Raw genomic sequence first — 53,546 nt, 5'->3', positions numbered from 1 at the left:
CAGCTTCACCGCGCTGGTCGTGGTGGGCGACGGTGACGGCACCGTGGGTGTCGGTTACGGCAAGGCCAAGGAGGTGCCGGCCGCCATCGCCAAGGGTGTCGAGGAGGCCAAGAAGCACTTCTTCAAGGTCCCCCGTATCCAGGGCACCATCCCGCACCCGATCCAGGGTGAGAAGGCTGCCGGCGTCGTCCTGCTCAAGCCCGCGTCCCCCGGTACCGGCGTTATCGCCGGTGGTCCGGTGCGCGCCGTGCTCGAGTGCGCCGGTATCCACGACATCCTGTCGAAGTCCCTGGGCTCCGACAACGCGATCAACATCGTGCACGCCACCGTGGCGGCCCTCAAGGGCCTGCAGCGTCCCGAGGAGGTCGCGGCCCGCCGCGGTCTGCCGCTCGAGGACGTCGCCCCCGCGGCCCTGCTGCGTGCGCGTGCCGGGGCGGGTGCGTAATCATGGCGCAGCTCAAGATCACGCAGGTCAAGTCCTACATCGGCAGCAAGCAGAACCACCGCGACACCCTGCGCTCCCTTGGTCTCAAGGGCATCAACACGCAGGTCGTCAAGGAGGATCGTCCCGAGTTCCGCGGCATGGTGCACACCGTCCGCCACCTCGTGACGGTCGAGGAGGTCGACTGATCATGGCGGAGCAGAACCCGCTCAAGATCCACAACCTCCGTCCCGCCCCGGGCGCCAAGACCGCCAAGACCCGTGTGGGTCGTGGTGAGGCGTCGAAGGGTAAGACGGCCGGTCGTGGTACCAAGGGTACGAAGGCCCGCTACCAGGTTCCGGAGCGCTTCGAGGGTGGCCAGATGCCCCTCCACATGCGTCTTCCGAAGCTGAAGGGCTTCAAGAACCCGTTCAAGACCGAGTACCAGGTCGTGAACCTCGACAAGCTGGCCAAGCTCTACCCGCAGGGTGGCGAGGTCACGGTCGAGGACCTGGTGGCCAAGGGCGCCGTTCGCAAGAACAGCCTGGTCAAGGTCCTCGGCGAGGGCGAGATCTCCGTGGCGGTCGAGGTGAAGGTCGACAAGGCCTCCGCCTCCGCCAAGGAGAAGATCGCCGCCGCCGGCGGCAGCGTCACCGAGCTCGTCTGAACACCACAGGCGTCTCGATGACTTGAGCGATCCCGACCGGGGATACCCCACAAATGGGGTATCCCCGGTTGGTCGTTCCAAGGGCAGTGGTCTCGCCGGTAAGGTGACTGGAACTGCCCACTTTCACGGGTGTCACACATGAGGCACCCTGAGCGGCAGTTGACCGTTACTCATTAAGTCGTCAGTCGAACCTCAAGACCGTCACCCTTGACGCGCCAGCGCGGGGGTCGCAGGAGGCACCGTGCTCACCGCGTTCGCCCGGGCGTTCAGGACGCCCGACCTGCGCAAGAAGCTGCTCTTCACGCTCGGCATCATCGTGGTGTACCGAGTGGGTACCCACATCCCGATCCCGGGCGTCGACTACAAGAGCGTCCAGGAGTGTGTCGACCAGGCATCCGGCAACCAGGGCCTGTTCGGTCTGGTCAACATGTTCAGCGGCGGCGCCCTGCTGCAGATCACGGTCTTCGCGCTCGGCATCATGCCGTACATCACGGCCAGCATCATCCTTCAGCTGCTGACCGTCGTGATCCCGCGCCTGGAAGCCCTCAAGAAGGAGGGCCAGGCCGGTACGGCGAAGATCACGCAGTACACCCGCTACCTGACCATGGCGCTCGCCATCCTCCAGGGCACCGGTCTGGTCGCCACCGCGCGCAGCGGCGCCCTGTTCTCCGGGTGCACCGTCGCCAACCAGATCGTTCCGGACCAGGCGATCTTCACCACCATCGTCATGGTGATCTGCATGACCGCCGGCACCGCCACCGTGATGTGGCTCGGTGAGCTGATCACCGACCGCGGCATCGGCAACGGCATGTCGATCCTCATGTTCATCTCGATCGCCGCGACCTTCCCGTCCGCCCTGTGGGCGATCAAGACGCAGGGCTCGCTGGCCGACGGCTGGATCGAGTTCGGCACGGTCATCCTGGTCGGGCTGGTCATGGTCGGCCTGGTGGTCTTCGTCGAGCAGGCTCAGCGCCGCATTCCCGTGCAGTACGCCAAGCGGATGATCGGCCGTCGCTCCTACGGGGGCACGTCCACGTACATCCCGCTCAAGGTGAACCAGGCGGGCGTGATCCCCGTCATCTTCGCGTCGTCGCTGCTGTACATCCCGGCCCTGATCGCCCAGTTCTCCAGCGGCACCTCGGGCTGGAAGACCTGGATCGAGGCCAACCTCGTCAAGGGCGACCACCCGATCTACATCACGCTTTACTTCTTGCTCATTGTTTTCTTCGCGTTCTTCTACGTGGCGATCTCCTTCAACCCCGAGGAAGTCGCGGACAACATGAAGAAGTATGGTGGCTTCATCCCGGGCATCCGGGCTGGCCGACCGACCGCTGAGTATCTGAGCTACGTACTCAACCGGATCACCTGGCCGGGTTCGCTGTATCTGGGTCTTATCGCTCTCGTGCCGACGATGGCGTTGGTTGGTTTCGGGGCAAACCAGAACTTCCCGTTCGGCGGTACCAGCATCCTGATCATCGTGGGTGTGGGACTGGAGACGGTGAAGCAGATCGAGAGCCAGCTCCAGCAGCGCAATTACGAAGGGTTCCTCCGCTGATGCGAATCGTCCTCGTCGGGCCGCCGGGCGCCGGTAAGGGAACGCAGGCCACCCGCCTTGCCGAGACGCTGCACATCCCGCACATCTCCACGGGCGACCTGTTCCGCGCCAACATCAGCCAGCAGACGGAGCTGGGCAAGCTCGCGAAGTCCTACATGGACGCGGGGAATCTCGTCCCCGACGAGGTCACCATCGCCATGGCGAAGGACCGCATGGAGCAGCCCGACGCCGAGGGCGGCTTCCTGCTGGACGGCTTCCCGCGCAACGTCTCCCAGGCGGAGGCGCTGGACGAGCTGCTCGAGACCGAGGACATGAAGCTCGACGCGGTGCTGGACCTCGAGGCGCCGGAGGAAGAGGTCGTCAAGCGGATCGCCGGGCGGCGGGTCTGCCGGAACGACTCGGCGCACGTCTTCCACGTGACGTACAAGCAGCCGGCCGAGGAGGGCGTCTGCGACGTCTGCGGCGGGGAGCTGTACCAGCGGGACGACGACTCGGAGGAGACGGTCCGCAAGCGGCTGGAGGTCTACCACACGCAGACCGAGCCGATCATCGACTACTACAAGGCGCAGGGGCTGGTCGTGACCATCTCCGCGATGGGAGCGGTCGATGAGGTCACGGGGCGTGCGCTGGAAGCGCTGAAGCGCGACCAGTAGTCGTTCCGTACGTCGCTTGCAGCCGCGGTCCGCTGAGAGGCGGGCCGCGGCTGTGGTGTGCCGGGGGGCGCGTGCGCGGCCCGGCGCCGGCGCGGTGCCGCCGCGCCCACCCGTGCCGCCCCGGGGGAGGCCCGACTGCCCGCGGTGGGCGGCTCCCGCCGCCCGCGGTCTGCGGGGGTGCGGGTCGCCGTATCGTTGGGGGTGCCCGTTCCTTCCCCTGGTCCAGAGAGGTCGCAGGTTTTTCCCATGGTGCAGATCAAGAGTCCCGAGCAGATCGCCAAGATGCGTGAGGCGGGGCTGGTCGTCGCCGCCATCCACGCGGCCACGCGGGAGGCCGCCGTGCCCGGGGCCACCACCAAGGACCTCGACCAGGTCGCCCGCAAGGTGCTCGCCGAGCACGGCGCCAAGCCGAACTTCCTCGGGTACGGCGGTTTCCCCGCGACGATCTGCACCTCGGTCAACGAGGTCGTCGTCCACGGCATCCCCTCCGACGAGGTCGTGCTGAAGGACGGGGACGTCATCTCCATCGACTGCGGGGCGATCGTGGACGGCTGGCACGGTGACGCCGCGTACACCGCCTTCGTGGGGTCCGGGCACGCGCCCGAGCTGATCGAGCTGTCCCGGGTGACCGAGGAGTCGATGTGGGCCGGGATCGCGGCCATGAAGCAGGGGAACCGGCTGGTCGACATCTCCCGGGCCGTCGAGACGTACATCCGCCGGCAGCCCAAGCCGGGCGGCGGCCGTTACGGGATCATCGAGGACTACGGCGGCCACGGCATCGGCACCGAGATGCACATGGACCCGCACCTGCTGAACTACGTCGACCGGCGCCGGGGCAAGGGGCCCAAGCTGGTCCCCGGGTTCTGCCTGGCCATCGAGCCGATGGTGTCGCTCGGTACCCCGAGGACGCGGGTGCTGGAGGACGAGTGGACCGTGATCACCACGGACGGCACCTGGTCCTCGCACTGGGAGCACTCGGTCGCGCTGACCGAGCAGGGGCCGCTGGTGCTGACCGCCCCCGACGGCGGCAAGGCCAAGCTCGCCGAGCTGGGGATCACGGCCGCGCCCGACCCGCTCGCATAGGGATCTCCACGGTGGGGCAGACTTCCTCGTTTCGCCTTTCCGGGTGTGCTGACGTAGACTGACGCGTCGGCTCTGGTGCACCCGCATGTCTGCATGCGCACATGTGTACGTGTGACAAGAGTCGATCAAGGTAGTCGATTCGAAGGGCGAAGCGTGGCCAAGAAGCAAGGTGCCATCGAGATCGAGGGCACTGTCGTCGAGTCTCTGCCGAACGCCATGTTCAAGGTTGAGCTCCAGAACGGCCACCAGGTCCTGGCACACATCAGCGGCAAGATGCGTATGCACTACATCCGCATCCTCCCTGACGACCGGGTCGTGGTGGAGCTGTCTCCGTACGACCTGACGCGTGGCCGGATCGTCTACCGGTACAAGTAGATCTTGCCCACGTCCCGCGTGCTGTCCGCGTGGGTCCGCCGGCAACTGACCCGGAGAACCTCACACCCATGAAGGTCAAGCCGAGCGTCAAGAAGATCTGCGACAAGTGCAGGGTGATCCGCCGTCACGGTCGGGTCATGGTCATCTGCGACAACCCGCGCCACAAGCAGCGCCAGGGCTGACGCAGTACCCTCCCTCCGCGATTCGCAGTACTTCGCGCGACGCGAGCTGAATTGTTCATACGCAGGGCCCGGACACCGAGGTGTCCGACACCCCCGGCTCGGAGGCCGGGGACCCCGTCCGTACCTGGTACGGCGGGCGGGGAGCCGGTTCTGCGGAAGACCTCCGAAGATCACCAGGAGCCATTGAATGGCACGCGTTTCCGGTGTTGACATCCCGCGCGAAAAGCGCGTGGAGATCGCCCTCACCTACGTGTTCGGCATCGGCCGGACCCTCTCGCAGCAGACGCTGGCCGCCACCGGTGTGGACCCGAACACTCGTGTTCGCGACCTCACCGAGGAGCAGCTCGTCGCGATCCGCGAGTACGTCGACAACAACATCAAGACCGAGGGTGACCTCCGTCGCGAGATCCAGGCCGACATCCGCCGCAAGGTCGAGATCGGCACCTACCAGGGTCTGCGCCACCGTCGTGGTCTGCCGGTCCGCGGTCAGCGCACCAGCACCAACGCTCGCACCCGCAAGGGCCCGCGTCGCGCCATCGCCGGTAAGAAGAAGCCGGGCAAGAAGTAGTCCTCAGCGGACAACGCTTCACCAGCGGTCTTCGCTGTAGGACCGACCACCTCCCCGTAGGAGTTATAGATGCCCCCCAAGGGTCGTCAGGGCGCTGCCAAGAAGGTGCGCCGCAAGGAAAAGAAGAACGTCGCTCACGGCCACGCGCACATCAAGAGCACGTTCAACAACACGATCGTGTCCATCACGGACCCGACCGGCAACGTGATCTCCTGGGCCTCCGCCGGCCACGTCGGCTTCAAGGGCTCCCGGAAGTCCACGCCGTTCGCCGCGCAGATGGCCGCCGAGTCGGCCGCCCGTCGCGCGCAGGAGCACGGCATGCGCAAGGTCGACGTCTTCGTGAAGGGCCCGGGCTCGGGTCGTGAGACGGCCATCCGTTCGCTCCAGGCGACCGGTCTTGAGGTCGGCTCCATCCAGGACGTCACGCCCACCCCGCACAACGGCTGCCGTCCGCCGAAGCGCCGTCGCGTCTGACACGCTTCTCGGCTTGGGTTCCGGGCGGTACGGCTCCTTGGGGTCGTGCCGCCCGTACCCTTGCAGTACATGGTCGGGCGTCAAATAGCGGGCGCCCCTGACTGAAGGAACACACATGCTGATCGCTCAGCGTCCCTCGTTGACCGAAGAGGTCGTCGACGAATTCCGCTCCCGGTTCGTGATCGAGCCGCTGGAGCCGGGCTTCGGCTACACCCTCGGCAACTCCCTGCGTCGTACGCTCCTCTCCTCGATCCCCGGTGCCGCTGTCACCAGCATCCGGATCGACGGCGTCCTGCACGAGTTCACCACCGTGCCGGGTGTCAAGGAGGACGTCACCGACCTGATCCTCAACATCAAGCAGCTGGTCGTCTCCTCGGAGCACGACGAGCCGGTCGTGATGTACCTGCGCAAGCAGGGTCCGGGTCTGGTCACCGCCGCCGACATCGCGCCGCCGGCCGGTGTCGAGGTGCACAACCCCGACCTCGTCCTCGCCACGCTCAACGGCAAGGGCAAGCTGGAGATGGAGCTGACGGTCGAGCGTGGCCGCGGTTACGTCTCCGCCGTCCAGAACAAGCAGGTCGGTCAGGAGATCGGGCGCATCCCGGTCGACTCGATCTACTCGCCGGTGCTGAAGGTCACGTACAAGGTCGAGGCCACGCGTGTCGAGCAGCGCACCGACTTCGACAAGCTGATCGTCGACGTCGAGACCAAGCAGGCGATGCGTCCCCGTGACGCCATGGCCTCCGCGGGCAAGACCCTGGTCGAGCTGTTCGGTCTCGCCCGCGAGCTGAACATCGACGCCGAGGGCATCGACATGGGTCCGTCCCCGACGGACGCCGCGCTCGCCGCCGATCTGGCGCTGCCGATCGAGGAGCTGGAGCTCACCGTTCGGTCGTACAACTGCCTCAAGCGCGAGGGCATCCACTCCGTGGGTGAGCTGGTCGCCCGTTCCGAGGCGGACCTGCTGGACATCCGCAACTTCGGTGCGAAGTCCATCGACGAGGTCAAGGCCAAGCTCGCGGGCATGGGCCTGGCGCTGAAGGACTCGCCCCCCGGGTTCGACCCCACCGCCGCGGCGGACGCCTTCGGGGCGGACGACGACGCGGACGCCGGGTTCGTGGAGACCGAGCAGTACTGAGTCCCGTGCCGGTCCGCTGTGGCCGGTCGCGCAGTTCCCCGCGTCCCGGTGGGGCGCGGTCCTTCCGGGGGCGTCGGCAAGGCGCCCCCGGATCTCCGACAGGCGGCCGCCTGCTCGGATACTGACTCCGGTACCTGATACGGCCGGGGCAGACACCTAGGAGAGACAACATGCCGAAGCCCACCAAGGGTGCCCGTCTGGGCGGCAGCGCCGCGCACGAGAAGCTGCTCCTCGCGAACCTCGCGAAGGCGCTCTTCGAGCACGGCAAGATCACGACCACCGAGGCGAAGGCCCGCAAGCTGCGGCCGTACGCCGAGCGTCTGGTCACCAAGGCGAAGAAGGGCGACCTTCACAACCGCCGTCAGGTGCTCCAGGTGATCACGGACAAGAGCGTCGTCCACACGCTCTTCACCGAGATCGGCCCGCGCTACGAGAACCGCCCCGGTGGCTACACGCGCATCACCAAGATCGGCAACCGCCGTGGTGACAACGCGCCCATGGCCGTCATCGAGCTGGTCGAGGCCCTGACCGTCGCCCAGGAGGCGACCGGTGAGGCCGAGGCCGCGACCAAGCGCGCGGTCAAGGAGTCCGAGGAGACCAAGGCCGAGGAGACCAAGGCCGAGGAGACCAAGGTCGAGGAGACCAAGGTCGACGACGAGGCTGCCGCCGAGGAGTCGAAGGACGCGTAAGCGTTCTGCCGGGTTCCCCGCGCCCCTCGAGGGCGTTGCGGGTCCGTCCCCACGGGGGGCGGGCCCGCTTTTTGTGTACCTGAGAGGATCTCTGGGTGAGTGACGAAGTTGAGGCCGGACTCGTGCGGGTGCGGATGGACCTCTCGTACGACGGGACCGCCTTCTCCGGGTGGGCCAAGCAGGCCGGTGGGCGGCGGACCGTGCAGGGGGAGGTCGAGGACGCGCTGCGGACCGTGACGCGGTCGGGGGAGCGGACGTACGAGCTGACCGTGGCGGGGCGGACCGACGCCGGAGTGCACGCGCGGGGCCAGGTGGCGCACGTGGACCTGCCGGCCCAGGTGTGGGAGGCGCACCGGGAGAAGCTGCTGAAGCGGCTCGCCGGGCGGCTGCCGCGGGACGTGCGGGTGTGGGCGCTGCGGGAGGCGCCGGCCGGGTTCGACGCGCGGTTCGCGGCCGTGTGGCGGCGGTACGTCTACCGGGTCACCGACCACCCCGGCGGCGCCGACCCGCTGCTCCGCCACCACGTGCTGTGGCACGACTGGCCGCTGGACGTGGCGGCGATGGACGCCGCGGCCAAGCCGCTGATCGGGGAGCACGACTTCGCGGCGTACGCGAAGAGGCGGGAAGGGGCGACGACCATCCGGGAGATCCTCGACTTCGGGGTGCGCCGGACGGCGGGCGGCATCGTCGAGATCGAGGTGCGGGCGGACGCGTTCTGCCACAACCAGGTGCGGTCCATGGTGGGGGCGCTGCTGTTCGTGGGCGACGGGCACCGGGGCGTGGAGTGGCCCCGGAAGGTGCTCGACGCCGGGGTGCGGGACAGCGCCGTGCACGTGGTGCGGCCGCACGGGCTGACGCTGGAGGAGGTCGGCTACCCGGCCGACGAACTGCTCGCGGCACGGAGCCTGGCGGCGCGGAACCGGCGGACCCTGCCGGGCGCGTGAGACGGTCCGGCGGGCTCCCGCCCGCCGGTCCGGTCCGGCACGTCAGCCGTTGGCCGCCGCCGACGCCTGGGCCTCGCCCCGGCGGTGGATCTGGCGGTAGGTGAACGTGCCCAGGTCGTCGCCGATCCGGAAGGCGGCCGTGTCCTGCTCCGTGACGTCCTTGCCGTTGGTGTGCCCGGCGATGGTGAAGTAGACGTACCGGCCGTAGGAGTTGATGGTGGTGCGGCAGACCGCGCCGGTGCAGAAGGAGCCGACACCGCCGCCGGGGAGCGGCTTGACGATGCTCTTGGAGTCCGTCGCCGACTTGGCCTGCCCGGCCTTCGCCGCGGTGTCGAAGACGGCCACGCCGACCGTCACGGCGATGTCGTCCTTGGCGTAGGTGACACGCATCAGCCGGGTGCAGCCCCCCGCTTCGAGGGCCTTGGGGAGGGTCTGCTGGGCGGCCGAGGAGCAGGTGCGGGTGTCGGCGGTCGGGCCCTTCCTGTACACCGTGTCACCCATGGTCAGCTGGGTGCCGGGGAAGAGGGTCTCCGGGGCGAGCGCGGCCTTGTCCTTGGCCGCGCTGGAGATGAAGTCCTCCGGGTCCAGCGGCGGGGGCGCGCTGGTCGGGGCGAACGACGGCGCCTTGGCCGTGGCGCTCGGGATCTCGGCCGCCGACGGCAGCTGGGACGAGGGCGAGTCCGACGCCTGGCCCGAGCCGCCCGTGGAGACCACGGCCACGGCGACGGCCGCCGCCACGGCCACGGCGGCCAGCGCCCCGCCGCCGATGAACAGCAGCCGGCGGCGCTTGGCGCGGGCCTCGGACGCCTCGGCCAGCGCGGCCCAGTCGGGGGTGTCGCCACCGCCGCTGTTCCACGGCTGCTGCTGTTGGGATCGCGGTGTCCAGGGATCCCACTGGGAGTCGGGTCCCCCCTGCCCAAAGCTCATGGGGCGCATCTTAGACGGGACAAGGGGCGTGCTGGTCCGCGTCCACAGGGTGCGGAGCGCCTAGCGTTCCGTCCATGCGGACGGGCAAAAACGACATCTCCGGGTGGTTGGGGCAACCTGCGGGGCGGGCCGGGTGGGCGGTGCTCACCCTGGTGCTGGGGGCGCTGGTCGTGCAGACCGGGCGGGTGACCTCGGACGGAGGCATGGACAACGCCATCGTGGTGCGGGCGGCACGGAGCTGGCTGGCCGGCGGCGATCCCTATGACGATCCCCACTTCCTCTACTTCCCGAGCGCGGTCCTGGCCGCCGTGCCGCAGACCCTGCTGCCCCCGGCGGCGCTGCGGGCACTGGTGCCGCTCACGGTGGCCGGGCTGCTGGTACTGGGCTGGGGCTGCGCGCTGCGGCTGCACGGGGTCGCGCGCGGCAGCCGGCTCGCCGTGCTGGGGCTGACCGGCCTCGCGGCGTGCTTCGCGCCGTTCGGGCACCTGGTGCGGCTCGGGAACTGGACGGTCACCGCCGCCGTCGCCCTGCCGCTCTGCCTGCTCCTCGCGCACCGGGGCCGGTGGCTCGCGGCCGGGGCGGCGCTCGGGGCCGCCGTCGCGCTGAAGCCGCTGCTCGCGCCGGCCGCGCTGCTGTTCCTGTTCGCCGGGCGGTGGCGGGCGCTGGCGGCGGCCGTGCTGGTGCCGGCCCTCGCCTCCGGGGCGGCGGCGCTGCTGATGCCCGACCCGGCCGGCTTCTTCACCCGCACCCTCCCCTTCCTGCTCAGCGGCGACGACGGCTTCGTCCGGCTCTACGAGGCGTCCCCGGCGGCCGTGCTGCCCCGGCTCGGCGTGCCCGCGCCGCTCGCCCGGGCGGCGGCCGTCCTGGCGGCGGGCGCCGGGGTGTTCTGCGCGAGGCTGCGCTGGCGGCGGGGCGGCCCGGGACCGCTGCGGTACGCCGAGACCGCGGCCGGCCTGATGCTCTCGGCGTTCCTCGTCTCGCGCCCCTCCTACGACCACTATCTGCTGGTCGTCGTGCCGCTGCTGCTGGCCGGGCTGCCGTACGGCGACTCGGTGACCCGGCGGCCCGGGTTCTGGGCGGCCCTGGTGCCGCAGCTGCCCGGGGTGAGCTGGCCCTGGCTGGAGGCGGGGGTGCGGCGGGCCTTCAAGGACGCGGTCACGCTGGGCGTGCTGGCGGCCACGGTGGCCGTGCACGGCCGGGGGCGCGGGGGTCCCCGGGACGGTGGCGCCCGTTCGCTTCCGGCGGCGCGTACCCTGGAGGCGGACAGCAGTACCGGGTGATCCCTCGTTTTGACCCTTCTGGGGCACCCCGGTATCCTGCTTGTTCGTTGTGTATTGGCTTGCTCATTCTCACGGGACGGGCCCTTACACCGGTCCACCGGGCCGATGACCAGCGACCCCACAACGCGGTATGCGTCGCCGCCGTGGGTCCAGGCTGTCGTGATCGTTTCGGTGACCTGTTCAGGACCATTCACTCGAAGCGAAGGCTACGAACCGTGCGTACGTACAGCCCCAAGCCCGGCGATGTGACGCGCCAGTGGCACGTCATCGACGCTCAGGACGTCGTCCTGGGCCGTCTGGCCTCCACCGCGGCCTCCATCCTGCGTGGCAAGCACAAGCCGATCTACGCGCCCCACGTCGACACCGGTGACTTCGTCATCATCATCAACGCCGACAAGGTGCACCTCTCCGGCAACAAGCGGACCCAGAAGATGGCGTACCGCCACTCCGGGTACCCGGGCGGTCTGCGCTCCGTCCGCTACGACGAGCTGCTGGACAAGAACCCCGAGAAGGCCATCGAGAAGGCCGTCAAGGGCATGCTCCCCAAGAACACGCTGGGCCGTCAGATGCTCTCGAAGCTGAAGGTCTACAAGGGTGACCAGCACCCGCACGGCGCGCAGCAGCCGCAGCCGTTCGAGATCACCCAGGTCGCGCAGTAAGTCCGGCCACCCCCTAAGACTGAAGAGAATCTGAGGAGAATCGTGGCCGAGACCACTGCCGAGCAGCCGCTCGAAGAGCTTGACATCGACAGCTACACCACCGAGTCCGAGGTGCCCGTCGAGGGCGAGTACACCTCGGAGTCGCTGGCCTCCCGCTTCGGCGAGCCCCAGCCGGCCGCCGGCCTGGGCCGCCGCAAGAACGCCATCGCCCGTGTCCGGATCGTTCCGGGCACCGGCAAGTGGAAGATCAACGGCCGCACCCTCGAGGACTACTTCCCGAACAAGGTGCACCAGCAGGAGGTCAACGAGCCCTTCAAGGTGCTCGAGCTCGACGACCGCTACGACGTCATCGCCCGGATCTCCGGCGGCGGCGTCTCCGGCCAGGCCGGTGCCCTCCGTCTCGGTGTCGCCCGCGCGCTGAACGAGGCCGACGTCGACAACAACCGCGGTCCCCTGAAGAAGGCCGGCTTCCTGCGCCGCGACGACCGCGCGGTCGAGCGGAAGAAGGCCGGTCTGAAGAAGGCCCGCAAGGCTCCGCAGTACAGCAAGCGCTAAGCCTCACGCGCTGCGCGTACTCCGAACGCCCCGGCGGCACGCCACATGTGCCTCCGGGGCGTTCGTTTATCCACAGTCGGGGGCGTATAACGGCACAAGACGCTCAAAGGCTTGTGTGATCGGATGACGGCGGGTGTCCGTGTGTGCGTCCGTGTCGTGGCGGTGTACGTGTCGGTGTGCTCTTGTGCGCTCTCGTGCGCTTTCGTGTAATTGACGCTTCCTCAGGAGGACAAGTGGGACGACTCTTCGGCACGGACGGCGTGCGCGGTGTCGCCAACGCGGATCTGACGGCCGAGATGGCGCTCGGCCTCTCCGTCGCCGCGGCGCACGTACTGGCCGAGGCGGGCACGTTCGAGGGGCACCGGCCGACCGCCGTGGTCGGCCGCGATCCGCGGGCGTCCGGCGAGTTCCTGGAGGCCGCCGTCGTCGCGGGCCTGGCCAGCGCCGGCGTCGACGTGCTGCGGGTCGGCGTGCTGCCGACGCCCGCGGTCGCCCACCTCACCGGCGCGCTCGGCGCCGACCTCGGCGTGATGCTTTCCGCGAGCCACAACGCCATGCCCGACAACGGGATCAAGTTCTTCGCCCGCGGCGGTCACAAACTCGCCGACGAGCTGGAGGACCGGATCGAGGCCGTCTACGCCGAGCACCGCACCGGCGCGCCCTGGGACCGGCCGACCGGGGCCGGCGTGGGCCGGGTCCGGGAGTACCAGGAGGGGCTCGACCAGTACGTCGCCCACCTGGTCGGTGTGCTGCCCAACCGGCTGGACGGGCTGCGGATCGTCCTGGACGAGGCGCACGGCGCGGCCTGGCGGGTCTCGCCGGAGGCGTTCGCGCGGGCCGGTGCCGAGATCGTCACCATCGGCGCCGCACCGGACGGCCTCAACATCAACGACGGCTGCGGCTCCACCCACCTGGACCTGCTGAAGGCCGCCGTCGTCGAGCACGGCGCCGACCTGGGCATCGCTCACGACGGGGACGCCGACCGCTGCCTCGCCGTGGACCACACCGGCGAGGAGGTGGACGGCGACCAGATCCTCGCGGTGCTCGCGCTGGCGATGCGGGAGCGGTCCGCGCTGCGCTCGGACACCGTCGTCGCCACCGTCATGTCCAACCTCGGCTTCAAGCTGGCCATGGAGCGCGAGGGCATCCGGTTCGTCCAGACGGCGGTCGGTGACCGGTACGTCCTGGAGGAGATGAAGCGGCACGGGTACGCGCTCGGCGGCGAGCAGTCCGGGCACGTCATCGTGCTGGACCACGCCACCACCGGCGACGGCACGCTGACCGGGCTGCTGCTCGCGGCCCGGGTCGCGCAGTCCGGGCGTCCGCTGCGGGAGCTGGCCGCCGTGATGGAGCGGCTGCCGCAGGTGCTGATCAACGTCCCGGACGTGGACAGGTCCCGGGTGGGGACGTCGGCGGAACTGGCCACGGCGGTGGCGGAGGCCGAGCGCGACCTCGGCTCCACCGGGCGGGTGCTGCTGCGCCCCTCCGGCACCGAGCCGCTCGTCCGCGTGATGGTCGAGGCGGCCGACATCGAACAGGCGCGCGCGGTGGCGGGGCGGCTGGCGGATTCGGTGAAGTCGGCGCTCGGGTAGGTGCCCGCCGCCCGGGAGGGCCGGCCGGCCCGCACGGTGGACACCGTGCGGCGGGCCCTCGTCCCCGGGACACGCCGTGGCCCTGACGTCCCCTGCACCCTCGGCGGGACGGTCGGCGGGGCGACGGCGGCGGCTGCCGCGCGCCGCGGGGTGCCGCCGGAGTTCCCGGGCTCCCGCCGGGTGCCGGACCGCGCGGGCCGCGGGCCGCCCGTGCGGCGCTTCGCACCTGGCGGAGGCCGAGGAGCACCGGTTCGCCCGCGGTCCGGTGGCCGGCTGCACGCCGCCGCTCTCCCCCGAGGAGCCGTACTGCGCCGGGATGATCGACGAGCCGCCGGTGTTCCTGGACCGCGCGGGCGGCGGTGTCCCCGGAGCCCCGGCGCTGGGCGCCGGCCGGGTCGGCACGGAGCGCTGAGCGGCTCGCGTCGGCCGGCGAGGACCTGAGGGAGTACGACGACCGGCTGAGGCCGCCGCGCCGGGCCTGGCTCGTCGACGGGTGAGCCGGCGGGGCGGCGGACACGGGCCTCGGGGTGCCGGGGCCGGTCAGGCGCGGGTGGTGTGCGGGCGGTCGCGCAGGTTTCCGCGGCGGGCCGGCCGGCGCTTCTTGGCCGCCGCCCACAGGGCCTTCTGGGTCAGCAGGGTGAGGGTGCCCGCCAGGACGATGCCCAGCAGGTTCAGCAGGAGCTGCTCCGTGGAGTGCCAGGTCTGGCCGGTGTCGCCGTAGATCAGGGCGACGGCCGCGTTCGCGGCGGCCGGGACCGTGGTGACCGAGATGGCGACGCCGACCAGGGCGCCGGACTTGGCGGAGGTCAGCGAGAGGGTGCCGGCCGCCCCGGCGAGGACGGCGACGACGAACGAGAACCAGTCCGGGGCGTAGATGAAGCCGGTGTTGGGCCGGTCGGCCTCCAGCTTCGCCTCGCTGAACAGGCCGACCGCGTCCATGAACAGGCTGAAACCGGCGGTGACCGCCATGGCGACCGCGAAGCCCGCCAGCAGCGCGACGGCCGACCGCAGCGCCAGCTTGGGGGAGCGCTGCACGATCGCCGTGCAGATGCCGGCGAGCGGCCCGAACTCCGGACCCACCGCCATCGCGCCCACGATCAGGATCGCGTTGTCCAGCACCACACCGCAGGCGGCGATCAGCGTGGCGAGCGTGATGAAGGCCAGGTAGGTGACCGAGAGCGTCGACTCCTCGTGGGTCGCCTCGGTCAGCTGCTCCCACACCACGGCGTCCGCGCCCTCGCCCGGCGCCTCGCGCTCGGCCCGGTCGGCGTACTCCGACAGCGACAGGTCGATGTCCTCGGCGGTGATCGCGCCGCAGGTGTCCAGCTCCAGCGCCCGCAGCGCGTCGATGACGTCGTCGCCCGCCTCCCGGGCCACGTCGCACATCACGACGTCCCCGGCGGGGGAGCGGGCGGCGCCCGGGAGGACCACCAGGTGGGCGGTGCCGACGGTGGTCTCCAGCAGGCGGACGACCGCGTCGGTCTTCTCGGCCGGGGTGATCAGGCGCAGATGCAGCATGCGGCCCATTGAACCGTCATACGGGGCCGGCGTACGCCCGGGTCACAGTTTGCGCAGGCGCAGTCGCTGGACCTTGTGGTCCGGGCCCTTGCGCAGGATCAGGGTGGCGCGGCCGCGGGTCGGGGCGACGTTCTCCACCAGGTTGGGCTTGTTGATGGTGCGCCAGGTGGTGCGGGCGTAGTCCAGGGCCTCCTCCTCCGACACCTGGGTGTACCTGCGGAAGTAGGAGGACGGGTTCTGGAAGGCCGTCGCCCGCAGCTTCTTGAAGCGGTTGAGGTACCACCGCTCGATGTCCTCGGTGCGGGCGTCGACGTACACGCTGAAGTCGAAGTAGTCCGCGAGGCCGACCCTGGTGCGGCCGTCCTTGCCGGGGAGGGCGGGCTGGAGGACGTTGAGGCCCTCGACGATGAGGATGTCGGGGCGGCGGACGGTCAGCTTCTCGCCGGGGACGATGTCGTAGATGAGGTGGGAGTAGACGGGGGCCGTCACCTCCGCCTTGCCGGCCTTGATGTCGGCGACGAAACGGGTGAGGGCGCGCCGGTCGTACGACTCGGGGAAACCTTTCCGCGCCATCAGGCCGCGGGCCTCCAGCTCCCGGGTGGGCAGCAGGAAGCCGTCGGTGGTGACCAGCTCGACGCGCGGGTGCTCGGGCCAGCGGGAGAGCAGCGCCTGGAGCAGCCGGGCGACGGTGGACTTGCCGACCGCGACGGAACCGGCGACGCCTATGACGAACGGGGTGCCGGACTGGGAGCCCTGTTCGCCGAGGAAGGTGTTGAGCGCGCCGCGCAGGCCGTCGGTGGCGCCGACGTAGAGGTTGAGCAGCCGGGAGAGCGGGAGGTAGATGTCGCGGACCTCGTCGAGGTCGATGACGTCACCGAGGCCGCGCAGCTTCTCCACCTCCTCGGCGGTGAGCGGCAGCGGCGTCTTGTCGCGCAGCGCGCTCCACTCGGCGCGGGTGAGGTCGACGTAGGGAGTCGCCTCCGGGCGGTGCCGGTGGGCGCTCCGGGGAGCCGAAGGGGCCGGAGAGATCACAGTCCATTGTTAACGGAGTTCGAACAGGGCGCAGGGTGGGGTGAGTCACGTCGTCCACCTGGCTCGTTCTGCCGTAGGAATTTCCGATATCGGGCACGATCCGACGGGTTCGTGATCGGAAGTGACCGTAGGCTGCCGATCATGTGCGGAATCGTGGGATATGTGGGGTCGCAGTCGGCGCTCGACGTCGTGATGGCCGGACTGAAGCGACTTGAGTACCGGGGATACGACTCGGCGGGCGTCGCCGTGCTCGCGGACGGCGGGCTGGCCCCCGCCAAGCGGGCCGGCAAGCTCGTCAACCTGGAGAAGGAGCTGGCCGAGCATCCGCTGCCGGCCGGGACCACGGGCATCGGCCACACCCGGTGGGCCACGCACGGCGGCCCCACCGACGCCAACGCCCACCCCCATCTGGACAACGCGGGCCGGGTCGCCGTCGTGCACAACGGCATCATCGAGAACTTCGCCGCGCTCCGGGCCGAACTGGCCGGACGCGGCCACGACCTGGCCTCCGAGACCGACACCGAGGTGGTCGCCCATCTGCTCGCCGAGGAGTTCTCCGCCTGCGCCGACCTGGCGGAGGCGATGCGGCTGGTGTGCCGGCGCCTGGAAGGGGCGTTCACGCTGGTCGCGGTGCACGCGGACGAGCCCGGCGTGGTGGTCGGCGCCCGGCGCAACTCACCGCTGGTGGTCGGCGTCGGCGAGGGCGAGTCCTTCCTCGCCTCCGACGTGGCGGCGTTCATCGCGCACACCCGCGAGGCCCTGGAACTCGGCCAGGACCAGGTGGTCGAGCTGAGCCGGGACGGCGTCACGGTGACCGGCTTCGACGGCAGCCCGGCCGAGGTGCGCGCCTACCACGTCGACTGGGACGCCTCCGCCGCCGAGAAGGGCGGCCACGCCTCCTTCATGCTGAAGGAGATCGCCGAGCAGCCGAAGGCGGTCGCCGACACGCTGCTGGGGCGGATCGACGCCGAGGGCTCGCTCACCCTGGACGAGGTGCGCATCCCGGCGCACGAGCTGCGGGAGACGGACAAGGTCGTCATCGTCGCGTGCGGTACGGCCTTCCACGCCGGGCTGATCGCGAAGTACGCCATCGAGCACTGGACGCGCATCCCCTGCGAGGTGGAGCTGGCCAGCGAGTTCCGCTACCGCGACCCCATCCTCGACCAGCGGTCGCTGGTCATCGCCATCTCCCAGTCGGGCGAGACGATGGACACGCTGATGGCGGTGCGGCACGCCCGTGAGCAGGGCTCGAAGGTGCTCGCCATCTGCAACACCAACGGTTCCACGATCCCCCGCGAGTCCGACGCCGTGCTGTACACGCACGCCGGGCCGGAGGTCGCCGTCGCCTCGACCAAGGCGTTCCTGACCCAGCTGGTCGCCTGTTACCTGGTCGCGCTCTACCTGGGGCAGGTGCGCGGCACCAAGTGGGGGGACGAGATCCGGGCGGTGATCCGGGACCTCGCGGGCATCGGGCAGGCGGTCGAGCGGGTGCTGGGGACCATGGAGCCGGTGCGGGAGCTGGCCCGGTCCCTGGCCGGCCAGGACACGGTGCTGTTCCTGGGGCGGCATGTCGGCTACCCGGTCGCGCTGGAGGGCGCGCTCAAGCTCAAGGAACTGGCGTACATGCACGCCGAGGGGTTCGCGGCGGGCGAGCTGAAGCACGGGCCGATCGCGCTGATCGAGGAGGGGCTGCCGGTGGTGGTCGTGGTGCCCTCGCCGCGCGGGCGGTCGGTGCTGCACGACAAGCTCGTCTCCAACATCCAGGAGATCCGGGCCCGGGGTGCCCGCACCGTCGTCATCGCGGAGGAGGGCGACGAGACGGTGACGCCCTACGCCGACCACCTCGTCCGCATCCCCGCCACGCCGACGCTGCTCCAGCCGCTGGTGGCGACCGTGCCGCTCCAGGTCTTCGCGTGCGAACTGGCGACGGCCCGGGGCAACGAGGTGGACCAGCCGCGCAACCTGGCGAAGTCGGTGACGGTGGAGTGAGCCGCCCGGCGGCCCCTTAGGGTGCTCGCCATGAGCATCATCGGGGTCGGCATCGACGTGGCGGAGATCGAGCGGTTCGCGGCGTCGCTGGAGCGGACGCCGGGGCTGGCCGGGCGGCTGTTCCTGGAGAGCGAGCTGCGGCTGCCCGGTGGTGAGCGGCGCGGGGCCGCCTCGCTGGCGGCCCGCTTCGCGGCGAAGGAGGCGCTGGCCAAGGCGCTGGGGGCGCCCGCCGGACTGCACTGGACCGACGCGGAGGTCTACGTCGAGGACAGCGGGCGGCCCCGGCTGCGGGTGACGGGGACGGTGGCGGCCCGCGCGGCCGAACTGGGCGTGACCTCCTGGCACATCTCGCTCAGCCATGACGCCGGGGTGGCGTCCGCGGTGGTCATCGCGGAGGGGTGAGGCCCCCGGTCCCCTCGTGGCTCCCGGCCGGGCGGACCCGGACGAAGGGGCGTTCGCCCTGGGCCCCGTACAGCGCGATCCACTCCACGGGGCCGTCGCCCGCGTTGGCGAGGCCGTGCGGGACGCGGGTGTCGAACTCGGCGGCCTCGCCCGCCGACAGGACCAGGTCGTGGTCGCCGAGGGCGAGCAGCAGCCGGCCGTTGAGGACGTACAGCCACTCGTACCCCTCGTGGGAGCCCTGCTCGGGGCGGGCGGTGCGCGGGGCGGCCGGGGCCGGGAGGATCTGCTTGTAGGCGTGCGGGCCGCCGAGGTGCGGGGTGAGCGGGATCCAGGTCTGCCCGTGCCGGACGACGGGCCGGGGGTGGACGCGGGGGTCGCCCGTGCGGGAGCCGGCCAGGTCGTCCAGGGAGACGCGGTACGCGCGGGCCAGCGGCAGCAGATGCCGCAGCGTCGGCTCGCGCCGCCCCGACTCCAGCCGGGACAGGGTGCTCACGGAGATGCCGGTGACCGCGCCGAGCCGGGACAGCGTGAGGCCGCGGGCCTGGCGGAGGGCGCGGAGACGGGGGCCGAGGCCGGACAGGACGGTTTCGTCGGGGTCGGGGTCGGGGTCGGGGTCGGGGCCGGGGTCGGGAACAGGGGCGGTGTCCTGGCGGGGGCCGATCCGCAGGCGGGGGTCGGCTCCCCGGCGGAGGTCGCTCGTCCCGCTCCGGGGGTTCTGCCGGTCGGGGGCGTCCTCCTGACGGGGGTCGCTCTCCTGGCGGGGGCCGGTGTCCCGGCGGGAGCCGTTCGCGCCGGGCGGGGTGTTCGTCATGCGGACGGCGGGTCGGCCGGGCGCTCGCGGGGAGCGATGCCGGTCAGGATGAGGTCGATCCCGGCGAGGAACTCCACCCGGTCGTCGTGGTGGGGCAGGTCGCCCGCGACCTCCCGGACGAACGGGTACTCCTCCGGGTCCAGCTCCGTCCAGGCCGCCGCCATCCTGGTCAGGAACTCCGTGCGGTCCGTGCCCGCCTCGACCGCGCGGGCGTTCGCCGCGTTCTGGCCGGCGACTCCGACGACGTAGTTCAGCAGTGCGGAGGCGGCCGTGAACCGGACGGCGCGGGGGACGCCGAGGGCCTGGACCTGGCGGCCGAGGCGCTCGAAGATCCGCAGGATCGGCGCGTCCATGGCGGAGCGGGCGAGCTGGGCGCCGACCCAGGGATGGGCGTCGATCGCGTCGAACACCCCGAGCGCGACGGCCCGGACGGCGTCCCGCGGGGCGGTGCCGGCGGGGGCGGGGGGTACGGCGGCGGCCACGACCGCGTCGGTGGCGGCGTGCAGCAGTTCGTCCTTGCCGGTGACGTGCCAGTAGATCGCGCCGGGGCCGGTGGCGAGGCGCTCGGCCAGGGCGCGGAAGGTGAGCCCGCCCTCGCCCGCCGCGTCGAGCAGCTCGATCGCGGCCTCGACGATGCGCTCGCGCGAGAGCGGGTTCTCCCGGCGCTCGGTGCGGCGCGTACGGGTGGCAGCCATGCCTCCATCTTCGCACAGGCGCTGGAACCCCGTTCCATCTTGACAAGTCTGGAACGAGGTTCCAGTCTGGATCGCGTAATGGAACGGCATTCCAGACGGTGAGGCAGCGGCATGACCACCGACATCACGATCATCGGCGCCGGGCTCGGGGGACTGACCCTCGCCCGCGTCCTCCACGTCCACGGCATCCCGGCCACCGTCCACGAGGCGGAGGCGTCGCCCACCGCCCGCGCGCAGGGCGGCCTGCTCGACATCCACGAGGGCAACGGACAGCCCGCCCTCGAAGCCGCGGGCCTGTACGAGGAGTTCCTCGGCCTCGTCCTGGAGGGCCGCCAGGCATCGAGGGCCCTCGCCCCGGACGGGACCGTCCTGCTCGACGAACCCGACGACGGCACGGGCGGGCGCCCCGAGGTGCGGCGCGGCGAGCTGCGGCGGCTGCTGCTCGACTCGCTGCCCAAGGGCACCGTGCGGTGGGGGCAGAAGGTGAGCGGCGCCCGCGCGCTCGGTGACGGCCGGCACGAGGTGCGCTTCGCCGACGGCTCCACCGTCGTCACCGGCCTGCTGATCGGCGCGGACGGCGCCTGGTCGCGGGTCAGGCCGCTGCTTTCCGGCGCCTCACCCGAGTACACCGGCACGTCCTTCGTCGAGACGTACCTGTACGACGCCGGCACGCGGCACCCCGCCGCGGCGAAGGCGGTCGGCGGCGGGGCGATGTACGCGCTCGCGCCGGGCAAGGGCATCCAGGCCCACCGGGAGAGCGGGGACACCCTGCACACCTACGTGGCGCTGGCCGAGCCGCTGGAGTGGTTCCGCGCCGTCGACTTCACCGACGCCGCCGGGGCCGCGGCGCGGATCGCGGCGGAGTTCGAGGGCTGGGCCCCTGAGCTGACCGCGCTGATCACCGACGGCGACACCCCGCCGGTGCACCGCCCCCTGTACGCGCTGCCGGACGGGCACCGCTGGGACCGGGTGCCGGGCGTGACCCTGCTCGGCGACGCCGCGCACCTCATGATCCCGTCCGGGGAGGGCGCCAACCTCGCCCTGTACGACGGTGCCCGGCTCGGCGAGCTGCTCGCCGCGCGTCCCGGTGACACCGAGGCCGCGCTCACCGCGTACGAGGAGGAGATGTTCGCCCGCAGCGCCGCCGAGGCCGTCGAGGCGGGCCGGCTGCACGCGCTCATGTTCGGCCCGGACTCGCCGTACGGCCTGCTCGGCCTGTTCACCGGACACGCGGGGTCCTCCTGACACGGGGCGCGGCGCAGTGGGCAGACTCGACGGCATGCGGACTGCGTACAGCGTGGAGACGGTCAGGACGGCGGAGCGGGCGGCGATGGCGCGGCTGCCCGAGGGCGCCTTGATGCAACGGGCGGCGGCCGGGCTCGCCACCGCCTGCGCCCAGGTGCTGGGCCGGGCGCCCGGCCGGGTGTACGGCAGCCGGGTGGTGCTGCTGGTCGGCAGCGGCGACAACGGCGGCGACGCCCTGTACGCCGGGGCGCGGCTGGCCCGCCGGGGCGCCGGCGTGACGGCCGTCCTGCTCGCACCCGGGCGGGCGCACGCCGGGGGGCTCGCGGCGCTGCGCCGGGCGGGCGGGAGCACCGCGGGGGCTCCGGACGGGGTACGGCTGATCGAGCGGGCCGACCTCGTGGTCGACGGCATCGTCGGGATCGGCGGCAGGGGCGGGCTGCGTCCGGAGGCGGTGCCGCTCGCCGAGGCGGCGGAGCGGGCGCGGGCCGCCGTCGTGGCGGTGGACCTGCCGAGCGGAGTGGACGCGGACACGGGCGAGGTGCGGGGGGCCGCCGTCCGGGCCGACCTCACCGTGACCTTCGGGGCGCACAAGCCGGGGCTGCTGATCGATCCGGCGCGGGAGTACGCCGGGTCGGTGCGGCTGGTCGGCATCGGCCTGTCGCTGGACGAGGTGCCGGTGCTGGAGGCGTTGCAGCACGCGGACGTGGCGCGGCTGCTGCCGGTGCCGGGGGCGGAGAGCGACAAGTACCGGCGCGGGGTCGTGGGCATCGCGGCCGGGTCGGCGCGGTACCCGGGGGCGGCGGTGCTCGCGGTCTCGGGCGCGCTGCGGGGCGGGGCCGGGGCGGTGCGGTACGTCGGTCCGGCCGGGGACGCGGTGATCGCCCGGTTCCCCGAGACGCTCGTGTCCGACCAGGGGCCGAAGCGGGCGGGGCGGGTGCAGGCGTGGGTGGTCGGACCGGGGGCCGGGGACGACGCCGGAACGGTGGCGGAGGTGGTCGCGGCGGACGTGCCGGTGCTGATCGACGCGGACGGGCTGCGGCTGGCGGACGCCGGGGCGGTACGGGCGCGTACGGCGCCGACGCTGATGACGCCGCATGCCGGGGAGGCGGCGGCGCTGCTGGGAGTGAGCCGGGAGGAGGTCGAGGGGGCGCGGCTGGAGTCGGCGCGGGAGCTGGCGGGGCGGTACGGGGCGACGGTGCTGCTGAAGGGGTCGACCACGCTGGTCGCCGGGGCGGACGGGGGCGCGGTGCGCGTCAACGCGACGGGGACGCCCTGGCTGGCCACGGCCGGGAGCGGGGATGTGCTGTCCGGGCTGGCGGGGTCCCTGCTGGCGGCGGGGCTGTCGGCGCTGGACGCGGGGAGCGCGGGGGCGTATCTGCACGGGCTCGCGGGGCGGGTGGCGGCGGACGGGGCGCCGATGGGGGCGCATGACCTGGCGGCGGCGGTGGGGGTGGTCTGGCGGGATGTACGAGGGTGACGTCGGGGTCGGGTGCGAGGGTGACGTAGGGGAGGGGTGCGGGGCGTGCGCGTGCGCGTGCGGGGCGTCGGGAACAGGGGCGCCCGGAGCGGGGGCGGGCCGGGGGCGTGCGCAACCCGGCGTGAGCGGGGTGCCGGCAGCAGCACCTGCGCGCCGGCGGCGGCGAGGCGTGTGGCGATGCCGGGCCCCGTCCCGTCGCTCGCCCCGGTGACGACGGCCCGCTTGGCCGGGAAGGGCGTGCGCGTGCGTGTGCGGGGCGTCGGGTACAGGGGCGCCCGGAGCGGGGGCGGGCCGGGGGCGTGCGCAACCCGGCGTGAGCGGGGTGCCGGCTGCGCCCACCCGTGCCGCTGGGGGTACCTCCCACGGGGTGGGGCCTTGTCCTCCGGGTGCTCTGAGAGACTGGCTCCGAGATGAGTGAGACAACCGCCCGTCAGGGGGCCGCCGTGCGGGCCCGGGCCGAGATCGATCTGGACGCGCTGCGGAGCAACGTGCGGACGCTGCGCGCGCTGCTCGCGCCCGGCACGGCGCTGATGGCCGTGGTGAAGGCCGACGGCTACGGACACGGGGCGGTCCCGTGCGCCCGCGCGGCCGTCCAGGCGGGCGCCACCTGGCTCGGCACCGCCACCCCGCACGAGGCCCTCGCGCTGCGCGCCGACGCGGGGCTGCCGGACGACGTCCGGATCATGTGCTGGCTGTGGACCCCCGGAGGCCCCTGGCAGGAGGCGATCGAGGCCGGCCTCGACGTCTCCGTCAGCGGCATGTGGGCCCTGCGCGAGGTCGAGGACGCCGCCCGGCGCGCCGGACGCCCCGCGCGGGTGCAGCTCAAGGCCGACACCGGGCTCGGCCGCAACGGCTGCCAGCCCGGCCCCGACTGGCACGAGCTGGTGGGCGCCGCCCTCGACGCCGAACGCGCGGGACTGCTCCGGATCACCGGGCTCTGGTCCCACTTCGCCTGCGCCGACGAGCCCGGCCACCCCTCCATCGCCGCCCAGCTCACCGTCTTCCGGGAGATGACGGCGTACGCCGAGGAGCGGGGCGTCCGCCCCGAGGTGCGGCACATCGCCAACTCCCCGGCCACCCTCACCCTCCCCGAGGCCCACTACGACCTCGTCCGGACCGGCATCGCGCTCTACGGCCTCTCGCCCAGCCCCGAGCTGGGCACCCCCGCCGACCACGGACTGCGCCCGGTGATGACGCTGTCCGCCTCGCTCGCCCTGGTCAAGCGGGTTCCCGGCGGCCACGGCGTCAGCTACGGGCACCGCTACACCACCCCCGGCGACACCACCCTCGGCCTGGTCCCGCTCGGCTACGCGGACGGTATCCCGCGGCACGCCTCCTCCAACGGGCCGGTGCTGGTGGACGGCAAGTGGCGTACGGTGGCGGGCCGGATCGCGATGGACCAGTTCGCGGTCGACCTCGGCGGTGACGAGCCGCCGGCCGGCGCGGAGGCGGTGCTGTTCGGCCCCGGCGACGGGGGGGAGCCCACCGCCGAGGACTGGGCGCAGGCCGCCGGCACCATCGGGTACGAGATCGTCACCCGCGTCGGCGCGCGCGTGCCCCGCGTCTACGTCAACGAGTGACCCCGGCGCACACACGAGGCCGCGTGGACGCGCGGACCCGAGGCCGCGTACATGAGGTGAAGAGGAGCGGTTCGTGAGCGAGAGCAGCGGGGAGGCCGTCGCCGCGGCGGCCGTCGCCTCCGCCGCGGAGGTCGCCACCGAGGTCGCCGTCGGCGGCTGGCGCCGGGCCACCGGGATAGCCGGCGTCGCCCTGGGCGTGGTCGCGGCCGGGGCCGCCGCCGGCGTGGCGATAGAGCGGCTCACCGTCGGACGCGGCATGCGCCAGAAGGCCCGCCTCGCCCTGGACGCGGCGGGCCCGTACGGCTCGCTGCGCGGCACGCCCGGCCAGGCGTACGCCGCCGACGGCACCGAGCTGTACTACGAGGTCGACGACGTCGAGCCGGAGGGCGGCACGGCACCGCGCCGCCGGCGCCTCTTCGGCCGCAAGGCCCCCGCCCCGGTGACCGTCGTCTTCTGCCACGGCTACTGCCTCAGCCAGGACTCCTGGCACTTCCAGCGCGCGGCCCTGCGGGGTGTGGTGCGGTCCGTGTACTGGGACCAGCGCAGCCACGGCCGTTCCGGGCGGGGCGTGGCCCAGGTCCGGGACGGGGTGCCGGTCTCCATCGACGAGCTGGGCCGCGACCTGCGGGCGGTCCTCGACGCCGCCGTGCCCGAGGGCCCGGTCGTGCTGGTCGGGCACTCGATGGGCGGGATGACCGTGATGGCCCTGGCCGACGAGTTCCCCGAGCTGATCCGCGAGCGGGTCGTCGGCGTCGCGCTGGTCGGCACGTCCTCGGGGCGGCTCGGCGAGGTCAACTTCGGGCTCCCGGTGGCCGGGGTCAACGCGGTGCGGCGGATACTGCCGGGCGTGCTCAGGGCCCTGGGGCAGCGGGCCGAGATGGTGGAGAAGGGGCGCCGGGCGACCGCCGACCTGTTCGCCGGGATCATCAAGCGGTACTCCTTCGCCGGGCGGGACGTCGACCCGGCCGTCGCCCGGTTCGCCGAGCGCATGATCGAGGCCACGCCGATCGACGTCGTCGCCGAGTTCTACCCGGCCTTCGACGACCACGACAAGGGCGAGGCGCTCGCCCGCTTCCGGGACGTACCCGTCCTGGTGCTGGCCGGCGTACGCGATCTGGTGACGCCCAGCGAGCACAGCGAGGAGATCGCCGGCCGGCTGCCCGACGCCGAGCTGGTCCTCGTCCCGGACGCCGGGCACCTGGTGATGCTGGAGCACCCGGAGCTGGTCACCGACCGCCTCGCCGACCTGCTGGTCCGCGTCGGCGCCGTACCGTCAGGGGCTACCGTGGGTGGCTATGGAAGCACCAGCAGCACCGCAGGGCCCGGACCCGGCTGAGCCGGTCCCCGGCACCGAGATCACCGTCACCTCCCCCGAGCAGATGCGCGAGCTGGGCCGCAGGCTTGCCAAGCTGCTGCGCCCCGGCGACCTGGTGATGCTCAGCGGGGAACTGGGCGCCGGCAAGACGACCCTGACCCGGGGCCTGGGCGAGGGCCTCGGCGTGCGCGGCGCGGTGACCTCCCCGACGTTCGTCATCGCCCGGGTCCACCCCTCCCTCGGCGACGGCCCGCCACTGGTCCACGTCGACGCCTACCGGCTCTCCGGCGGCCTGGACGAGATGGAGGACCTCGACCTGGACGTCTCGCTGCCGGACTCCGTGATCGTCGTGGAGTGGGGCGAGGGCAAGGTCGAGGAACTGACCGACGACCGGCTCCAGCTCGTGATCCACCGTGCCGTGGGCGACACCACCGACGAGGTCCGGCACGTGACGCTGACCGGCATCGGCGCCCGCTGGTCCGCGGCCGACCTGAGCGTCCTCACCGCCTGAGCGGAGCCCCGGGCCCGGTTTTTCCGACAACTCGTCGGGAAAGATATTGCGCTCGGCGTCCTGCCCGTGGTCACATGGTAACCAGTACGTGGTTAGGCATGCCTAACTTCGCTCGCCCCCGAGCTTCAGGAGGCGCCCATGCCGGCTTCACCGACCCCGGGCAGGCCGCTGCCGGCCCCGCCCGCCGCCGTGCCCATGCGGGATCTGCTGGCCGCCTGTGCCGCGGCCGCCGCGATCTCCACACCGCCGCGCGCCCCCGAACCCGAGCCCCGGGCCGCCGCCCCGGAGCACCGCGAGGCCGCCTGACCCGGCCCGCCCGGCCCGCCGGGGCCGCCGCGTCCTCAGCGGACGACCACGACCTTCTGGCCGATCGTCGCGAAGTCCCACATGGCCTCGCCGTCCGCGCGTGTCTCCCGGATGCCGCCCGTCCTCACCCCGCGCCCGGGCCTGGCCGTGGAGCCGTCCACCGCCGCGCTGAACCCGATGACCACCCCGTCGACGCTGGTGAACCGCACCACGTGCTCGATCGGGACGCCGTCGGACCCCGTGACCCGGTTGGACCGGGAGGTCACCGCGTAGGTGCCGGGCGCCGGGTCCACCGTGCTGGGCGTGACCCGGAAGGTGCGCCGGACCCGGTCGCCGTCGCCGACCAGCCACACCCGGTCGTCGCCCACGGAGTACACCACCCGTTCACCCGTCCCGGACCGCGCGGGCAGGGCGTCCGGGTGCCGTTCGTCGCGCGGGGTCCTGGCGGGGCCGGGGGCGGGCGAGACGCCCGCCCGGGGCCCGCCGCGCTCGGGGGGCGCGGTGGCCGCCGCCTGGTAGGCGAGGACCCCGACCGCGACCAGGGCCGCCGCGGTGAGTCCGGTGACCATGACGGAGCTGCTGCTGGGCACTGGCGACCACCTCGGCGTCGTACGGAAAGCGTTGTGCGAAAGCGTCGTGCGAAGAGCGTTGTGCGAAGAGCGTCGTGCGGGAAGCGTCGTGCGGGGCGCGCGGGGGCTGAAGTGCCGTGCGTTGTGCGCCGTACGTCCCGCTTCGTACGGTCTGTGCCGTACGTCGCCCGACCGTAGCAGTCGGTGACCTCCTGACCGGCCCGGCCGACACGGGTCCCCGGGCCGCCGTAGGCTGTTCGTGTGCTCTTGCTCGCTCTGGATACCGCCACTCCCGCCGTCACCGTCGCGCTGCACGACGGCACGGACGTCATCGCCTCCTGCGGCCAGGTGGACGCGCGCCGCCACGGTGAGCTGCTGCTGCCCGCCGTCGACCGGGTGCTCACCGAGGCCGGGCTGCGGCTCGACGCGGTCACCGGCGTCGTCGTCGGCATCGGCCCCGGTCCGTACACCGGACTGCGGGTCGGCCTGATGACCGCCGACACCTTCGGCCTCGCGCTGGGCGTGCCCGTGCACGGTGTGTGCACGCTGGACGGCCTCGCCTACGCCGCCGACCTCGACGGGCCCTTCGTGGTGGCGACCGACGCCCGCCGCAGAGAGGTCTACTGGGCCCGCTACGCCGACTCCCGCACCCGGCTCACCGACCCGGCCGTTGGCCGCCCCGCCGACATCGCGGCCGAGGTCGCGGGGCTCCCGGCCGTCGGCGCGGGCGCGCTGCTCTACCCGGACACCTTCCCCCGGGCCCACGAGCCCGAGCACGTCTCCGCCGCCGCGCTCGCCGCCCTGGCCGCCGAGCGGCTCGCGGCCGGCGTGGAGCTGCCCGCGCCCCGGCCGCTGTACCTGCGCCGCCCCGACGCCCAGGTCCCCAAGAACTACAAGGTGGTCACCCCCAAGTGAGCGGTCCAGCGACTGCCGTGCTGCGCGAGATGCGCTGGTGGGACATCGACCCGGTGCTGCTCCTGGAACGGGAGCTGTTCCCGGAGGACGCCTGGTCCCGGGGCATGTTCTGGTCCGAGCTGGCCCACGCCCGGGGACCGGGGGCGACCCGCAGCTACGTGGTCGCCGAGACGCCGGACGGCCGGATCGTCGGCTACGCGGGCCTGCTCGCCTCCGACGCCGACCAGGCCGACGTCCAGACCATCGCCGTCGCCCGCGACCAGTGGGGCACCGGCCTCGGCTCCCGGCTGCTGGCCGAACTGCTCCGCGCGGCGACCGCCTTCGAGTGCGCCGAGGTGATGCTGGAGTGCCGCGTGGACAACGTCCGGGCGCAGAAGCTCTACGAGCGCTTCGGCTTCGTCCCCGTCGGCGTCCGGCCCGGCTACTACCAGCCGGGCAACGTGGACGCGCTGGTCATGCGGCTCACCGACCCCGCCAACTCCGTACCCCACCCCGTACAAGGAACCGAGACCCATGGCTGACGAACCCCTGGTACTGGGGATCGAGACCTCCTGCGACGAGACCGGCGTCGGTGTCGTGCGCGGTACCACCCTGCTGGCCGACGCCGTCGCCTCCAGCGTCGACGAGCACGCCCGTTTCGGCGGCGTCGTCCCGGAGGTCGCGAGCCGCGCCCACCTGGAGGCGATGGTCCCCACCATCCGGCGCGCCCTGAAGGAGGCCGGGGTCAGCGCCCGCGACCTGGACGGCATCGCCGTCACCGCCGGTCCCGGACTGGCCGGCGCGCTGCTGGTCGGCGTCTCGGCGGCGAAGGCGTACGCCTACGCGCTGGGCAAGCCGCTCTACGGCGTGAACCACCTCGCCTCGCACATCTGCGTCGACCAGCTCGAACACGGCCCGCTGCCCGAGCCGACCATGGCCCTGCTGGTCTCCGGCGGGCACTCCTCGCTGCTGCTCTCCTCCGACATCACCTCCGACGTCCGGCCGATGGGCGCGACCATCGACGACGCGGCCGGCGAGGCCTTCGACAAGATCGCCCGCGTGCTGGACCTGGGCTTCCCCGGCGGCCCGGTCATCGACCGCTACGCCCGCGAGGGCGACCCGGCCGCGATCGCCTTCCCGCGCGGCCTGACCGGGCCGCGCGATCCGGCGTACGACTTCTCCTTCTCCGGGCTGAAGACGGCCGTGGCCCGCTGGATCGAGGCGAAGCGGGCGGCCGGCGAGGAGGTGCCGGTGCGCGATGTGGCGGCCTCCTTCCAGGAGGCGGTCGTCGACGTGCTGACCCGCAAGGCCGTCCGGGCCTGCAAGGACGAGGGCGTCGACCACCTGATGATCGGCGGCGGCGTCGCGGCCAACTCCCGGCTGCGGGCGCTGGCCCAGGAGCGCTGCGAGGCGGCCGGCATCCGGCTGCGTGTCCCGCGCCCCAAGCTGTGCACGGACAACGGGGCGATGGTGGCCGCGCTCGGCGCCGAGATGGTCGCCCGGAACCGGGCCGCCTCCGACTGGGACCTGCCCGCCGACTCCTCCCTGCCGGTCACCGACCCGCACGTGCCCGGCCGCTCCCACGACCACGTGCACGAGGTCAGCAAGGAGAACCTGTACTCATGACCGTCGCCGTCATGTGGGAGGCGCGGGCCGTCCCCGGCCGGGGCGAGGAGCTGCTGGCCTGGGCCCGCGCCCAGGAGCTGCCCGTCGCCCCCGTGCGCCGCGAGACGTTCCGCGCCCCGCAGGACCGGGTCCTGGTCATCACCTGGTGGGACGCGGAGCCGGGCGCCGAGGGCCTCCCCGAACTGCCGGAACCGGCCGAGGGGACGGTCACGCGGGCGGTGCACCGGTGGCGGTTCGAGTCGGTGGACGTCGTCTGACCGGCACGGCCGTCAGACGTCCCCGGACACCTCCACCGCGCACAGCAGCCGCCGCTCCGCCCCCAGCACCCGCTCGGGACCGCCCAGCGTCAGCCGCGCGGTGTGCCGTACGTCGGTGCTGGAGGCCGCCAGCCGCAGTTCCAGGGCGCCGGGCTCGACCACGCGCCGGCCCGTGCGGTCGGTGAACGCCGACAGGTCGGCGTGGAAGCGGAAGGTCACCCGCCGGGCCGCGCCGGGGGCCAGTTCCAGCCGCCGGTAGCCGATCAGGCGGACGTCGGGCCGGGTCACCCGGGCCACCGGGTCGTGCAGGTAGAGCTGCACCACCTCGGCGCCCGTCCGGTCACCGGTGTTGCGGACGGTGACCGCCATCTCGTACGTCCCGTCCGTGGTGATCTCCGGGTCGGAGCCGGCCGGGTCCTCCCAGGCGAACGTCGTGTACGAGCGGCCGTGCCCGAACGGGTACAGCGGCGTCGGGTCCAGGTTGCTGACCTCGCCGGCCAGGCCCAGCGGCGGCTGGAGGTAGGTCCACGGCTGGCCGCCGGGCAGCCGCGGCACGCTCACCGGGAGCCGGCCCGAGGGGGTGACGCGGCCCGACAGCACGCCCGCCACCGCCGGGCCGCCCTCCTCGCCCGGGAAGAACGCCTGGACGACCGCGCCCAGCCGCCCCTGCCAGCGGCCCAGCGCGTACGGCCGGCCGGTGAGCAGGACGAGGACCACCGGCACGCCGGTGGCGACCAGCGCGTCGAGCAGCGCGCCCTGGACGCCGGGCAGCCTGAGGTCGCTCGCGTCGCAGCCCTCGCCGGAGGTGCCCCGGCCGAACAGGCCCGCCCGGTCGCCCAGCACGGCCACGCAGACGTCCGCCTCGGCGGCCCGCGCCACCGCCTCCTCGAAGCCGGCGGTGTCCGGGCCCGAGGTGTCGCAGCCCTCGGCGAACGTCACCTTGGCGTCGGGCAGTTCGGCGCGGAGCGCGTCCAGCACGGTCGGGATGTCGATGCCCACCGGCACCTCGGGGTGGCGGGGCAGGACGTGGGACGGGAAGGAGTAGCAGCCGAGCATCGCCAGCGCGTCGGCGGCCCGGGGACCGACCACCGCGATCCGGGTGTCGGGGGCCAGCGGCAGCAGGCCGTCCGGGTTGTCCAGCAGGACGACGGACTCCTCGGCCAGCCGGCGGGCCACGGCCCGGTTGCCGGGCGGGTCGAGGTCGGCCGGCGCCTCCCCGGCGGGCGGCTCGGGGGACCAGTCCTCGTCCAGCAGGCCCAGGGCGCACTTCTGGAGCAGCACCCGCCGGGCCGACTCGTCGACCAGCGCCTCGGGCACCCGGCCCGCCCGGACCGCCTCGATCAGCGGGGTGCCGTAGCACTTGACCGTGGGCAGCTCCACGTCGATCCCGGCCGCCAGCGCCAGGTGCGCCGCCCCGGCCGGGTCCTCGGCGACCCGGTGCAGGGACTGGAGGAAGCCGACGCCGAAGTAGTCGGCGACCACCGTGCCGGTGAAGCCCCACTCCTCGCGCAGCAGACCGGTCAGCAGCGCCGGGTCGGCCGAGGCGGGCACGCCGTCGGTCTCGGTGTACGCCGCCATCACCGACCGGGCGCCGCCCTCGCGCAGGGCCAGCTCGAACGGGGGGAGCGTCACGTCGGCGAACTCCCGGACGCCCGCCCGCACCGGCGCCAGGTTCCGCGCCCCGGCGGAGGAGGCGTACCCGGCGAAGTGCTTGAGGGTGGCGACGATCCCGGCCGACTCCAGGCCCCGCACATAGGCGGCACCGACCGTGCCGACCAGGTACGGGTCCTCGCCGATGGTCTCCTCCACCCGGCCCCAGCGCGGATCGCGGACGACGTCCAGGACCGGCGCGAGCCCCTGGTGGACGCCGACCGCGCGCAGGTCGTGGCCGATGCGCCGGGCCATCTCCTCGACCAGCTCCGGATCGAAGGACGCGCCCCAGGCCAGCGGCACCGGGTAGGCGGTGGCCCGCCAGGCGGTGAAGCCGGCCAGGCACTCCTCGTGGGCCAGCGCGGGGATGCCGAAGCGGCCGGCCGCCATGATCCGCCGCTGGGCGCTCGCCAGCGACCGGGCGCCGACGGCCGGGTCGACGGGGGCGGTGCCGAAGGGACGGGTGAGCTGCCCGAGGCCCCGGGTGATCAGCTCCTCCCAGTCGTACTCCTCGGTCATCTCGTGCTGGAGCGGGGCGACGCCCTCCCCGTCCGTGGCGGCGCCCACCCACACGCCGTACAGCTGGGCGGTCTTCTCCTCCAGGGTCATGCGGGCCAGGAGGTCGTCGACACGGGCGGCGGCGGGCAGGGCGGGGTCACGCCAGGGCGCGGTGGTCATGGAACTCCTGTCCCGGGAGCCGTGAGGATCGAATGTTTCGGTGTTGCAGCCGAATGTTCCGGGAACCTATGGCGCCGCGCGCACTTCGTCAAGAGGGTCCGCAGGGATACGATCGCCGCCATGACTTCACCGCAGCCCGCCGAAACCAGGACGCGAGGGCGGTCCTCCCAGACCGCGACCCTGGCCGAGATCGCCCGTGAGGCCGGGGTGTCGGCGCCGACTGTTTCGAAGGTGCTCAACGGCCGCGCCGACGTCGCCCCGGCCACCCGCGCCCGGGTGGAGGACCTGCTGCGCGCCCACGGCTACCGGCGTCGGCGCGCCGAGGCCACCCGCTCGCCCCTGATCGACCTGGTCTTCCACGAGCTGGAGAGCGCCTGGGCGATGGAGGTCATCCGGGGCGTGGAGAACGTGGCGCGGGACGCGGGCCTGAGCGTGGTGCTCTCCGAGAGCGCGGGCCGGCTGACGCCGGGGCGGACCTGGGCCGACCAGGTCGCCGCCCGTCGCCCGCACGGGGTCGTGCTGGTCCTGTCCGGGCTGGACGAGTCCCAGCGGGCGCTGCTGACCAGCCGTTCCATCCCGTTCGTGGTGATGGACCCGGCCGGCGACCCGGGCGCCGACGTGCCCTCCATCGGCGCCACCAACTGGCAGGGCGGACTGGCCGCCACCCGGCACCTGGTCGAGCTGGGGCACACCCGGATCGGGGCGATCAGCGGACCGACCCGGATGATGTGCAGCCGCGCCCGGATCGACGGCTACCGGGCGGCCCTGGAGACCGCCGGGCTCCCCGCCGACCCCGGCCTGATCCGCACCGGCGACTTCCACCACGAGACCGGTTACCGCCAGGGCCTGGAGCTGCTGCGCCGCCCCGACCGCCCCACCGCGGTCTTCGCCGGGAACGACCTCCAGGCGCTCGGCCTGTACGAGGCCGCGCGGGAACTGGGCCTGCGCGTCCCGGAGGACCTGAGCGTGGTCGGCTTCGACGACCTGCCGGTGGCCCGCTGGGTCGGGCCGCCGCTGACGACCGTACGGCAGCCGCTGACCGAGATGGCCGAGGCGGCGGTCCGGCTGGTGCTCGACCTCGGCCGCGACGGCGGCTCCGCCGCCGCGACCCGGGTGGAGCTGGCGACCAGCCTGGTGGTGCGCAGCAGCACCGCGCCGCCGCCGCAGTAGGACGGCGCGCACGGTCGAAGCCGGTCGGGTGGCCGTCCGAAACTTTCGCCTCGTCCGGCCCCGGTCTCCCACCCGCCTCGCCCTGCCCGAGAAGTCTGAGAATTTCCGCAGAAACAGCCGCTCTCCGTCGCCGCCCGCAACAATTCGGACGTACGTTCATCCCTGCGGGGCACCGGAACGGGAACGACCCAGGGCAGCGGACGGGGCGGACACATGGGCGGGCGGGGACGAGTGCTGAGGGCCGCCGGCCTCACCCTGGCCGGCGCCCTGCTGCTGGGCATCGCGGCGGCGGGCTGGCTCTACCGGCACCTGGACGACAACATCACCGGCGTCGACATCGACACCGCCCTCGGTGACGACCGGCCGGCCCGCGCCACGCCGACGCCGTCCGCCTCCCCGCAGGACACCGGCCCGCTCACCCTCCTGGTCCTCGGCTCCGACTCGCGCGGCGGCGCGGAGAACGCGGAACTCGGCGGCGGGGACAGCGAGGGCGCCCGCTCCGACACGGCGATGGTCGTCCGCCTCGACGCCGGCCGCACCACCGCCACCGTGGTCAGCATCCCGCGCGACACGCTCGTCACCCGCCCCTCCTGCCCCCGGCCGGACGGCACGTCGACGCGGGAGGCGCACCAGGTCATGTTCAACACCGCCTACGCGGTGGGCGGCCCGGTGTGCGCGGTGAAGACGGTCGAGGCGATGACGGACGTCCGCATCGACCACTTCCTGGAGATCGACTTCTCCGGCTTCGCGAAGCTGGTCGACGCCCTGGGCGGCGTCACCGTCACCGTCGACGAGGACATCGACGACGACAAGAGCCATCTGAAGCTGGACGCGGGCACCCACCACCTCGACGGCACCGAGGCGCTGGGGCTGGCCCGCACCCGCTACGGCACAGCCGGCGGCAGCGACCTCGCCCGCGTCCAGCTCCAGCAGAGACTGGTCAAGGCGCTGCTGGGGCAGATCTCCGGCACGGACCTGCTCACCGACCCGGCCAGGCTCTACCGGGTCGCCGACGCCGTCACCGGGGGCCTCACCACCGACACCGGCCTGGACTCGCCGAGCGAGCTGATCGGGCTGGGCCGGAGCCTCGGCGGCCTGTCGGCGGACGCGGTGCGGACGGTGACGATGCCGGTGGTCCCGGCGCCCTCCGACAGCAACCGGGTGGTCGCCGACGAGCCGGCGGCGAGCGAACTGTGGAAGTCGCTGCGCTGACCCCGCGCGCCGACCGCCCGAAAAAACTTCCCGGGCCGTGTCGATCCGGCCGTCTCCCGATCGACGTAAGGGGTGAGAGGCCGGGAACGAGCCCGGCCGCCGACCCCGAGGAGCCACCATGCCCCGCTTCCTGTCACTGATCCGCGTCGACGAGTCGGACGTCCCCGCCGAGGGCCCCAGCTGCGAACTGATGGAGCGGATGGGGAAGCTGATGGAGGAGATGACCAAGGCCGGCGTCCACCTCGACGACGGCGGCCTGGCCCCCACCGCCCAGGGCGCCCGGGTCCACTGGGCGGGCGGGCAGCTCTCCGTCACCGACGGCCCGTTCACCGAGACCAAGGAGGTCATCGGCGGATACGCGCTGCTCCAGGCCAAGGACCGGGCCGAGGCGGTCGAGTGGGTCAAGCGCTTCCTGAAGACCCACGAGGAGCACTGGACGATCACCTGTGAGGTGCGGGAGATCCTCGGCGGCTGACGGCCGCCGGCGGTTGGCCGGGGGCGGCCACCGGTGTTGCATGGGGCCTGTGGAACCACAGACCGCCTCCGCCGGGGCCGCCCGGGCCGCCATCGAGACCGTCTTCCGCCTGGAGTCCCCGCGTGTCATCGCCGGGGTCGCCCGGGTCGTCCGGGACATCGGCATCGCCGAGGAGCTGGCCCAGGACGCCCTGGTCGCCGCCCTGGAGCGGTGGCCCCGCGACGGCGTCCCCGGCAACCCGGGCGCCTGGCTCATGGCCACCGCCCGCCACCGCGCGGTCGACCTGGTCCGCCGCCGGGAGACCTACGCCCGCAAGCTCGCGGAGATCGGCCGGGGCCTGCCGGACGCGGCCCCGCCCGAGGAACCCGCCGACCCGGACGACATCGACGACGACCTGCTCCGCCTCGTCTTCACCGCCTGCCACCCGGTGCTCTCCGCCGAGGCCCGCACCGCCCTCACCCTGCGCCTGCTCGGCGGCCTGAGCACCGCCGAGATCGCCCGGGCCTTCCTCGTCCCCGAGGCCACGGTCGCCCAGCGCGTCGTCCGCGCCAAACGCACCCTCGCCACCCGCGGGGTCCCCTTCGAGGTGCCCCGCGGCCCCGACCGCGAGGCCCGCCTCGGCTCGGTCCTGGACGTCATCTACCTGATCTTCAACGAGGGCTACGCCGCCACCGCGGGCGACGACCTGCTGCGCCCCGCGCTGTGCGAGGACGCCCTGCGCCTGGCCCGGGTGCTGTCCGCCCTGATGCCGAAGGAACCCGAGGTGCACGGCCTCACCGCCCTGCTGGAGTTCCAGTCCTCCCGCACCGCCGCCCGCACCGCCCCCGACGGCACCCCCGTCCTGCTCAAGGACCAGGACCGCCGCCGCTGGAACCGCCTCCTCATCACCCGCGGCCTCACCGCCCTGGCCCGCACCGACCCCGCCGCACCGGGCCCGTACGTCCTCCAGGCCGCGATCGCCGCCTGTCACGCCCAGGCGTTCACCTACGAGGAGACCGACTGGCCCCGCATCGCCGCCCTCTACGGCCGGCTCGCCGCCCGCGCCCCGTCCCCGGTCGTCGAACTGAACCGCGCGGTCGCCGTCTCCATGGCCGAGGGCCCGGGACCGGCCCTGGAGATCGTGGACGCCCTGGCCGCCGGGCCCGCCCTGCGCGGCTACCACCTGCTCCCGAGCGTCCGCGGCGATCTCCTCCACCGCCTCGGGCGTACGGCCGAGGCCCGCGCGGAGTTCGAACGGGCGGCCTCGCTGGCCGGCAACGCCCGCGAACGGGACCTGCTCGTCCGGCGCGCGCGGGAGTGCGGCTGACGGGAATGCGCGTGCTCACCGGGCCGGGGCGTCCGGGGCGGGGTGTCCGACCAGCATCGTCGGCGCCCCCGCCACCCGGGTCAGGAACACGGTCGCGGAGTTCGGCCCCTGCGGCTTCACCTTCCGCCGCAGCTCCTCCGGCTCCACCGCCGAGCCCCGCTTCTTCACGGTCAGCACCCCGACCCCCCGCTCCCGCAGCAGCGCCTTCAGCTTCTTGACGTTGAAGGGCAGCAGATCGGTGATCTCGTACGCCGTGGCGTACGGCGTCGGCCGCAGCGTGTCGGCGGTCACGTACGCGATGGTCGCGTCCAGCAGGCCGCCGCCGACCTCCTCGGCCACCTCCGCGACCAGATGGGCCCGGACGACGGCGCCGTCCGGCTCGTAGAGGTACCGGCCGGGCGGGCGGACCTCCGGGTCGGGCAGGGCGCGGGAGAGCAGTGTGCGCGGCCCCGGCAGCAGCGTCGCCCGGACCGCCCCCGGCGCGGTGCCGAACCAGAGCACCGCCTCCTTCACGTCCCCGCCGTCGGAGAGGAACTCGGCCTCGGCGTCCGCCGGTACGGCCTCGTGCGGGATGCCGGGCGCCACCTTCAGCGCGGCGGCCCGGGGCGCCGTGCGGGCCGCCGCCACGGCCCACGACAGCGGCGGTGAGTACGCCTCGGGGTCGAAGATCCGGCCCCGCCCGCCCCGGCGTGCCGGGTCGACGAAGACGGCGTCGTACCCGTCCGTCGCCACCTCCGTCACATCCGCCTCCCTCACCTCGATGAGGTCACCGAGCCCCAGCGCCCCGGCGTTGGCGCGGGCCGCCGCGGCCGCCGCCGGGTCACGGTCCACGGCGAGCACCCGGATGCCCCTGCGGGCCAGCGCGATCGCGTCCCCGCCGATCCCGCAGCACAGGTCGGCCACCGAGGTCACGCCCAGCTCGGCGAAGCGGGCGGCCCGGTACGCGGCGACACTCGCCCGGGTCGACTGCTCGACCCCGTTCGGCGTGAAGAACATCCGCCCGGCGTCCGCCGCCCCGAACTTCGCCACCGCCCGCTGCCGCAGCCGCGCCTGCCCCAGCGCCGCCGACACCAGGTCCGCCGGGTGGGTGCGGCGCAGCCGGGTGGCGACGGCCAGCTCCTGGGCGGGATCGGTGTCGCGCACCTCGTCGAGGAGGGCGCGGCCGGCGGGGGTGAGGAGGGCGTCGAGGTCGTTCACCGGGCCATTGTGGGCCAGTCGGTGGACCGTCCACCGCCGGGCGCGTGTCGGGGCGGTTCCCGGACCGGCGGCTGCGAGGATCCGGCACCATGCGAGCAGTAGTACAAAATGACAAAACTAGGGCTTCTCGTACCCGTTACCGGAAGACGCGCGTCCAGGGCGGCCTCGCCGTGCTCGCCGCCGTCGCCGTCCTCGGGGTACCGGGCTGCGCGCGGGACTCCACCGAGGTGCGGTCCGCCCCCGGCCAGCCCCTCCAGGCGCCGCCGGCCCGCGCGCTGGACGCCTACGCCACCAAGCTGCGCGCCGCGCACGCCGCCGCGCAGCGCTGGGGCCTCAAGCGCGCGCCGCTGCCGGCGCCCCCGCCCCCGGCCGAGAAACCGGAGATCCGCACCCGGGCCGGCTTCGAGGTCGACGGTCACACCGAGCGCGGGCTCCCGCCGGTCTTCACCACGATCCCCACCAAGGAGAAGATCGTCTTCCTCACCATCGACGACGGCGGCGAGAAGGACCGCCGGTTCCTGGAGATGATGAGCGAGCTGAACGTCCCGTACACCGCCTTCCTCAGCGACTACCTGGTGAAGGAGGACTACGGCTACTTCAGGACGATGCAGGCCCGCGGGGTCACCCTCAACAACCACACCCTCACCCACCCCTACCTGCCCGGTCTCTCCTACGCCGAGCAGAGGCGCGAGATCTGCGGCATGCAGGAGGTCATCCGCGAGCGGTACGGCAAGCGCCCCGCCGTCTTCCGCCCGCCCTTCGGCAACTACGACCAGGACACCCTGGTCGCCGCGAAGAGCTGCGGCGTCACCCACGTCCCGCTCTGGAACGAGGAGGTCTTCGTCGACCGCTGGGACTACCGCGAGTGGGACCGGGAGATCCACCCCGGCGACATCGTCCTCACCCACTTCCGCGGCGCGAAGGACTGGGACGGCACGATGCCCGACATGGTCCGCCGGTTCCTGGACAAGGTCACCGCCGAGGGGTACGCCGTGGCCCGCCTGGAGGACTACCTGTGACACGCCGGGGCCTCGCCGCGAAAGCCGCCGGCGCCGCCCTGGCCGCCGTCCTGCTCGCCGCCTGCGCCGGGGCCGGCGCCCCCGTCGACCGCACCGGCGGCAAGGCCCCGGAACCGGCCCGGGGAGGCGCGGGCGGCCTGCCGCCGGTCGTCGACCACGTCCCCACCCGCGACCGCGTCGTCTTCCTCACCTACGACGACGGCGCCGAGCGCGACCCCCGCTTCCCCGCCCTCGTCCGCGACCGGCGGCTGCCGGTCACCCTCTTCCTCACCGACACCGTCGCCGGACCGGCGTACGGCCACTTCGCCCGGCTCCGCGCGGTCGGCGCGAGCCTCCAGAACCACACCCTCGACCACCCGGCGCTGCGCGGCCTGCCCCACCTCGGCCAGCGCGCCGAGATCTGCGGACAGCAGCGCAAGCTCAACGCCCGCTTCGGCGTCCGCCCCCGCCTCTTCCGCCCGCCCTACGGCCGCTACGACACGGCCACCCTGCGAGCCGCCGCCGACTGCGGCATCACGGCGGTCGTCCTGTGGCGGGCCGCCCCGGACCCCTCCGGCGCCCTGGCCTTCACCCACGGCGAACCCCGCCTGCGCCCCGGCGACATCATCGCCGTCGACCCGGACCGCCCGAAGGGGACGGCGCTGACGGGACGCACGGAGAAGGTCCTGGAGGAGATCGAGAGACGGGGGCTGCGGGTGGGCCGGCTGGAGGACTACCTGTGACGCCGACCGGCGTCCCCGGCCCCTCCGGCGCCACCCCGAAATCCTCCGACGCGCCGCCGGTATTGGCACTCCGCTTGACCGAGTGCTAACCGCGGTCATAGTCTCAGGTCTGGCACTCCCCTCGGGAGAGTGCCAACACAGCGACGGGCAGGTCCGGCACCCGCGACGACGGATCCACCTGGTCGCCACCTCAGACAGTTAACCCCGTGAGATCTCCGAAGGGGGAGGTCGGATCGTGACGACCGCCAGCTCCAAGGTTGCCATCAAGCCGCTCGAGGACCGCATCGTGGTCCAGCCGCTCGACGCCGAGCAGACCACGGCCTCGGGCCTGGTCATTCCGGACACCGCCAAGGAGAAGCCCCAGGAGGGCGTCGTCCTGGCCGTGGGCCCGGGCCGCTTCGAGGACGGCAACCGTCTTCCGCTCGACGTCTCCGTCGGTGACGTCGTGCTCTACAGCAAGTACGGCGGCACCGAGGTGAAGTACAACGGCGAGGAGTACCTCGTCCTCTCGGCCCGCGACGTCCTCGCGATCATCGAGAAGTAGTTCACCCGAAGCATTTCGCTTCAACGCTTGAAGCTGCGCCCCTGGCTCCCGCCACCACTATGAAGCCGGGCGCCCGGGGCGCAGCGCCGTATACCCCAGATTTCGGAAGAGGGCTCACGCTCCCATGGCGAAGATCCTGAAGTTCGACGAGGACGCCCGTCGCGCCCTCGAGCGCGGCGTCAACAAGCTCGCCGACACGGTCAAGGTGACGATCGGCCCCAAGGGCCGCAACGTCGTCATCGACAAGAAGTTCGGCGCCCCCACCATCACCAACGACGGTGTCACGATCGCCCGCGAGGTCGAGATCGAGGACCCGTACGAGAACCTCGGCGCGCAGCTGGTGAAGGAGGTGGCGACCAAGACCAACGACGTGGCGGGTGACGGTACGACCACCGCCACCGTGCTCGCCCAGGCGCTGGTCCGCGAGGGCCTGAAGAACGTCGCGGCCGGTGCCTCCCCGGCGCTGCTGAAGAAGGGCATCGACGCGGCCGTCAAGGCGGTCTCCGACGACCTTCTCGCCACCGCCCGCCCGATCGACGAGAAGTCCGACATCGCCGCCGTCGCCGCGCTCTCCGCGCAGGACAGCCAGGTCGGCGAGCTGATCGCCGAGGCGATGGACAAGGTCGGCAAGGACGGTGTCATCACCGTCGAGGAGTCCAACACCTTCGGCCTGGAGCTGGACTTCACCGAGGGCATGGCCTTCGACAAGGGCTACCTGTCGCCGTACTTCGTGACGGACCAGGAGCGCATGGAGGCCGTCCTGGAGGACGCCTACATCCTGATCAACCAGGGCAAGATCTCCTCCATCACGGACCTGCTGCCGCTGCTGGAGAAGGTCATCCAGGCCAACTCCTCCAAGCCGCTGCTGATCATCGCCGAGGACGTCGAGGGCGAGGCCCTCTCCACCCTGGTGGTCAACAAGATCCGCGGCACCTTCAACGCCGTCGCGGTGAAGGCCCCCGGCTTCGGTGACCGCCGCAAGGCGATGCTCCAGGACATGGCGGTCCTCACCGGCGCCACGGTCATCTCCGAGGAGGTCGGCCTCAAGCTCGACCAGGTCGGCCTGGAGGTGCTCGGCACCGCCCGCCGCATCACCGTCACCAAGGACGACACCACCATCGTCGACGGCGCCGGTGACAAGGCGGACGTCGAGGGCCGCGTCAACCAGATCAAGGCCGAGATCGAGGCCACGGACTCCGACTGGGACCGCGAGAAGCTCCAGGAGCGCCTCGCCAAGCTGGCCGGCGGCGTGTGCGTGATCAAGGTCGGCGCCGCCACCGAGGTGGAGCTGAAGGAGCGCAAGCACCGTCTGGAGGACGCCATCTCCGCGACCCGCGCCGCGGTCGAGGAGGGCATCGTCTCCGGTGGTGGCTCCGCGCTGGTCCACGCCGTCAAGGTCCTGGAGGGCAACCTCGGCAAGACCGGCGACGAGGCCACGGGTGTCGCGGTCGTCCGCCGCGCCGCCGTCGAGCCGCTGCGCTGGATCGCGGAGAACGCCGGCCTGGAGGGTTACGTCATCACCTCCAAGGTCGCCGAGCTGGACAAGGGCCAGGGCTTCAACGCCGCCACCGGCGAGTACGGCGACCTGGTCAAGGCCGGCGTCATCGACCCGGTGAAGGTCACCCGCTCCGCCCTGGAGAACGCCGCCTCCATCGCCTCCCTCCTCCTGACGACCGAGACCCTGGTCGTCGAGAAGAAGGAAGAGGAAGAGCCGGCCGCCGCGGGCCACAGCCACGGCCACAGCCACTGAGGCTCTCCCAGCCCACGCCGGTGCCCGGCACCCCCTCGGGGGTGCCGGGCACCGGCGCGTTGTCAGTGGGCTCGGGCATCCTGTGCGGCAGGGAACCGAGGAGGGGAAGGCCCACGTGGAGAGCGACCCGCACGGCCACGCCCGCGCACTGCCCCCGCCCCCCGTGCCCAAGGAGCGGGCCGGGACCGGGCGGGCGGCCCGGGAGCCGCGGGAGCACGCCGCCGAGGTCGGCCGCCCGCACCGCGAGCGCTGGGAATGGGGTGGCCGCCCGCCCAGCGCGGCGCTGCGCGGCGTCGGGGGCAACGTCCTCGGGCTGCTGCGCTTCGACCCCGGCCTGGTGCACGCGCTGGACGCGGCCGGCCCCGGGGTCCAGCGGCGGGTGGCGGTACGGGCCGCCCACCGGGCCTGCGAGGCGGCGGGCCTGACCGGCCTGCCCTGGATCGCGCGGGCGCTCACCGCCCTCGACGCGGGGCGCCCGCTTCCCCCGCCCTTCGGTGACCACGACGCGATGTTCGCCGCGCTGCGCGCCGACCCCCGGGTCCCGGACCGGTCCGTCCTCGAGGCGGTCCCCCCGGAGCGACCGCCGTACCGCCCGCCCGAGCCCGGCCCCCGGGGGCGGACCGTCGTGACGGTCCAGCCGGCGCGCCTGCCCCGGCCTCCCCACCTGATCTCCCAGCCCCACTACGCCCTCCCCGCCCTGCCGGCCGCCGCCGACCCCCACCCGCTGCGGGCGGCCCTGGACGCGGTCTGGCACGCGCTCAACACAGAGGGCGAGCACTACCCGCGGCTGCTGGCGGAGGTCCGCTCGGCATGCGGGCTGCCCGGACGGTGACCTGGGCCCACACCGTCCGGACCGCCCTTGGCCGGTCGCGGCAGGCACTCCCCGCGGCTGTTGCCGACCTCGATCCGCACGGAACCGAGGTCGCCGGCGGTGACCACGCGCAGCCCGGCCTCCCGGCCCGGCACCCGGCCGTGGGCCGCCCCACGTCCCGCGCTGCTGGGCCGCCCTGAACCAAGAGCAGCCGCGGTGCCGGTAAGGGCGGTGACCGCGCCGAGGCCGCGACCACGGGGCCGACCGCGGTACGCGACTCCAAGCGCCCCGGCGGCGCCCACCTCTCTGTCGGCGCCGGTCAGTGGGCGGCGTTCGCGCGGAGGGCGGCGCGCGGCTGACACGGAGACGGGAGGGGCCGCCGGCCGCCCGGCCGCCCCTCCCCGGCCCGTGCTCCCGTCACTGCGGCCCGTACTTCCGTCCCGTCCGCGAGCTGATCGACCCCAGCACCCCGCGCGGCACCAGCTTCGCCGCGCCCATCAGGGCCTTGTAGCGGGGGTCCGGGATGGACAGGGTCTTGCCGCGGGCCAGGTCGTCCAGGGCCGCCGCGACCAGCTTGTCGGCGTCCAGCCACATCCAGTTCGGGATGCTGTCCGTGCCCATCCCGGCCCGCTCGTGGAACTCCGTCCGCACGAAACCGGGGCACAGCGCCATCAGCCGTACGCCGCTGCCCGCCAGGTCCTTCGCCGCGCCCTGCGTGAACTGCACGACCCACGCCTTGGACGCGCCGTACGTGCCGCGCGGCAGGAAGGCCGCCACCGAGGCCACGTTGACCACGCCGCCGCGCCCCCGGGCCCGCATCGCCCCGGCCGCCGCCGACGTCAGCCGCAGCACCGCCTCGCAGTGCACCTTGAGCATCCGCAGCTCATCGGCCATGGAGACGTCGAGATAGCGGCCCTTGTTGCCGAACCCGGCATTGTTGACCAGCAGGTCGACGGGGTTCTTGCGGTCGCCCAGCCGGGCGGCCACCGTCTCGATGCCCGCGTCCTCGGCCAGGTCGGCGGTGAGCACCTCGGCCTCGATGCCGTGCCGGTCGTGCAGTTCGGTCGCCTGCTCGCGCAGCCGGTCGGTGCTCCGGGCGACCAGCACCAGGTCGTGCCCGTCGGCCGCCAGCCGTCGCGCGAACGCGGCGCCGATGCCTGAGGTCGATCCGGTAATCAATGCCGTTGTCATGACGCAAGGTTAGTGACCCGGACTGTCGGCGTCCGGTTCGCTCACCGAGCCTCCGTCCGGTGAAGCGCGGGTGAAGGGACGGCAGGCGCTCCCGGAGCCGGGCCCCGGGGAACCGCCCGGGACGCCTCCACGTACGCCCGCGCCTTCGCCAGCGCCACCGGGTGCAGCGCGTCCCCCGCCGCCAGCAGCCGCGGCAGCAGCGCCCGTTCGGTCGTCACCGCGCGGAACTGGAGGGCCACCGTCACCTCGTGACCGGGCCGGTGCACCACCTCGACCGGATCGCCCGCCCGCACCTCGCCGGGCTCGATCACCCGCAGGTACGCGCCGGGCGCGGCGGCCCGCGTGAACCGCCTCACCCACTGCTTCTCACCCAGATGGCCCTGGAAGGTGCGGCAGGGGATGCGGCCGCTGGTCACCTCCAGCAGGGGCCCGCCGCCGATCCGCCAGTGCTCGCCGATCAGCGCGCCGGAGACGTCCAGACCCACCGTGGTGAGGTTCTCGCCGAACACGCCGGCGCGCAGCGGGCGCCCCAGCTCGCGCTCCCAGTCGTCCAGGTCCTCGCGGGCCACCGCGTACACCGCCTGGTGCTCCCCGCCGTGGTGGCGGGTGTCGCAGACCGTGTCCCCGGCGACGCCGCTCGCCCCGTCCGGCCCCGGGGCCGCGATCCGCACCGGCCCGTCGGCCGGCCGCTTGTCGATGCCCGTGATCCCCCGCGGATGGTCCGTGTACGGCACGGTCGCGGGGCGGCCCAGATTCACCGAGAGAAGCCTCATGACGGCACGGTAGAAGAGGCCGGTCAAAGCGTCGACGCATTTTTCGCCGTCGGGTCAAAGAGTCGCTTATCCTCGGTCGGGTGATCGAGGCTCGTCATCTCCGTGTACTGCGCGCCGTGGCCGCCACCGGTTCCTTCTCGGCGGCCGGCCGCGAGCTGGGCTGCACCCAGCCCGCCGTCAGCCAGCAGATGAAGGCCCTGGAGGCGTCCGTCGGCACCCCCCTGCTCGTCCGCGGCCAGCGCGACATGCGGCTGACCCAGGCCGGCGAGGCACTGGTCCGGCACGCCGCGGGCATCCTCGCCGGGCTCACCGCGGCGGAGGAGGAGGTCGCCGCCATCGCGGGACTGCGCGCCGGCCGGGTCCGCCTGGTCTCCTTCCCCAGCGGCAGCTCCACCCTCGTACCGGCCGCGCTCGCCGCGCTGCGCGCCGCGCACCCCGGCACCCGCGTCTCCCTCACGGAGGCCGAGCCCCCCGCCTCCGTCGAACTGCTGCGCGAGGGCGACTGCGACGTGGCGCTCACTTTCCGTTACGAAGGTGCGGCGGGCGGCGTCGAGGAGTGGGACGACCTCGTGGTCCGGCCGCTGCTCGGCGACCGGCTGGTGGCGCTGGTGCCCGACCGGCACCCGCTCGCCCGCGCGGAGTCCGTCGCCATCGGCGAACTGGCCGACGACCCCTGGATCGCGGGCTGCCCGCGCTGCCGGGGCCAGCTCGTCGAGGTCTGCCGGGCGGCCGGCTTCACCCCCCGGATCGATTTCGCGACCGACGACTACCCGGCCGTCGTCGGCCTGGTCGGCGCCGGCCTCGGGGTCGCCGTACTGCCCCAGCTCGCGATCGAGTCCGTACGGCCGCGAGGTGCCCGCACCGTGCGCCTGGAACCGGCGGTACGGCGGGAGATCGTCGCGCTCACGCTGCCCGACCTGGCGCAGGTGCCGGCCGTGACGGCGACGCTGGACGAGCTGGTCCGGGCCGCCGGGCGCTGACCGCCACGCGCGCGTGCCTGCCACGCGCACTCCTTGCAGAAACGTTCCTTCGCCTGTTCGGTGCAGTCATCCGGGACGGTGCTCCCCGCGGGCCGCCGACGCCGCCGCCGGTACCAGGCGGTTGCGCGCCCGCCCCATGAGTTCCTCGCGCTCGTCCTCGGTCAGCCCGCCCCAGACGCCGTACGGCTCGCGCACCGCCAGCGCGTGCGCGGCGCACTCGGCGCGGACCGGGCACCGCATGCAGACCTCCTTGGCCGAGTTCTCGCGAGCGCTCCGGGCCGCGCCGCGCTCGCCCTCCGGATGGAAGAAGAGTGAGCTGTCCACCCCGCGGCACGCGGCCAGGAGCTGCCAGTCCCACAGGTCCGCGTTAGGTCCGGGAAGGCGGGAGAAGTCTGCCATTGCGTGACCCCTTGTAACCGATATGGGTGGATGCCGTATCCACGACCGTACAACTACGATCTAAGGAGATGAAAATATGACTCATTGCGAATCTAGTGCCAGACACCTACAAAGCGGAAGAAAAGCGTCTGAATGGGGCATAGGTTGTGATGAAAGGTCGAGGGTCCCCGCGCGTGACTGGGTCGTGTCCGTCCCCTCACGTAGAGTGCCGAAGACGACACACAGCCCCGTAACTCTTTCGAGTGACCGTCGTTGATGAGGGCGGAGGCGGTCGCAGGAACAGGCGCTCGGGCGGGCGTCCGAGACGGTGACCGCACAGGTGAGATTCCGTACCAGCCTGGAGGCTCAAGGTGACGCGCATCAGCTGCGGAGGACGGTCATGACATCCGTCCTCGTCTGCGACGACTCCCCGCTTGCCCGAGAGGCGCTCCGCCGCGCGGTCGCGACCGTGCCCGGTGTCGAGCGCGTGACGACGGCGGCCAACGGCGAGGAAGTCCTCCGCCGCTGGGGTGCCGACCGATCCGACCTGATCCTGATGGACGTGCGCATGCCCGGCCTGGGCGGTGTCGAGACGGTCCGGCGACTGCTGTCCGCCGACCCCGGCGCCCGGATCATCATGCTCACGGTCGCCGAGGACCTGGACGGCGTGGCCCTCGCGGTCGCCGCCGGCGCCCGTGGCTACCTGCACAAGGACGCCTCGCGCGCCGAGCTGCGGGCCACGGTCACCCAGGCCCTCGCCGACCCGACCTGGCGGCTGGCCCCGCGCCGGCTGCGCTCCGCGGAGATGGGCGCCGCGCCCACCCTCACCGCCCGGGAGATCCAGGTCCTCGAAGGCATGAGCCACGGCCGCTCCAACGCGGAGATCGGCCGTGAGCTGTTCCTCTCCGAGGACACCGTCAAGACGCACGCCCGGCGGCTCTTCAAGAAGCTCGGCGCCTCGGACCGGGCACACGCGGTGGCGCTCGGTTTCCGGTGGGGCCTGGTCCGCTAGGCCACCCCCGTGAGGCGCGGACCCACGGGGCCCGACGGGGGCGCGATGTTCCCCGCTCACCTCCAGGTGAGCGGGGGTGACAAGGTGAACCGCCGGGTGCCCGCTGCTCGTTTCGGCGCGGATGCCGCATCCTTGAGGTGTGGAGTTCCTCGGGGACGAGTCGGTCGAGCGGGAGGGGAGGGCGCAGGGGATGAGTTCCGGCGCACCTGCTCATAACGCTTCAGTGCACAACGACGGACGTAAGGGCGCGGACAAGTCGGCCGCAAGGCACCATGGACCGATGCGCGACGACGAGGCGGCCCCTGGCCAAGGGACAGTCGGTGCGCTCGTCCACCGCGCCGTAGACGGGGACGAGCAGGCCACGCACGACCTGCTCGCCCATGTCCACCCCCTCGCCCTGCGCTACTGCCGGACCCGGCTGTCCCGGCTGCCCGGCGACGCCCGTCACTTCGTCGAGGACCTCGCCCAGGAGGTCTGCGTCGCCGTCCTCCTCGCGCTGCCGCGCTACAAGGACACCGGTCGCCCCTTCGAGGCGTTCGTCTTCGCCATCGCCGCCCACAAGGTCGCCGACCTCCAGCGGGCCGCGATGCGCGGTCCCGGCTCCACCGCCGTGCCCTCCGACGAGATGCCCGAGCGGCCGGACGACTCCCTCGGCCCGGAGGAGCGCGCGCTGCTCAGCAGCGACGCCGAGTGGGCCAAGAAGCTCCTCGCCAACCTCCCCGACAACCAGCGCGAACTGCTGCTGCTGCGCATCGCCGTGGGGCTCACCGCCGAGGAGACCGGGCAGATGTTGGGAATGTCACCCGGTGCGGTCCGCGTCGCCCAGCACCGCGCCCTGAGCCGGCTGCGGGCCCTGGCGGAGCAGTAGGCGGAGCGCCCGGCCGGGACGGCGGCGCCACGGGGGCGGGCCGTCGGGCGCGTGCCCCGCCGCTTCCGCAGAGCTTGCGCGGGGCTTTCGTATGAAGGTACGACGGCTCTGGGTCTCCATGATCGTGGAATGAGCCACCCTCACTTCCCGTTAGCATGGACATCCGCACCGATCAAGGCCATTTGGGGAAGGTGTCATGACTGCCAACGTCGACGGAGTGCCCGATAAATTCGCGACACTCGGGCTGACCTACGACGACGTGCTGCTGCTGCCGGGCCCGTCGGACATGGCACCCGACGAGATCGACACCGCCTCGTACGTCTCCAAGAACGTGCGGGTGAACATCCCGCTGCTGTCCGCCGCCATGGACAAGGTCACCGAGTCCCGCATGGCGATCGCCATGGCCCGCCAGGGCGGTGTCGGGGTGCTCCACCGCAACCTGTCCATCGAGGACCAGGCCAACCAGGTCGACCTGGTCAAGCGCTCCGAGTCGGGCATGGTGGCCAACCCCATCACCATCCACCCGGACGCCACCCTCGCCGAGGCCGACGCCCTGTGCGCCAAGTTCCGCATCAGCGGCGTGCCGGTCACCGACGGCGCGGGCAAACTGCTCGGCATCGTCACCAACCGCGACATGGCCTTCGAGACCGACCGCGCCCGGCGGGTCCGCGAGGTCATGACGCCGATGCCGCTGGTCACCGGCAAGGTCGGCATCTCCGGTCACGAGGCGATGGAGCTGCTGCGCCGCCACAAGATCGAGAAGCTGCCGCTGGTCGACGACTCGGGTGTCCTCAAGGGCCTGATCACGGTCAAGGACTTCGTCAAGGCGGAGAAGTACCCGCACGCCTCCAAGGACGGCGAGGGCCGGCTGCTGGTCGGCGCCGCGGTCGGCGTCGCCGGGGACGCCTTCGAGCGCGCCCAGGCGCTGATCGAGGCCGGGGTCGACTTCATCGTCGTCGACACCGCGCACGGCCACTCCCGCCTGGTCGGCGACATGGTCGCCAAGATCAAGTCCAACTCCTCCGGCGTCGACGTCATCGGCGGCAACATCGCCACCCGGGACGGCGCCAAGGCCCTGGTCGACGCGGGCGCCGACGGCATCAAGGTCGGGGTCGGCCCCGGCTCCATCTGCACCACCCGCGTGGTCGCCGGCGTCGGCGTCCCGCAGGTCACCGCCATCTACGAGGCATCCCTCGCCGCCCGCGAGGCCGGCGTCCCGGTCATCGGCGACGGCGGGCTGCAGTACTCCGGCGACATCGCCAAGGCCCTGGTCGCCGGCGCCGACACGGTGATGCTCGGCTCGCTGCTCGCGGGCTGCGAGGAGTCGCCGGGCGAGCTGCTCTTCATCAACGGCAAGCAGTTCAAGTCGTACCGCGGCATGGGCTCGCTGGGCGCCATGCAGACCCGCGGTGACCGCAAGTCGTTCTCCAAGGACCGCTACTTCCAGGAGGGCGTCGCCTCCGACGAGCAGCTCGTCCCCGAGGGCATCGAGGGCCAGGTGCCCTACCGCGGCCCGCTCTCCTCGGTCGTCCACCAGCTCATCGGCGGCCTGCGCCAGTCGATGTTCTACGTCGGCGGCCGCACCGTGCCGGAGCTGCAGAGCAACGGCCGGTTCGTGCGGATCACCTCCGCCGGTCTCAAGGAGAGTCACCCGCACGACATCCAGATGACCGTCGAGGCACCGAACTACAGCCGCAGCAAGTAAGGCGGCGATCTTCCCGAGGGCGGCCCCGGAGCGACCGGGGCCGCCCTCGGCCGTGTCCGTCGGTGATACTGGAAGACGCTGCAACGCATGAGGGAAAGGCCACACACGTGACTGAGATCGAGATCGGGCGCGGCAAGCGCGGCCGCCGGGCGTACGCCTTCGACGACATCGCCGTCGTCCCCAGCCGCCGTACGCGAGACCCGAGGGAGGTCTCGATCGCCTGGCAGATCGACGCCTACCGGTTCGAACTGCCGTTCCTGGCCGCCCCCATGGACTCGGTCGTCTCCCCGGCCACCGCCATCCGCATCGGCGAGCTGGGCGGCCTCGGCGTCCTCAACCTGGAAGGGCTGTGGACGCGGTACGAGGACCCGCAGCCGCTGCTCGACGAGATCACCGGCCTCGACGCGGACGCCGCGACCCGCCGCCTCCAGGAGATCTACGCCGCTCCCGTCCAGGAGGAGCTGATCGGCCGGCGGATCAAGGAGGTGCGCGACGCGGGTGTCGTTACCGCCGCCGCGCTCTCCCCGCAGCGCACCGCCCAGTTCTCCAAGGCCGTGGTCGACGCGGGCGTGGACATCTTCGTCATCCGCGGCACGACCGTCTCCGCGGAGCATGTCTCCGGGGCCCACGAGCCGCTGAACCTGAAGCAGTTCATCTACGAACTCGACGTCCCGGTGATCGTCGGCGGCTGCGCCACCTACACCGCCGCCCTGCACCTGATGCGCACCGGCGCGGCCGGTGTCCTCGTCGGCTTCGGCGGCGGCGCCGCGCACACCACGCGCAACGTGCTGGGCATCCAGGTACCGATGGCGACCGCCGTGGCGGACGTGGCGGCGGCCCGCCGGGACTACATGGACGAGTCCGGCGGCCGGTACGTGCACGTCATCGCGGACGGCGGCGTCGGCTGGTCCGGCGACCTGCCGAAGGCGATCGCCTGCGGCGCGGACTCGGTGATGATGGGCTCCCCGCTGGCCCGCGCGACGGACGCGCCGGGCAGGGGCCACCACTGGGGCATGGAGGCCGTCAACGAGGAGCTGCCGCGCGGCAAGAAGGTGGACCTCGGCACGGTCGGCACGGTCGAGGAGATCCTCACCGGCCCGTCGCACACGCCCGACGGCTCGATGAACTTCTTCGGCGCGCTGCGGCGGGCCATGGCCACCACCGGCTACAGCGAGCTGAAGGAGTTCCAGCGCGTCGAGGTGACGGTGGCGGACTCGCAGCACCGGCGGTGACCACGACGGACGGCTGACACGGGAAGGCCGGTCGCCCCTTACGGGGTGACCGGCCTTTTCGCGTGCCAGGCGTGCCGCGGGCGGCTTCGACAGGCGGTGGTGCGGGGCGCGCGGGGTGTCACGGGGGCGCGTGGTCGCCTCCGGGGCGGGTTTTCGCGGGGCGGGGCCGGGCGGTGCCGGTGAGGGTCCCGCGGATTCCCGGATGGTGAGCGGTCACCCCTACGAGGCTCAGGGGTGGACACTCCGTGATCCCTCGTGGAGTCCGCCGCCGTGCTCGCTGCGGTGGGCCCCGCCCATGCCGTACCCACGCGGCGCCCCGCTCACCACCGACGCCGTTGGCGGAGGCGCCGGCGTGCGCCCCTTCTACAACCGGTGCGCCGCCCCCGTGGGGGTCGCACCGCGGGTGTCCAGGAGGAGCTGGGCCTTCACCGACAGGCCCTGGAGGTCGTACGTACGGTGCTGCTGGAGGAGGATCGTCAGGTCGGCCTCGGCGGCGGCCTCGTAGAGGGAGTCGGCGCGGGGGATCGGGCGGTCCAGGACGGTCCAGGACGGGACGTGCGGGTCGTGATAGCTGACCGCGGCGCCCATCGAGATGAGGCGGCCCGCGATCTCCTCGGCCGGGGTGGCCTGCTGGTCGGCGAGGTCGGCCTTGTAGGTGACGCCGAGGAGGAGGACGCGGGCGCCGCGGGCGGACTTGCCGTGCTCGTTGAGGAGGGCGGCGGCGCGCTGGACGACGTAGCGGGGCATCTGGCGGTTGACCTGCTGGGCCAGTTCCACCATGCGCAGGGAGCGGGAGGCGTGGCCGGCCAGGTCCTGGGGGACGGAGTGGCCGCCGACGCCGGGGCCGGGGCGGAAGGTCTGGAAGCCGAACGGCTTGGTCTCCGCGCAGCGGATGACGTCCCAGAGGTCGACGCCCAGGTCGTGGCAGAGGACGGACATCTCGTTGACGAGCGCGATGTTCACATGGCGGAAGTTGGTCTCCAGGAGCTGGACCGTCTCCGCCTCCCGGGGGCCACGCGCGCGTACCACCTTGTCGGTGAGCCGGCCGTAGAAGGCGGCGGCCGATTCCGTGCAGGCGGGGGTGAGGCCCCCGATCACCTTCGGCGTGTTCGCGGGGGTGAAGTCGCGGTTGCCGGGGTCGACGCGGCTGGGGGAGTAGGCGAGGTGGAAGTCCCGGCCGGCACGCAGGCCGGAGCCGTTCTCGAGGAGCGGGCGGAGGAACTCCTCCGTCGTCCCCGGGTGGACCGGGGACTCCAGGATCACCGTGGTGTGCGGCCGCAGATGCGCCGCCAGAGTACGTGCCGCGTTCTCCACCTGGTGCAGGTCGAGGCCGCCGTCGTCGCCCGCAGGGGTCGGGGCGCAGATGACCGCGGTGCGCACCCGGCCCAGCTCGGCCGGTCCGGCGGCGGTGCGGAAGCCGCCCGCGAGCATGCGGCGCAGTTCGGCGGGGGTCAGCGAGCCGGCCTCGGGCCCGGTGCGGTAGCCCAGGGTGGGGATGCCGGCGGCGATCGCGGTCTGGGCCAGGGGGAGGCCGTAGGGGCCGAGTCCGATGACGGCGAGATCTGCGGGCATGGCGTAGGCCGTCCTTCCCAGTAGCCGGAGCGGGACAGGTGTGCAAGCCCTGTGGACAGAACGGGCGAGCACAACGTCAGACTAGGAGTAAATATGACCGATATGCGGGATTGGTCGGCCGAGTTTCGGTGAGTGTTGGGGGCGCCGCGCACCGGAGGGGACGCGCGAGGTTGTCCACAGGTGTGGGACGTGTGGTGGCTGAAGTCGGGCAACCCGGTCAGAATCTGGGCAGGGGGGTACTGGGAACGACCGGGCTTCGCCTGTCCCACGGGTGCGGCCGACGCGACCGATCAACCAATGAGCGGGATGAGCGGGAGGCAGCGGTGAGGACAGCGACACTGGGCCCGGCGCAGCGCGCCGAGTCGCTCGCGGCCATGGCCGAGCGGGAACTGGACGTGCTGGTCGTCGGCGCAGGCGTGGTGGGCGCGGGCACCGCCCTGGACGCCGTGACCCGCGGCCTGTCCACCGGCCTGGTCGAGGCGCGCGACTGGGCGTCGGGCACCTCCAGCAGGTCGAGCAAGCTGATCCACGGTGGCCTGCGCTATCTGGAGATGCTCGACTTCGCCCTCGTACGGGAGGCGCTGAAGGAGCGCGGGCTGCTGCTGGAGCGGCTCGCGCCGCACCTGGTGAAGCCGGTGCCGTTCCTGTACCCGCTGCGGCACAAGGGCTGGGAGCGGCTCTACGCCGGTTCGGGCGTCGCGCTCTACGACGCCATGTCGACGGCCCGCGGGCACGGCCGGGGGCTGCCGCTCCACCGCCACCTCACCCGCCGGCACGCCCTGCGGGTCGCCCCGGCGCTGAAGAAGGACGCCCTGGTCGGCGCGCTCCAGTACTACGACGCCCAGGTGGACGACGCCCGTTTCGTGACGACCCTGGTGCGCACGGCGGCCTCCTACGGCGCACCGGTCGCCAACCGCGCCCGGGTGACCGGGTTCCTGCGCGAGGGCGAGCGGGTCGTCGGCGCCCGGGTGGAGGACGTGGAGGGCGGCGGTGAGTACGAGATCCGGGCCAAGCAGATAGTGAACGCCACCGGGGTGTGGACCGACGACACCCAGTCGCTGGTCGGCGAGCGCGGGCAGTTCCACGTCCGGGCCTCCAAGGGCATCCACCTCGTCGTCCCCAAGGACCGCATCAGCTCCTCGACCGGGCTGATCCTGCGCACCGAGAAGTCCGTGCTCTTCGTCATCCCCTGGGGCCGGCACTGGATCGTCGGCACCACCGACACCGACTGGGACCTCGACAAGGCCCACCCGGCCGCGTCCAGCGCGGACATCGACTACCTCCTCGACCATGTGAACTCGGTCCTCAACAC

57 protein-coding genes and 1 pseudogene (2 of these 58 cut by a window edge) are annotated in these 53,546 nt (G+C 72.9%); 46 read left to right on the top strand and 12 right to left on the bottom strand.

Annotation, left to right across the window (positions count from 1 at the left end; all coding sequences use genetic code 11):
- The 13 genes from rpsE to truA all read left to right on the top strand — a co-directional run.
- Positions 1 to 445, top strand: partial view of a 30S ribosomal protein S5 gene (gene rpsE / locus Sdagh_RS16075; protein ID WP_007494753.1) — the 3' portion only. The gene continues 161 nt to the left of window position 1, outside the view; 445 of the gene's 606 nt are visible here — the last part of the coding sequence; the start codon falls outside the window, past its left edge; its stop codon occupies positions 443 to 445.
- A 2-nt stretch (positions 446 to 447) separates the two neighbouring features.
- Complete coding sequence (rpmD, locus tag Sdagh_RS16070) at positions 448 to 630, top strand: 50S ribosomal protein L30 (RefSeq protein ID WP_003974250.1); 183 nt, start codon at positions 448 to 450, stop codon at positions 628 to 630.
- Positions 631 to 632: 2 nt separating this feature from the next.
- Positions 633 to 1,088 (top strand): 50S ribosomal protein L15, encoded by a 456-nt coding sequence (gene rplO / locus Sdagh_RS16065; RefSeq protein WP_189417905.1) that lies wholly within the window; start codon positions 633 to 635, stop codon positions 1,086 to 1,088.
- Positions 1,089 to 1,329: 241 nt separating this feature from the next.
- On the top strand, positions 1,330 to 2,643 hold the full coding sequence (secY, locus tag Sdagh_RS16060) for a preprotein translocase subunit SecY (protein WP_189417904.1): 1,314 nt from the start codon (positions 1,330 to 1,332) through the stop codon (positions 2,641 to 2,643).
- Positions 2,643 to 3,296 carry an adenylate kinase gene (locus tag Sdagh_RS16055; RefSeq protein ID WP_189417903.1) on the top strand — a complete coding sequence of 218 codons (654 nt, stop codon included), beginning with the start codon at positions 2,643 to 2,645 and terminating at the stop codon, positions 3,294 to 3,296. The genes secY and Sdagh_RS16055 overlap by 1 nt, the downstream gene beginning before the upstream one ends.
- Positions 3,297 to 3,542: 246 nt before the next feature.
- Complete coding sequence (gene map / locus Sdagh_RS16050) at positions 3,543 to 4,379, top strand: type I methionyl aminopeptidase (RefSeq protein ID WP_189417902.1); 837 nt, start codon at positions 3,543 to 3,545, stop codon at positions 4,377 to 4,379.
- Positions 4,380 to 4,532: 153 nt separating this feature from the next.
- A complete protein-coding gene (infA, locus tag Sdagh_RS16045) occupies positions 4,533 to 4,754 on the top strand; it encodes a translation initiation factor IF-1 (RefSeq protein ID WP_003948620.1) in 222 nt (73 codons plus the stop codon).
- Between the two features lie 68 nt (positions 4,755 to 4,822).
- The gene (rpmJ, locus tag Sdagh_RS16040) at positions 4,823 to 4,936 is read left to right on the top strand and encodes a 50S ribosomal protein L36 (RefSeq protein WP_003974245.1); all 114 of its coding nucleotides are present in this window, start codon (positions 4,823 to 4,825) and stop codon (positions 4,934 to 4,936) included.
- A gap of 187 nt (positions 4,937 to 5,123) precedes the next feature.
- The gene (rpsM, locus tag Sdagh_RS16035; protein WP_006130767.1) at positions 5,124 to 5,504 is read left to right on the top strand and encodes a 30S ribosomal protein S13; all 381 of its coding nucleotides are present in this window, start codon (positions 5,124 to 5,126) and stop codon (positions 5,502 to 5,504) included.
- Between the two features lie 69 nt (positions 5,505 to 5,573).
- Complete coding sequence (rpsK, locus tag Sdagh_RS16030) at positions 5,574 to 5,978, top strand: 30S ribosomal protein S11 (protein WP_003948617.1); 405 nt, start codon at positions 5,574 to 5,576, stop codon at positions 5,976 to 5,978.
- A 115-nt stretch (positions 5,979 to 6,093) separates the two neighbouring features.
- Entirely contained in the window at positions 6,094 to 7,116 is a 1,023-nt protein-coding gene (locus Sdagh_RS16025; RefSeq protein ID WP_003966937.1) for a DNA-directed RNA polymerase subunit alpha, read from the top strand.
- A 170-nt stretch (positions 7,117 to 7,286) separates the two neighbouring features.
- Entirely contained in the window at positions 7,287 to 7,805 is a 519-nt protein-coding gene (gene rplQ, locus Sdagh_RS16020; protein ID WP_190076703.1) for a 50S ribosomal protein L17, read from the top strand.
- Positions 7,806 to 7,900: 95 nt separating this feature from the next.
- Positions 7,901 to 8,749, top strand: a complete 849-nt coding sequence (gene truA / locus Sdagh_RS16015; protein WP_190008341.1) for a tRNA pseudouridine(38-40) synthase TruA — start codon at positions 7,901 to 7,903, stop codon at positions 8,747 to 8,749.
- Between the two features lie 42 nt (positions 8,750 to 8,791).
- Here the strand turns inward: truA and Sdagh_RS16010 are convergent, their stop codons facing one another.
- Positions 8,792 to 9,676, bottom strand: a complete 885-nt coding sequence (locus Sdagh_RS16010; RefSeq protein ID WP_189417894.1) for a hypothetical protein — start codon at positions 9,674 to 9,676, stop codon at positions 8,792 to 8,794.
- Positions 9,677 to 9,750: 74 nt separating this feature from the next.
- On the opposite strand from Sdagh_RS16010, the gene Sdagh_RS16005 reads away from it, so the two are divergent.
- The 5 genes from Sdagh_RS16005 to Sdagh_RS15985 all read left to right on the top strand — a co-directional run bounded on the left by Sdagh_RS16005 (position 9,751) and on the right by Sdagh_RS15985 (position 14,174).
- Positions 9,751 to 10,956 (top strand): glycosyltransferase 87 family protein, encoded by a 1,206-nt coding sequence (locus Sdagh_RS16005; RefSeq protein ID WP_189417892.1) that lies wholly within the window; start codon positions 9,751 to 9,753, stop codon positions 10,954 to 10,956.
- A 215-nt stretch (positions 10,957 to 11,171) separates the two neighbouring features.
- Positions 11,172 to 11,615, top strand: a complete 444-nt coding sequence (rplM, locus tag Sdagh_RS16000) for a 50S ribosomal protein L13 (protein ID WP_055632362.1) — start codon at positions 11,172 to 11,174, stop codon at positions 11,613 to 11,615.
- A 42-nt stretch (positions 11,616 to 11,657) separates the two neighbouring features.
- A complete protein-coding gene (gene rpsI, locus Sdagh_RS15995) occupies positions 11,658 to 12,170 on the top strand; it encodes a 30S ribosomal protein S9 (protein WP_189417887.1) in 513 nt (170 codons plus the stop codon).
- Between the two features lie 233 nt (positions 12,171 to 12,403).
- A complete protein-coding gene (gene glmM / locus Sdagh_RS15990; protein WP_189417884.1) occupies positions 12,404 to 13,762 on the top strand; it encodes a phosphoglucosamine mutase in 1,359 nt (452 codons plus the stop codon).
- A gap of 265 nt (positions 13,763 to 14,027) precedes the next feature.
- Positions 14,028 to 14,174, top strand: coding sequence for a hypothetical protein (locus Sdagh_RS15985; protein WP_190008343.1), 147 nt, complete (start codon positions 14,028 to 14,030; stop codon positions 14,172 to 14,174).
- A gap of 128 nt (positions 14,175 to 14,302) precedes the next feature.
- Here Sdagh_RS15985 and Sdagh_RS15980 read toward each other — a convergent pair whose 3' ends face one another.
- Together Sdagh_RS15980 and coaA are read right to left on the bottom strand one after the other, a co-directional pair.
- Positions 14,303 to 15,280 (bottom strand): DUF389 domain-containing protein, encoded by a 978-nt coding sequence (locus Sdagh_RS15980; protein WP_189417880.1) that lies wholly within the window; start codon positions 15,278 to 15,280, stop codon positions 14,303 to 14,305.
- Between the two features lie 42 nt (positions 15,281 to 15,322).
- Positions 15,323 to 16,312 carry a type I pantothenate kinase gene (gene coaA, locus Sdagh_RS15975; RefSeq protein WP_189417878.1) on the bottom strand — a complete coding sequence of 330 codons (990 nt, stop codon included), beginning with the start codon at positions 16,310 to 16,312 and terminating at the stop codon, positions 15,323 to 15,325.
- A 141-nt stretch (positions 16,313 to 16,453) separates the two neighbouring features.
- On the opposite strand from coaA, the gene glmS reads away from it, so the two are divergent.
- Together glmS and Sdagh_RS15965 are read left to right on the top strand one after the other, a co-directional pair.
- Positions 16,454 to 18,301 carry a glutamine--fructose-6-phosphate transaminase (isomerizing) gene (glmS, locus tag Sdagh_RS15970; protein WP_189417876.1) on the top strand — a complete coding sequence of 616 codons (1,848 nt, stop codon included), beginning with the start codon at positions 16,454 to 16,456 and terminating at the stop codon, positions 18,299 to 18,301.
- Positions 18,302 to 18,331: 30 nt separating this feature from the next.
- Positions 18,332 to 18,703 (top strand): holo-ACP synthase, encoded by a 372-nt coding sequence (locus tag Sdagh_RS15965; protein WP_189417874.1) that lies wholly within the window; start codon positions 18,332 to 18,334, stop codon positions 18,701 to 18,703.
- Here the strand turns inward: Sdagh_RS15965 and Sdagh_RS15960 are convergent.
- Together Sdagh_RS15960 and Sdagh_RS15955 are read right to left on the bottom strand one after the other, a co-directional pair.
- Positions 18,687 to 19,283: a helix-turn-helix domain-containing protein gene (locus Sdagh_RS15960; protein ID WP_226535371.1), complete on the bottom strand. Its 597-nt coding sequence runs from the start codon at positions 19,281 to 19,283 to the stop codon at positions 18,687 to 18,689. The two genes, Sdagh_RS15965 and Sdagh_RS15960, sit on opposite strands and share 17 nt — an antisense overlap.
- A 227-nt stretch (positions 19,284 to 19,510) precedes the next feature.
- On the bottom strand, positions 19,511 to 20,209 hold the full coding sequence (locus Sdagh_RS15955) for a TetR/AcrR family transcriptional regulator (protein ID WP_189417872.1): 699 nt from the start codon (positions 20,207 to 20,209) through the stop codon (positions 19,511 to 19,513).
- Positions 20,210 to 20,320: 111 nt separating this feature from the next.
- On the opposite strand from Sdagh_RS15955, the gene Sdagh_RS15950 reads away from it, so the two are divergent.
- The 6 genes from Sdagh_RS15950 (at position 20,321) to Sdagh_RS15925 (ending at position 26,643) form a co-directional block, all read left to right on the top strand.
- Entirely contained in the window at positions 20,321 to 21,454 is a 1,134-nt protein-coding gene (locus Sdagh_RS15950; RefSeq protein ID WP_190076704.1) for an FAD-dependent oxidoreductase, read from the top strand.
- Positions 21,455 to 21,488: 34 nt separating this feature from the next.
- Positions 21,489 to 22,931: an NAD(P)H-hydrate dehydratase gene (locus tag Sdagh_RS15945; protein ID WP_190008352.1), complete on the top strand. Its 1,443-nt coding sequence runs from the start codon at positions 21,489 to 21,491 to the stop codon at positions 22,929 to 22,931.
- Positions 22,932 to 23,341: 410 nt separating this feature from the next.
- On the top strand, positions 23,342 to 24,511 hold the full coding sequence (gene alr / locus Sdagh_RS15940; protein ID WP_190076705.1) for an alanine racemase: 1,170 nt from the start codon (positions 23,342 to 23,344) through the stop codon (positions 24,509 to 24,511).
- 73 nt (positions 24,512 to 24,584) lie between these two features.
- Complete coding sequence (locus Sdagh_RS15935) at positions 24,585 to 25,847, top strand: alpha/beta fold hydrolase (protein WP_189417868.1); 1,263 nt, start codon at positions 24,585 to 24,587, stop codon at positions 25,845 to 25,847.
- Positions 25,807 to 26,337: a tRNA (adenosine(37)-N6)-threonylcarbamoyltransferase complex ATPase subunit type 1 TsaE gene (gene tsaE / locus Sdagh_RS15930; protein WP_189417867.1), complete on the top strand. Its 531-nt coding sequence runs from the start codon at positions 25,807 to 25,809 to the stop codon at positions 26,335 to 26,337. The genes Sdagh_RS15935 and tsaE overlap by 41 nt, the downstream gene beginning before the upstream one ends.
- A gap of 138 nt (positions 26,338 to 26,475) precedes the next feature.
- Positions 26,476 to 26,643 carry a hypothetical protein gene (locus Sdagh_RS15925; protein ID WP_189417862.1) on the top strand — a complete coding sequence of 56 codons (168 nt, stop codon included), beginning with the start codon at positions 26,476 to 26,478 and terminating at the stop codon, positions 26,641 to 26,643.
- 35 nt (positions 26,644 to 26,678) lie between these two features.
- Here Sdagh_RS15925 and Sdagh_RS15920 read toward each other — a convergent pair whose 3' ends face one another.
- Positions 26,679 to 27,212: a hypothetical protein gene (locus tag Sdagh_RS15920; RefSeq protein WP_370594971.1), complete on the bottom strand. Its 534-nt coding sequence runs from the start codon at positions 27,210 to 27,212 to the stop codon at positions 26,679 to 26,681.
- A gap of 261 nt (positions 27,213 to 27,473) precedes the next feature.
- On the opposite strand from Sdagh_RS15920, the gene tsaB reads away from it, so the two are divergent.
- From tsaB to Sdagh_RS15900, 4 genes are read left to right on the top strand one after another with little or no spacing between them, the layout of a single operon-like run.
- Entirely contained in the window at positions 27,474 to 28,127 is a 654-nt protein-coding gene (gene tsaB / locus Sdagh_RS15915) for a tRNA (adenosine(37)-N6)-threonylcarbamoyltransferase complex dimerization subunit type 1 TsaB (RefSeq protein ID WP_190076706.1), read from the top strand.
- Positions 28,124 to 28,648, top strand: coding sequence for a ribosomal protein S18-alanine N-acetyltransferase (gene rimI / locus Sdagh_RS15910; protein WP_226535183.1), 525 nt, complete (start codon positions 28,124 to 28,126; stop codon positions 28,646 to 28,648). Before tsaB ends, rimI begins: the two co-directional genes overlap by 4 nt.
- Positions 28,641 to 29,732, top strand: a complete 1,092-nt coding sequence (gene tsaD / locus Sdagh_RS15905; protein WP_189417854.1) for a tRNA (adenosine(37)-N6)-threonylcarbamoyltransferase complex transferase subunit TsaD — start codon at positions 28,641 to 28,643, stop codon at positions 29,730 to 29,732. The genes rimI and tsaD overlap by 8 nt, the downstream gene beginning before the upstream one ends.
- Positions 29,729 to 29,989: a hypothetical protein gene (locus Sdagh_RS15900; protein WP_190076707.1), complete on the top strand. Its 261-nt coding sequence runs from the start codon at positions 29,729 to 29,731 to the stop codon at positions 29,987 to 29,989. Before tsaD ends, Sdagh_RS15900 begins: the two co-directional genes overlap by 4 nt.
- 12 nt (positions 29,990 to 30,001) lie before the next feature.
- Here Sdagh_RS15900 and Sdagh_RS15895 read toward each other — a convergent pair whose 3' ends face one another.
- Positions 30,002 to 32,317: a beta-xylosidase/alpha-l-arabinosidase gene (locus Sdagh_RS15895; protein WP_190008362.1), complete on the bottom strand. Its 2,316-nt coding sequence runs from the start codon at positions 32,315 to 32,317 to the stop codon at positions 30,002 to 30,004.
- Between the two features lie 120 nt (positions 32,318 to 32,437).
- Between Sdagh_RS15895 and Sdagh_RS15890 the strand changes: the two genes are divergently transcribed.
- From Sdagh_RS15890 to Sdagh_RS15875, 4 genes are all read left to right on the top strand, one after another.
- A complete protein-coding gene (locus tag Sdagh_RS15890) occupies positions 32,438 to 33,487 on the top strand; it encodes a LacI family DNA-binding transcriptional regulator (RefSeq protein ID WP_190008364.1) in 1,050 nt (349 codons plus the stop codon).
- A gap of 213 nt (positions 33,488 to 33,700) precedes the next feature.
- Positions 33,701 to 34,699: an LCP family protein gene (locus Sdagh_RS15885; RefSeq protein WP_190076708.1), complete on the top strand. Its 999-nt coding sequence runs from the start codon at positions 33,701 to 33,703 to the stop codon at positions 34,697 to 34,699.
- Between the two features lie 118 nt (positions 34,700 to 34,817).
- Entirely contained in the window at positions 34,818 to 35,174 is a 357-nt protein-coding gene (locus Sdagh_RS15880; protein ID WP_189417841.1) for a YciI family protein, read from the top strand.
- Positions 35,175 to 35,223: 49 nt separating this feature from the next.
- A complete protein-coding gene (locus Sdagh_RS15875) occupies positions 35,224 to 36,480 on the top strand; it encodes an RNA polymerase sigma factor (RefSeq protein ID WP_226535174.1) in 1,257 nt (418 codons plus the stop codon).
- Positions 36,481 to 36,495: 15 nt separating this feature from the next.
- Here the strand turns inward: Sdagh_RS15875 and Sdagh_RS15870 are convergent, their stop codons facing one another.
- Complete coding sequence (locus Sdagh_RS15870; protein ID WP_190076709.1) at positions 36,496 to 37,677, bottom strand: THUMP-like domain-containing protein; 1,182 nt, start codon at positions 37,675 to 37,677, stop codon at positions 36,496 to 36,498.
- Positions 37,678 to 37,766: 89 nt separating this feature from the next.
- Here Sdagh_RS15870 and Sdagh_RS15865 point away from each other — a divergent pair, with 89 nt between their 5' ends.
- The 6 genes and pseudogenes from Sdagh_RS15865 to Sdagh_RS15840 all read left to right on the top strand — a co-directional run.
- A complete protein-coding gene (locus Sdagh_RS15865) occupies positions 37,767 to 38,696 on the top strand; it encodes a polysaccharide deacetylase family protein (protein ID WP_190076710.1) in 930 nt (309 codons plus the stop codon).
- A complete protein-coding gene (locus Sdagh_RS15860) occupies positions 38,693 to 39,418 on the top strand; it encodes a polysaccharide deacetylase family protein (RefSeq protein ID WP_190076711.1) in 726 nt (241 codons plus the stop codon). The genes Sdagh_RS15865 and Sdagh_RS15860 overlap by 4 nt, the downstream gene beginning before the upstream one ends.
- 235 nt (positions 39,419 to 39,653) lie before the next feature.
- Positions 39,654 to 39,962: a co-chaperone GroES gene (groES, locus tag Sdagh_RS15855; protein ID WP_014178834.1), complete on the top strand. Its 309-nt coding sequence runs from the start codon at positions 39,654 to 39,656 to the stop codon at positions 39,960 to 39,962.
- Positions 39,963 to 40,086: 124 nt separating this feature from the next.
- Complete coding sequence (gene groL, locus Sdagh_RS15850; protein ID WP_189417829.1) at positions 40,087 to 41,712, top strand: chaperonin GroEL; 1,626 nt, start codon at positions 40,087 to 40,089, stop codon at positions 41,710 to 41,712.
- 115 nt (positions 41,713 to 41,827) lie between these two features.
- On the top strand, positions 41,828 to 42,544 hold the full coding sequence (locus Sdagh_RS15845; protein WP_189417827.1) for a hypothetical protein: 717 nt from the start codon (positions 41,828 to 41,830) through the stop codon (positions 42,542 to 42,544).
- Positions 42,545 to 42,738: 194 nt separating this feature from the next.
- Positions 42,739 to 42,882 (top strand): annotated as a pseudogene (locus Sdagh_RS15840) (DUF397 domain-containing protein); the annotation flags it as partial.
- Positions 42,883 to 42,940: 58 nt separating this feature from the next.
- Here Sdagh_RS15840 and Sdagh_RS15835 read toward each other — a convergent pair.
- Positions 42,941 to 43,714 carry an SDR family NAD(P)-dependent oxidoreductase gene (locus Sdagh_RS15835; protein WP_189417825.1) on the bottom strand — a complete coding sequence of 258 codons (774 nt, stop codon included), beginning with the start codon at positions 43,712 to 43,714 and terminating at the stop codon, positions 42,941 to 42,943.
- A 41-nt stretch (positions 43,715 to 43,755) separates the two neighbouring features.
- Positions 43,756 to 44,487 carry an MOSC domain-containing protein gene (locus tag Sdagh_RS15830; protein WP_189417823.1) on the bottom strand — a complete coding sequence of 244 codons (732 nt, stop codon included), beginning with the start codon at positions 44,485 to 44,487 and terminating at the stop codon, positions 43,756 to 43,758.
- Positions 44,488 to 44,567: 80 nt separating this feature from the next.
- On the opposite strand from Sdagh_RS15830, the gene Sdagh_RS15825 reads away from it, so the two are divergent.
- A complete protein-coding gene (locus Sdagh_RS15825; protein ID WP_189417820.1) occupies positions 44,568 to 45,467 on the top strand; it encodes a LysR family transcriptional regulator in 900 nt (299 codons plus the stop codon).
- 66 nt (positions 45,468 to 45,533) lie between these two features.
- Here Sdagh_RS15825 and Sdagh_RS15820 read toward each other — a convergent pair whose 3' ends face one another.
- On the bottom strand, positions 45,534 to 45,866 hold the full coding sequence (locus Sdagh_RS15820; RefSeq protein WP_189417817.1) for a WhiB family transcriptional regulator: 333 nt from the start codon (positions 45,864 to 45,866) through the stop codon (positions 45,534 to 45,536).
- A gap of 379 nt (positions 45,867 to 46,245) precedes the next feature.
- Between Sdagh_RS15820 and Sdagh_RS15815 the strand changes: the two genes are divergently transcribed.
- From Sdagh_RS15815 to Sdagh_RS15800, 4 genes are all read left to right on the top strand, one after another.
- On the top strand, positions 46,246 to 46,857 hold the full coding sequence (locus Sdagh_RS15815) for a response regulator transcription factor (RefSeq protein ID WP_003948568.1): 612 nt from the start codon (positions 46,246 to 46,248) through the stop codon (positions 46,855 to 46,857).
- Between the two features lie 280 nt (positions 46,858 to 47,137).
- Positions 47,138 to 47,725 (top strand): sigma-70 family RNA polymerase sigma factor, encoded by a 588-nt coding sequence (locus Sdagh_RS15810; protein ID WP_189417815.1) that lies wholly within the window; start codon positions 47,138 to 47,140, stop codon positions 47,723 to 47,725.
- 196 nt (positions 47,726 to 47,921) lie between these two features.
- Positions 47,922 to 49,430: an IMP dehydrogenase gene (gene guaB, locus Sdagh_RS15805; protein ID WP_189417812.1), complete on the top strand. Its 1,509-nt coding sequence runs from the start codon at positions 47,922 to 47,924 to the stop codon at positions 49,428 to 49,430.
- A gap of 107 nt (positions 49,431 to 49,537) precedes the next feature.
- Positions 49,538 to 50,662 (top strand): GuaB3 family IMP dehydrogenase-related protein, encoded by a 1,125-nt coding sequence (locus tag Sdagh_RS15800; protein ID WP_189417809.1) that lies wholly within the window; start codon positions 49,538 to 49,540, stop codon positions 50,660 to 50,662.
- Between the two features lie 363 nt (positions 50,663 to 51,025).
- On the opposite strand, the gene Sdagh_RS15795 is transcribed toward Sdagh_RS15800, so the two are convergent.
- Entirely contained in the window at positions 51,026 to 52,234 is a 1,209-nt protein-coding gene (locus tag Sdagh_RS15795; RefSeq protein WP_190008381.1) for a nucleotide sugar dehydrogenase, read from the bottom strand.
- Positions 52,235 to 52,557: 323 nt separating this feature from the next.
- Here Sdagh_RS15795 and Sdagh_RS15790 point away from each other — a divergent pair, with 323 nt between their 5' ends.
- Positions 52,558 to 53,546, top strand: partial view of a glycerol-3-phosphate dehydrogenase/oxidase gene (locus Sdagh_RS15790; protein WP_190076712.1) — the 5' portion only. Its footprint extends 718 nt past the window's final position; 989 of the gene's 1,707 nt are visible here — the first part of the coding sequence; the start codon lies at positions 52,558 to 52,560; its stop codon lies off the right edge, out of view.

This window comes from Streptomyces daghestanicus, from assembly GCF_020521275.1.
In the GTDB taxonomy this organism is placed as follows: Bacteria; Actinomycetota; Actinomycetes; order Streptomycetales; family Streptomycetaceae; genus Streptomyces; species Streptomyces griseoviridis.
Note: the sequence above shows the minus strand (reverse complement) of the source record. Positions and strands in the feature narration are given on the sequence as shown.

What these genes read in the sequence shown, in the direction of transcription:
- Sdagh_RS15810 (WP_189417815.1), top strand. Translation starts at nt 47,138, where the DNA reads ATGCGCGACGACGAGGCGGCCCCTGGCCAAGGGACAGTCGGTGCGCTC.
- Sdagh_RS16055 (WP_189417903.1), top strand. Translation starts at nt 2,643, where the DNA reads ATGCGAATCGTCCTCGTCGGGCCGCCGGGCGCCGGTAAGGGAACGCAG.
- rpmJ (WP_003974245.1), top strand. Translation starts at nt 4,823, where the DNA reads ATGAAGGTCAAGCCGAGCGTCAAGAAGATCTGCGACAAGTGCAGGGTG.
- Sdagh_RS16025 (WP_003966937.1), top strand. Translation starts at nt 6,094, where the DNA reads ATGCTGATCGCTCAGCGTCCCTCGTTGACCGAAGAGGTCGTCGACGAA.
- tsaD (WP_189417854.1), top strand. Translation starts at nt 28,641, where the DNA reads ATGGCTGACGAACCCCTGGTACTGGGGATCGAGACCTCCTGCGACGAG.
- rpmD (WP_003974250.1), top strand. Translation starts at nt 448, where the DNA reads ATGGCGCAGCTCAAGATCACGCAGGTCAAGTCCTACATCGGCAGCAAG.
- rplQ (WP_190076703.1), top strand. Translation starts at nt 7,287, where the DNA reads ATGCCGAAGCCCACCAAGGGTGCCCGTCTGGGCGGCAGCGCCGCGCAC.
- Sdagh_RS15955 (WP_189417872.1), bottom strand. Translation starts at nt 20,209, where the DNA reads ATGGCTGCCACCCGTACGCGCCGCACCGAGCGCCGGGAGAACCCGCTC.
- Sdagh_RS15885 (WP_190076708.1), top strand. Translation starts at nt 33,701, where the DNA reads ATGGGCGGGCGGGGACGAGTGCTGAGGGCCGCCGGCCTCACCCTGGCC.
- Sdagh_RS15945 (WP_190008352.1), top strand. Translation starts at nt 21,489, where the DNA reads ATGCGGACTGCGTACAGCGTGGAGACGGTCAGGACGGCGGAGCGGGCG.
- alr (WP_190076705.1), top strand. Translation starts at nt 23,342, where the DNA reads ATGAGTGAGACAACCGCCCGTCAGGGGGCCGCCGTGCGGGCCCGGGCC.
- Sdagh_RS16010 (WP_189417894.1), bottom strand. Translation starts at nt 9,676, where the DNA reads ATGAGCTTTGGGCAGGGGGGACCCGACTCCCAGTGGGATCCCTGGACA.
- Sdagh_RS15900 (WP_190076707.1), top strand. Translation starts at nt 29,729, where the DNA reads ATGACCGTCGCCGTCATGTGGGAGGCGCGGGCCGTCCCCGGCCGGGGC.
- Sdagh_RS15965 (WP_189417874.1), top strand. Translation starts at nt 18,332, where the DNA reads ATGAGCATCATCGGGGTCGGCATCGACGTGGCGGAGATCGAGCGGTTC.
- tsaE (WP_189417867.1), top strand. Translation starts at nt 25,807, where the DNA reads ATGGAAGCACCAGCAGCACCGCAGGGCCCGGACCCGGCTGAGCCGGTC.
- Sdagh_RS15795 (WP_190008381.1), bottom strand. Translation starts at nt 52,234, where the DNA reads ATGCCCGCAGATCTCGCCGTCATCGGACTCGGCCCCTACGGCCTCCCC.
- Sdagh_RS15980 (WP_189417880.1), bottom strand. Translation starts at nt 15,280, where the DNA reads ATGCTGCATCTGCGCCTGATCACCCCGGCCGAGAAGACCGACGCGGTC.
- groL (WP_189417829.1), top strand. Translation starts at nt 40,087, where the DNA reads ATGGCGAAGATCCTGAAGTTCGACGAGGACGCCCGTCGCGCCCTCGAG.
- rpsK (WP_003948617.1), top strand. Translation starts at nt 5,574, where the DNA reads ATGCCCCCCAAGGGTCGTCAGGGCGCTGCCAAGAAGGTGCGCCGCAAG.
- Sdagh_RS15835 (WP_189417825.1), bottom strand. Translation starts at nt 43,714, where the DNA reads ATGACAACGGCATTGATTACCGGATCGACCTCAGGCATCGGCGCCGCG.
- Sdagh_RS15920 (WP_370594971.1), bottom strand. Translation starts at nt 27,212, where the DNA reads ATGGTCACCGGACTCACCGCGGCGGCCCTGGTCGCGGTCGGGGTCCTC.
- guaB (WP_189417812.1), top strand. Translation starts at nt 47,922, where the DNA reads ATGACTGCCAACGTCGACGGAGTGCCCGATAAATTCGCGACACTCGGG.
- map (WP_189417902.1), top strand. Translation starts at nt 3,543, where the DNA reads ATGGTGCAGATCAAGAGTCCCGAGCAGATCGCCAAGATGCGTGAGGCG.
- Sdagh_RS15890 (WP_190008364.1), top strand. Translation starts at nt 32,438, where the DNA reads ATGACTTCACCGCAGCCCGCCGAAACCAGGACGCGAGGGCGGTCCTCC.
- Sdagh_RS15830 (WP_189417823.1), bottom strand. Translation starts at nt 44,487, where the DNA reads ATGAGGCTTCTCTCGGTGAATCTGGGCCGCCCCGCGACCGTGCCGTAC.
- Sdagh_RS15925 (WP_189417862.1), top strand. Translation starts at nt 26,476, where the DNA reads ATGCCGGCTTCACCGACCCCGGGCAGGCCGCTGCCGGCCCCGCCCGCC.
- Sdagh_RS15950 (WP_190076704.1), top strand. Translation starts at nt 20,321, where the DNA reads ATGACCACCGACATCACGATCATCGGCGCCGGGCTCGGGGGACTGACC.
- Sdagh_RS15820 (WP_189417817.1), bottom strand. Translation starts at nt 45,866, where the DNA reads ATGGCAGACTTCTCCCGCCTTCCCGGACCTAACGCGGACCTGTGGGAC.
- Sdagh_RS15895 (WP_190008362.1), bottom strand. Translation starts at nt 32,317, where the DNA reads ATGACCACCGCGCCCTGGCGTGACCCCGCCCTGCCCGCCGCCGCCCGT.
- rpsM (WP_006130767.1), top strand. Translation starts at nt 5,124, where the DNA reads ATGGCACGCGTTTCCGGTGTTGACATCCCGCGCGAAAAGCGCGTGGAG.
- Sdagh_RS15865 (WP_190076710.1), top strand. Translation starts at nt 37,767, where the DNA reads ATGCGAGCAGTAGTACAAAATGACAAAACTAGGGCTTCTCGTACCCGT.
- rplO (WP_189417905.1), top strand. Translation starts at nt 633, where the DNA reads ATGGCGGAGCAGAACCCGCTCAAGATCCACAACCTCCGTCCCGCCCCG.
- glmS (WP_189417876.1), top strand. Translation starts at nt 16,454, where the DNA reads ATGTGCGGAATCGTGGGATATGTGGGGTCGCAGTCGGCGCTCGACGTC.
- Sdagh_RS15815 (WP_003948568.1), top strand. Translation starts at nt 46,246, where the DNA reads ATGACATCCGTCCTCGTCTGCGACGACTCCCCGCTTGCCCGAGAGGCG.
- Sdagh_RS16005 (WP_189417892.1), top strand. Translation starts at nt 9,751, where the DNA reads ATGCGGACGGGCAAAAACGACATCTCCGGGTGGTTGGGGCAACCTGCG.
- Sdagh_RS15880 (WP_189417841.1), top strand. Translation starts at nt 34,818, where the DNA reads ATGCCCCGCTTCCTGTCACTGATCCGCGTCGACGAGTCGGACGTCCCC.